Source organism: Massilia frigida, from assembly GCF_011682175.1.
Classification (GTDB): Bacteria; Pseudomonadota; Gammaproteobacteria; order Burkholderiales; family Burkholderiaceae_D; genus Telluria_A; species Telluria_A frigida.
The window spans coordinates 1-43,583 of sequence record NZ_WHJG01000053.1 but is presented as its reverse complement, the minus strand read 5'-3'; the positions used below and the strand labels follow the sequence as shown (position 1 = coordinate 43,583).

Genomic DNA, 43,583 nt, shown 5'->3' with positions numbered 1-43,583 from the left:
TGCCCGCAAAAGCGATGGCGAGCCCGGCGTCAAGACCATCTGGCGAGGATTGGACCAAGTAATGACCGCAGCTCAAACATTGCAGGCACTACGGGAGGAAGGCGCCTGAGTTGTGTATAACGAGATGGGCTCAGGTGGCTTGGCCGTTGGTGTACTTGGATCCAGTACCAGCGTTTGATTCAACAAGCTTCCCGTTATTCGTGCGAATACTTTTCCACCGACATAATCAGTATAATAAGTATAATCCCAGTTAGTGCCTTTCGCAACGCCGCTAAGTAAGTCCTTAGGGTTGTTTCCGGACAAATCAGTCTGATACGAGGCTGCAGAGGTTCCAAGCCCCCAATAAATCTTTTCACCAATTTTATCAACAGCAAGCGAACGCACATTCTTCGCGGTGCTTACCGGACCCGGGATCGGATACATTTTAGAATCGCTTGGCGTGAAATGGAACGCAGCAGCATCCTTCGATCCACCGCCATACATGCTCCCATTGGAACCTGGCTTGAGTGTCCAAATTGCCTCGGAAATTGATGTTCCCACGAGCTTGACAGTCGTCGATCCATAACCATGTTGGTAAAGCCGGCCGGAGGCGGTTCCGATATAAACGGTCCGGTCGGTCGCAACAGCGACGCTCAGTATTTCTTCGGTCTTTGGCAATTCGACTTCAAAACGTCGCTCACCATTACTAACGTTGTACGCGGCGAATTTCGCTGGAAAGCCAGTGGCGCCAACATACAGGACATCACCGTCGAATGCCGCAGCAGAGACGAGGGAGCGTGTTATCTGGTCGCCTTTATCTTGAATGTCGGGGGTAGTGAAGGTGATGTTATCGAAATAGGCGGTTGCAGGCGCCGCATTTGCGGTAAATAGCACCACCGAGGCTTTTGTTGCGCCTGCCGGCGCAATAACGGAAAGCTTGGTCAGCAACCATTGATCGTTATTGCCGACAGCACCCATCGACGTTGTAATGGGTAAAGCCGTAGTGCCAGCATAGAACTTAATTGCCAGCATCACGGTTGCCGGGTCGGTATTGTTCTGCAACTTTACCTGGGCGGAAACATCGATTTGCGCGCCGGCCTTCACCGCCACTTGCTCGCTTTCGGCCACCGCCGACACATTCGGACCCGGGTCGGAGAGTTTGATGGCACCCGAATTGTCATATCCCCCGGTGGTGGACCATGTAACCAAGGCAGGATTGGAAAACGTCCAGCCTGGCGGGGTCGTGGCGATTTTCGGGTCGGTTGTAAACTTCGGATTTCTCAGAACGAGATTTGTCGCGGCTTGCGTGGTCGACATTGTTGTTATCGACCCCATATAAAGCAGTAAGAGCGCCATGCATTTGCTTGTCTGCTTGGATGAGCGAATAAATATCTTCATACGTAGTCTCAGGTTCCCGATTTATAAATATCTGTTGAAAAAATTAGCGGGTAACTAGTGGCGCTAGCAACTGTTACCAGCCATGGCCATGATATATCATATGTGATAACATTGTCATACATTTCATTCTTAATCTGCTATTTACAATGAGAAAGTATGGTGAATAAAAGACAAGTAGTCGGGCCATGAACTATATACGAATCTATCCAGATTATGATTTTTACTTTAACAGTTACGTTTAAATACATTAAAAAACTTGACATTAACTCCGTGGACTGAATTATCGGTAATATTTTATATTCCGCTGCTTACCATGCTGCGATTTGCGATTGGCTAGCCGCACGCCCCGGCAGTACCCTGATTCGATGCACAAGCCTTAAGCCGCAATATCGTCGGACCCGCTATCGCGCGCTGCAACGCCTAGCGCGCCATTGCGACTCGCTATGGCAAGCGCGCGCATAAACTTTCCAGTTGCCGTCATCCCGCTGCCATCATTTTCTGACTCGTCCAGCTTCGGCCTGCTTCATGGACGCTTATGACCAAGGTCAGCGTGCAGGCCCGACACCCGGCCTGTCTCCGTCGTGTCCCGGCGGTGGCCCTCTTAGTTCACCGCCACCTGCTCCGGCATCGCCGACGAATGGTGCTTCAGGATCAGCCATTCCTTCCCCAGCTTCTTGTACACGAAGGTGTAGCGCGCCTGCACCTTGGCCGGCTTGCCATCCTTGACGATGTCAAAGGTGTACACGCCACTGTCGACCGCGCTATCCTTGCTCAGCATCTGGATATGACGCGAATTGATCACGCCGTGCGGCTTCAGTTCCAGGAAGTGCACGAAATAATCCTCGATTTCCGCCGGCGTGGTCCTCACCTGGTTCGACACGGTCGGCTGCAATACCGCCTTCGGGTGATACAGCTTGACCACTTCCGCCGGCTTCCCCGTGCCCAGCGCGGCGTTCCAGCGGTCGAACAGGCCGGCAATCTCGCGGTCCTGCTTGGTGACGGGCGCGACGGCTTCGTTGCCGTATACCCGTGGCGGTTCCTTGGCATAAGCAAGGCTGCAAGCGAAGAGGGAAGCGGCAAGGATCAGTTTTTTCATGAAGTTCTCCTGTTAAATCAAAGTGGATGGCGCATTGTTTGCTGCGACAGGCACACTATCGCCCGCCGCCAGCGCCTTGCCGTCCGCCGCCAGGCCTAGCTGGAACTCTGCCGTTCGGCATATACTGCGCATATGCCCCGTACCACTTCTCCCTCCGCCCACACCCTGCGCGAGCACTATCGCGAGCAGCAAGCCAATACCGCCCGCCTGCGTCTGCTGCACGAGGCCGGCCAGGCGCTCGCCGCGCGCGAGGCCGCCACCGCGCTGGACGCGATGCTCGGCTTTGCCCTGGCCTTTTCCGCCTTCGACTGCGGCAGCGTGCTGGCCGACGACAACGGCGCGCTGCGCGTACAGGCCGCGCGCGGCGAGGTCCTGCCGGCCGGCATGCGGTTTCCCGCGCAAGGCGCCCTCGCCGCCAGCCTGAAGGACGAGGCCGGCGTGCTGGTCCGGCGCAACAGCATCAGCCGCATGCTGCTGCCGGCCGGGGCGATGGCCGGCGTCGAACTGCTGTTTCCCCTGCGTTCGGCCGGGCGTGCGCTCGGCGTGCTGCAACTGGCCAGCCGCCGCCCGCTGCCGGTTCCCGGCGAGGCCGACCTGGCCGCCTTGTTCACCCTGGCCAGCATGCTGGCCTCGGCCTTGCCGCAGGGCGCCGCGCGGGCGACGGTCCCGCCCGCGCAATCGGCCAAGCTGCTCACCCCGCTCACGCCGCGCGAGCGCGAGGTGCTGGGCTTGCTGCCGCACGGACTGACCAATGCCGACATCGCCCTGCGCCTGGGTATCGCACCCGGCACGGTGAAGGTGCATGTGGAACGCATCATCCACAAGTTCGGCCTGGCCGACCGCACCCAGGTCGCCGCCCGCGCGGTCGAACTGGGCTTCGGCCATTCCGGCGCGACGAACCCATGAGCGCGCTGTCGAGCTGGTCCCAGTGGTGGTCGAACCGCTCCTTGCGCGTCAAGGGCCTGGTGCTGATCGCGGTGCCACTGGTGATCCTGCTGGGCGCGCTCGCCTCAAGCTACCTGATGGGGGCCGAAAGCCGCCGCGCCCAGCAGGGCGTGCAGCGCACCTTGCAGATCCAGCACGACATCCAGGAAGTGCATACTTTGCTGGCCGAGGCCGCCACCGGCGTGCGCGGCTACCTGTTGACGGGGCGGGCGAATTTCCTGGAGCGCTACCGGATTGCAGAAACCGAGCTGCCACGCACCTTGCGCCGGCTGCGCGGGCAGATCCGCGATCCGCAGCAGCGCGCCTTGCTCGACCAGGTGGCCGCCCTGGCCGCCAGGAAAAGCGAGGGCTTGAGCGAACTGGTCGCCCTCGGCAACACCACGCCGGCGGCAACGCTGGTGCCGATCCTGGTCTCGAACAAAGTGGTGCTGGACGAGCTGCGCGGCCACATCGACGCCATGCTGGCGCGGGAAGACGTGCTGCGGCGCGAAAGCGAGCGTTTTGCCGACCAGGTCTACACGCGCACCATGGTCGCCACCGGCGTGGCCAGCGCGGCCGGGGTGCTGGGCGCGCTCGTCGTGGTGCTGCTGTTTTCAACCGGCATCGGGCGCCGCGTGCGCGACCTGGCCGATAACGCGCAGCGGCTGGCGCGCGGCGCGCCGCTGGCGCCAATCTCGCCCGCCACCGATGAACTGGGCCAGCTGGCGGCGCGCATGGAGCATGCCAGCATGCTCTTGGCGGCCCGCAGCGCCGACGCCGAGCAAGCCTATCGCGAAGCCGAACGCGCCAGCCAGGCCAAGACCGAATTTCTGTCGCGCACCAGCCATGAACTGCGTACGCCGCTCAACGCGATCCTGGGCTTTGCCCAACTGCTCGAACGTGATCTCACCACGCCGGCCGAGCGCGAGCATGTCGGCCATATCCTGAAAGGCGGCCGTCACCTGCTGGCGCTGATCAATGAAGTGCTCGATATCGCCCGCATCGAAACCGGCCATCTGGACCTCGATCCGGAGCCGGTCGAGGTGGACAGCCTGCTGCGCGAAGCGCTGGCCCTGATCGCCCCGATGGCCGGCGAGCGCGGCGTGACCCTGGCTGCCCCGGCACCGTCGTCCGTCGTGCACGTGCTGGCCGACCGCAAGCGCTTGCTGCAGGTGATGCTCAATCTGCTGTCGAACGCGGTCAAGTATAACCATCCGAACGGGACTGTATCGTTGCGCGTCGAGGCCGACGCCGAGCGTGCGCGCATCGGCGTGATCGACAACGGCCCGGGCATCGATCCCTCCTTGCAGGCGCGCCTGTTCACGCCGTTCGACCGGCTGGGCGCCGAGCACCGTCCCGGCGAGGGTACCGGCCTGGGGCTGGCGGTGTCGCTGCAGATGGTACGCGCCATGGGCGGCGATATCGGAATGGAAAGCACGGTGGGGCAGGGCAGCACGTTCCGGGTCGAGCTGCCGCTGAGTGCCGCGGCGGGCCATGCGCTTGCAGCACGGCCTGCGGACATGGCGGCGCCGCCATCGCAGCGGGCCTGTACCGTGCTCTATATAGAGGATCAGTCCTCCAACCTGGCGCTGGTCGAGATCCTGCTGGCGCGGCGCCCCAGCATCACCTTGCTCAGCGCATCCACCGGCAGCGCGGGCCTGGCGCTGGCGCAACGCCACGCGCCCGATCTGGTGCTGCTCGACCTGCACCTGCCCGACGTATCCGGACTCGACTTGCTCGCCCAGCTGCGCGCCACGGCCGGGTTGAGCCAGACGCCGGTGGTGATGGTCAGCGCCGACGCCCTACCTGCGACCATTGCAGGCGCGCTGGCCGCCGGCGCCGCCGGCTACCTGACCAAGCCGCTCGACGTGCCCCTGTTTTTTGCTACCTTGGACCGATTGCTGCCATGAATATTTCCGAACTGCTTGCCATGCGGCTGCTGATCGTCGACGACAAGATCGAGAACGTCAAGATTCTCGAAGACATGCTGGCGGGAGAAGGGTTTCGCAATGTCGTCAGCACCACCGATCCGCGCCGCACGCTCGATCTGGTGTCGGCGTTCGATCCCGACCTGGTGCTGCTCGACCTGATGATGCCGGACCTGGACGGTTACGCGGTCCTGGAGCAACTGGCGCGCCGCACGCCGCCCAATGAGTTTCGTCCGGTCATGGTCATCAGCGCCGACGTCACTCAGGAAGCCAGGCGGCGCGCGCTGTCGCTGGGGGCCAAGGATTTCCTGGCCAAGCCGTTCGATCTGATCGAGACGATGCTGCGCATTTGCAATCTGCTCGAAACCAGCCTGCTGTACAAGCGCCTGCAAGCGCTCACGTCGCCGGAGCCGCCGCTGCAGCGCTGGCACCCGAAGGCGGACGACTGAGCCGATGCGGCCTGGCGCTTAATCGGTGTGGAACTCGCTGGCCGAGGCAAACAGGTCCCACGCCGCGATGAACAGCGCCGCCACCACCGGGCCGATCACAAAGCCGTTCAGGCCGAACAGCGCCATGCCGCCCACGGTGGAAAGCAGCACCACGTAGTCTGGCATCTTGGTGTCCTTGCCCACCAGGATAGGGCGCAGGATATTGTCGACCAGTCCGATCACGACCACGCCAAAGGCGCTCAGTACGACGCCTTCCCAGATCGATCCGGTGGCCAGGAAATAGATGGCGACCGGCGCCCACACCAGCGCCGCCCCGACCGCCGGCAGCAGCGACAGGAATGCCATCACCACGGCCCACAGCACCGGCGCCTGCACGTCCAGGAACCAGAAGATCAGTCCACCGAGCGCACCTTGCGCAATCGCGACCAGGATATTGCCCTTGACGGTAGCGCGGGTCACGGCGGTGAAATTGTTGAACAGGCGCTGTTTGTATTTGCGGCTCAGCGGAACTGCGCCCTTGATGCGCGCAGCGAGCGCCTGGCCATCGCGCAGCAGGAAATACAGCAGGTACAGCATGATGCACATGCTGACCATCAGGTCGACGGTGTAGCTGCCCACATGGATGGCCTGGCGCGCGACGGTCTGGCTGACCTGCGATGCGCCTTCGGTCATTTTCTGCTGCAGCTTCGACAGGGTGGACAGGTCGAAACGTTCCAGCAGATTGACAGCCCACTGCGGCAGCGCGGCCATGATTTTCTTGAAGTAGGTGCCCACGCTCAGATCGCCCGAACGGACCATCTCGTAGATGCCGGCGGCCTGGTCGACCAGGGACACCGCGACCAGCGACAGCGGCAAGATCACCATGACCACGATCGACAGCAGCGTCAGGAAGGCTGCCAGGTTGGGTTTGTTATTGGTCTTCTTGAGCAGCCAGCGGTTCAGCGGCGCGAACAGGATCGCCAGCACCACGCCCCAGAACACGGCGCCGGCGTAGGGCGCCAGGATCCAGCCGAAGCCGATGGTGACCAGGGCGAGAAGAAGCAGAAACGATTTTTGCTGGAGGGTGTAGTGGTGCATAGGAGCTTTGCGATATGATTTCGATAATTATTGTGGGCCTATCATAATCTATCCCATGACCAAGGTGCGTGCGTTGGGATACGCAAGCGGACCGGCTGCGGCCGGCGTTCGCATGACTGATAGAATACGGCGTACTTTTTGGCACATACATGACCAATACACACATCAAAACACTGACGGCCGCGATCTTGTTCGTCCCGCTGCTGGCCTTTGCGGCGGCACCCGGCAGCACGGACAGTATCGAGACGCGCCATGGCAGGGTAGACGTGATTGCGGACGCGGATGCCACGCACCTGCTTGTCGCGGGCAAGAAAATCGCGACCCTCGGCGTCGGCAGCGCATCCCTGTTTCGCATTACTTCCGCGGCGGAGCGGGAATACATCATCGTGCAAGGCAGCCGCCCTGGTTTGCATTGCCATTACTCATATCGCTTGCTGGCATTGTCCGATAGTGGGCCGAAGGTGTCGAAGGAATTCGGAGAATGCCTCGACCTTGGCGGCGCCGGCATGTCCGGGGCCGAGCCGGTAGTGCATCTGAACAGTCGGGTGGACCCGGAAGCCGGGGTCGAAACCTATCAGTGGCAGGGCGATGACGTCAATCTGGTGTTTGAATCGCCCACCCTGTGCGGCGCAACCGGGTTCGTGGCCCAGAAAAATGCCGCGCCGGTGCGCGCGCCGCTTGCCAGCCGCGTCAAGGGTTCCGGACGCTTGCAATTCCTGAGCGCTCCCGATGCCGGCTGCGCGATGCCTGGCGTGTTTGTGGTGCCGGGCGATAAGGTGACAGCCACCCTGGCCTCCGCTGCGTTCGTGTATGCGAGCTACACCAATCCCAAAAGCGGACGCAAAGTGCAGGGATGGGTGCCGCGGGAGCGCCTGTCGGACCTGTGACGCCCGCCATGGAACACGACTATTACCTTCATCCCCAACGATTCCCCAAAAACGCGGAAGGTCCCTTCTACACAACAGGAAGTCAACTGCGCAACGGCACATGGTGTAGCGACTGCATGTCCTGCGAGCTGCCTGAAAATGAGGCGCCGTCGCTGCTCGCGCTCTTAACCAACAATAACAGCGATACCTATTTTGTTCGGCAGCCGGCGACCGGCGATGACATCGATCAGGCATGCGCAGCCATCAACGTCTGCTGTACCGGCGCACTTCGCTACGGTGGATGCGATCCCGGAATCCTGGCAAAGCTGGACCCATCGAGTTGTGATTACCCCAAATCAGGGCGCTTGTACAAGCTTTTCCGGTCCCTCTTTTGCAGGAAGAATGACGGATGATCCATGATCAATTCGCAGTATGTCACCTGCTTCACGGCGCAACAGGTAAGGAAGCGTGCCTTTGCTGGCCAGGTAGTCATTGATCTCGTAGAAAATTCGCCGTGTCGGATTGTGCTTCTCCAGCTGGCGCCGGAACATTGGTATGGTCGTCGCATCCGGCGGCGATTCGTGCGCCAGCTCGACCCCGATGGAAGGAGTGGCACGCCTGTTTGGTGGCTGGACGTTTTCAAAGGATCGCCCCGAAGAGTTGCGTTAGCTGCCCGACGCACTGAAAGCGCGCCTGCTATCGCATGCAAGGTAGTGTGCAGCGTCCATTCACGTTATATGAAGGTCGATCCTTGATGAGTCCATTAGCACGTGCACTTGAATCACTTGAGGGCCTGTCGGTTGGGGATGCGTTCGGTCAGTGTTTTTTTCAGCTTGCCGATCCGGACCGCCACGTTGCCGAACGCCAGTCGCCAGCGGCGCCATGGCATTACACCGACGACACGGAGATGTCGCTGTCGGTGGTGTCCATGCTCGCTCAATGCGGCCGCATCGATCAGGACCGGCTGGCCGCCAGCCTGGCCGGGCATTACGATTACGACCGGGCCTACGGTCCGTCGATGCATCGGGTACTGGCCCGCATTCGCGAGGGCGAACATTGGCGCGTGGTGGCCGGCAGTACCTTTGAGGGGCAGGGCTCGTGGGGGAATGGCGCGGCCATGCGCGCGGCCCCGTTGGGTGCTTTCTTCGCGGACGATCTGGAGATGGCGGCCGGGCAGGCGCTGCTGTCCGCGCAAGTCACGCATGCGCATGCCGAAGGGGAAGCTGGCGCCGTCGCCGTGGCCCTTGCAGCCGCGCAGGCGGTCCGTCTGCGCGGCTGCGTTTCCCTGCCAACGCCGCGCGACTTTCTGGAAAGCGTGCTGGCGCTGCTGCCCCCAAGCGAGGTGCGCTCGCGTATCGTGCGGGCGCAGTCGATCGGCAGCGTCACAATCGGTCCAATTCGCGGTATCCATTCTTGGCAACGGCACCGGCATGTCCGCGCAGGATACGGTGCCGTTTGCACTGTGGTGCTGCAGCCACCATCTTGATAGTTACCCGGAGGCGCTGTGGCTCGCCGTCAGCGCAGGCGGGGATCGCGATACCGTTTGCGCTATCGTGGGCGGCATCGTAGCCTCATATACTGGCCTGTCAGGTATTCCGGACGAGTGGAAAGGCAAGCGCGAGCCGTTGCCGGCGTGGCATGTGGCAAATGGGCCGGACGAGCAATGAGTGAATGGGACAAACGCCGGCGCAGTCCATCCCGGGATTGATCGTTACAGATCCTCCGCGTCGACCGGCGGTTCGCCATCAAGTACACGGTTGTAGCTACCGCTATCAGGTGTGTACGCAGTGAACTGGTTTTTGGTGCTCAGTTCGACGAGGACGCGTCCGCATTCCTTGCATTCAAATATATCCCGCGAGAGACTGAGGTATTTCGTGTGAATGTGGTCGTGGATGATACTGCCGTGGCTTAGCTTCAAATCGACATAACCCTGGCCGTAGCCCTTTTGCAGAAGCCATTCGTCAACACTGCCATTGACGGCCGCCGTGACGAAACTCTGCGTCTCGTCGATAACCCAGTCAAAGAAGGGGTTGCAGTTGACATCCGGGAGGAACGATGCCTTGTAGGGCAGCGAATCGCTGACGTCGCTGATAATTTTTCCGCAGGTACAAGCTAATTTACTCATCGCCCCGGCCAGTCAAAAATGGATGAAAAAACGTCGTGCAGGACGCGTGCCGCGTTCATGCCCCCATCGTCCTGCTGAAAAAGACGGTCGGCTGCCCGCTGCGAATGCGGTACAGCTGCGCCGGGCGATTGCTGCCGTGGCGCTGCTTGCCGGTGATCTCTTCCAGAAAATCGCCTTCCTTGACGCGTTTGCGAAAGGCGCTTTTATCGATCGGCCGCCCCAGCACGATTTCATACACGCGCTGCAGATCGGACAAGGTGAATTCCTCCGCCAGCAAATGCGCCGGTAGCGACGTGTATTCGACCTTGTTACGCAGCCGCTGCACCGCCGTGGCCACGATCATGGCGTGGTCGAACGCCAGGTCGATATCCGCGCCATGCTCGCTGATCGAGTGCCAGCAAGCGGCGTCCGCCCCTGCTCCGTGCTGGAGTTCAATCTGATCCGACCCGATCAGCGCGAAATAGGCGAATGTGGCCGACCAGCCGCGCGGGTCGCGCGTGCTGCTGCCGAATCCCTGCAATTGCTCCAGATAAGGGGCCGACACCCCGGTCTTTTCGCGCAGCTTGCGCAAGGCCGTCGCGTCCAGGTCGACGTCGCGCCGGACATCGATAAACCCGCCCGGCAAAGCCCATTGCCCCTTGGCCGGATGTGCGCCGCGCTGCACCAGCAGCACATGCAGCGCCTGCTCCCTGACCGTGAAGATCACCAGGTCGACGCTGGTCAACGGCACATCGAACGCGTGGATGTTGTAACTGGCGAGATATTCCTGTTCAGTGAGATCGGCGGTACTCATTGTTTTCCTCGTTGTGGCGAGCGCGGATTTTACCACTTTCCACCCCTTAGTTGAAAATACAAACTAAGTTAGTTGCGCATTCCAACTAAGTGATTTATGATGCAGAAGCGCGGCCGGTGCAACGCTGCCGCCGTGCGTGTTTTACGTAATGACCATCATAAAAAGAAAAAGGAACACCAATGAATAATCGACATTATCGCGCAGCCGTTGCGCAAGAAACCCTGGCCGTGCTGGAGCGGGGGAACTATGAAAATGCGCACGGCGAAACCGTGTCCATTGCCGAGGCCCTGGCGTTCGCCAAAGCGCAATCCCTTCATTATTCATCCGAGCAGCTGGCGCAACTGAGCGCGGCGCCGGTGTCGGGCGAAGCGGCGCTCACGCGCTTTGAAGTGCGCAATGAATCGACCCTGGCCGCAGCCCGGCGCGGCGTTGCTGAAGGGCGCGAGAATCCGCTGTGTCTCAATTTCGCCTCCGCGAAAAACCCCGGCGGCGGCTTTCTGGGCGGCGCCGAGGCGCAGGAAGAAAACCTGGCCAAATCGTCCGGCCTGTATCCCTGCATCGTGCAGATGAACGCGATGTACGAGGCCAATCGCGCGCTCAAGTCCTGCATCTACAACGACGACATGATCTATTCGCCCAAGGTGCCGGTTTTTCGCGACGATGCGTATGCCTTGCTCGATGCGCCGTATGTCGTCTCCATCGTGACCGCGCCGGCCGTCAACCGGGGTGCGCTTTCCCGCAATGAGCCGGAGCGGATGCAGGATGTGGCGCCGCGCATGCTGCAGCGAATCGACATGCTGCTGGCGCTGGCCCTGCATCACGGTCATCAGGATGTGATTCTCGGGGCCTGGGGCTGCGGCGTGTTCGGCAATCTGCCTGAGGAAATGGCGGGCTGGTTCGCCGCCCAGTTGCTGTATAACCCGCGCTACAAGAATGCATTCCGCCACGTGACGTTCGCGGTGCTCGATCGTAAAGACCGCGGGACGTTCGCCGCATTCGAGCAGGTGTTCGGGCGGCTGTAAATTTTCCGCCGCTGCCACAGCCTGCCGGTTCGATGGCCGCAGGCTGACATGCAAGCTTTGATCAATCGGCCGGTATCTGGTAAAACAGTGGTCCGCGCATCCGGCCGGTTCCCGGTCAGGCCGCATATGTATAAATCAAGGAGCGTCATGCCGAAGCCTCACACCACCATCCGTACTATCCGCGCCGCCGTCGCCCTGGCCATGCTGTCGCTGTGCGCCACTGTTTCTGCGGCCGAACCGGAGTGGGTTACCAAAAGTAATACCAACGCCAAGCTTGTGCTCAACGTGATGGCCAAATATTCACCCGAAGGCGCCAGCGGCCTGGGTGTCGACGGTTACGACGAGGAGATCACCGACCTGTCGCGCGACCGCTTCGAATTGACCAATAAAGATACCCGCGCCGTCATCGCGGAACTGCAAAAGCGCCGCAAAGCCGAAACCGACGTCAAAATCCGCCAGGATATCGATATCCTGATCGGCAGCGCCGAGGACCAGATGCGCGGGACCGCCCTGGACCGCAAGTATTTTGTGCCGTTCGATAATCTGGCCGACCAATTGTTCGGCGTGGTGCGCCAGACGCTCGATCCGCGCATTCCCAAGGAGCGCCAGAAGACGCTGCTGGTCCGGCTGCAGAAATACGCCGGCCTCGCCAAGGGATATCGCCCGGCCACCGAACTGGCGGTCGAACGCTTGCAGGAGCGCCTGAAAGCGAACAAGAACCTGGTCGGCCCTTTCAAGGATGAAGTGGAGCAGGCGATCAACGATAGCCCGACCCTGATCAAGGGCATCAAGGATTTGCTGAGCAAGAGCGAGCTGAAAGGCTGGGAACCGAGTTTCGCCGCGCTGGAAACGCAGCTGACGGCCTACAACGAGCACGTGAAAAAGCAGATCCTGCCGCGCGCGCGCAGCGACCATCGTTTGCCGGCCGAGGTCTATGCGAATAACCTGCGCCAGTTCGGGGTCGATATCAGTCCGCAGGAATTGATCGCCAAGGCGCTGACATCGTTCGCCGAAATCCGCAACCAGATGAATATCACCGCCGGCCTGATCGCGCGCGAGCGCAAGCTGGCCAATCCCGATTACCGCGCCGTGATGGCCGAGCTGAAAAAGCAGCAGGTGGCGCCCGAGCAGGTCATGCCCTTGTACGCCGACCGCCTGAACCAGATCGAAGCGGCCGTGCGCGCGCAGAATATCGTGTCGCTGCCGGAGCGCAAGGCGGTCATCCGCATGGCCAGCACCGCCGAGAGCGCGGCGCAGCCGGCCCCGCACATGAACCCGCCGCGCCTGATCGGCAACACCGGCGAATATGGCGAATTCGTGCTGACCGCCGGCATGCCGCCCGACGCCAAAGGCAAAACGCTGGCCTTCGACGACTTCACCCACGAAGCGGCAACCTGGACGCTGACGGCGCACGAAGCGCGCCCCGGGCACGAGCTGCAATTTGCCAAGATGATCGAAACCGGCGTCTCGACCGCGCGCGCGGTATTTGCATTCAACAGCGTCAACGTCGAAGGATGGGCCTTGTACGCGGAAGCGGAAATGCAGCCCTACGAGCCGCTCGACGGCCAGTTGTTCGCGCTGCAAGCCCGCATGCACCGCGCCGCCCGCGCCTTCCTCGATCCGATGGTCAACCTGGGCGAGATCACGCCGGAAGGCGTCAAGGCCTTCCTGATGGATGAGGTGGGGCTGTCGGAAGGCATGGCGACCCAGGAAGTGCAGCGCTACACCTTCCGCGCGCCGGGCCAGGCAACCTCGTATTTCTACGGTTACCAGCGCTTGATGGAAACGCGCCAGGCAGCCGAGGTCGCCCTGCGCAAGAAGTTCAACCGCCAGGCTTTCAACGACTTCGTGCTGGCGCAGGGGCTGGTGCCGCCGACGCTGCTGCGCCAGGCCGTGCTGCAAGAGTTCGTGCCGGCCCAGCGCTAAACCGGGGCGGCTGTTCCGCTTAACAACACCCTTTGACTGCGTTACATGAAGCAGGCTTACAATGATTCTCATTGCTTAGCCCATGTGAACGCTGTCAAGGGGGATTGTCGTGATGTTTTCTCATCTGAAAATTGGTGCGCGTCTGGCAATTGGGTTTGGCTTGACGATTTGCATCTTGCTGGTGATGTCCCTGTTCGGCATCAGCCGCATCCGCTACACCAGTTCCCTGACCGACCATATCGTCAACGACCGCTACGTCCAGGTCGAACTGACCAATGTCATGCGCAGCTACGCCAACCGCGGCGCCCAGTCGCTGCGCAACGCCATGCTGGCGCCCGATCCGGCCCAGTCCAAGGCTTTGATGAGCGGCATGCTCGATGCCGACCGCACCGGCGCCGAGGCATCCGCCAAGCTGGGCGCGATGATGGGCGCCGACGAAGCGAAACAACTATTCCAGGATCAGGCCAAGGCCTTCGACGCCTATTTCCAGCTGCGCTCGCAAGCGGTCAAGCGCTTCGAAGCGGGCGAGCGCGACGCGGCCATCCAGTTCCTGTTCAAGGAAGTCATTCCGATACAGAACGCGTACTTCGGCCGGCTCGATGCCGTGCTCAAATACCAGACCGGGCTGATGGCGCGCGACGGCAAGGACGCGGCGGACGCGTCCAGCTCGGCGGCGCTGATGATGTTGATGCTGCTGGCGCTGGCCAGCGCGATCTCGGCCGTGGCCGGCTTCCTGATCACCCGTTCCGTGACCGTGCCCATCGGCGAAGCGGTGACCCTGGCCGAAACGGTCGCGCGCGGCGACCTGACCAGCCGCATCGAGGTCACCCGCCAGGATGAAACCGGGCGCCTGCTGACGGCCTTGAAGGACATGGTGGAGGGCCTGACCCGCACCGTCGGCGCCGTGCGCAGCAGCACCGATACGATCACGACCGCCTCGTCCGAAATCGCCGCCGGCAATATGGACTTGGCGTCGCGCACCGAAAACCAGGCCGCCAGCCTGGAAGAAACCGCGTCGTCGATGGAAGAACTGACATCCATCGTCAGCCAGAACGCCGACAATGCGCGCCAGGCCAACACACTCGTGGTTTCCGCCGCCGAGCACGCCAACAAGGGTGGCCGCGTGGTCAGCGAAGTGGTCGAAACGATGGGCGCGATCAAGGAAAGTTCCGGCAAGATCGTCGATATCATCAGCGTGATCGACGCTATCGCTTTCCAGACCAACATCCTGGCGCTCAATGCCGCGGTCGAAGCGGCGCGCGCGGGCGAGCAGGGGCGCGGCTTCGCGGTGGTGGCGTCGGAAGTGCGTAACCTGGCGCAGCGCTCGGCCAGCGCCGCCAAGGAGATCAAGGCGCTGATCGACGATTCGGTAGGCAAGGTCGACAATGGCAGCGCGCTGGTCAACCAGGCCGGCGAAACGATGGCGCAGATCATGGCGTCGGTGCGCCAGGTGGCTGACATCATGGGCGAAATCGCCGCCGCCAGCGCCGAGCAGAGCGCCGGGATCGGGCAGGTGAATGTGGCCATCGTGGCGATGGACAATGCCACCCAACAAAACGCAGCCCTGGTCGAGGAGGCTGCCGCCGCCGCCGCGAGCATGCAGGGGCAGGCAGTGCAACTGGCCGAGGCGGTTAGCGTGTTCAAGCTGCATGGCGACGATGCGCACGGCGCGCCGCCGCGCACGCCGGCGCGCAGTGCCGTTGCCGCGCCAGCGCGTGCCAGGGTGGTCGCCAAGGCGCCAGCCAAGGCCCCGGCCAAAGCCGCGGCCCGGAGCGTCAAGCCGTCGGTCCAGGCCGATGAGTGGGAACAGTTCTAGCCGGCGCCGGCCTTGATCTTGACGTCGAGGCCGGTGAGGATCAGGTCCAACCCGGCCTCGAAGCGGGCCTCGAAATCCATGTCGAACAGATCGTCCATGGCGGCCAGCACGTGCGGATAGCGTTGCGCGGCCAGTTCCTCGAACGGAGCGCGCCGGCTGGCCGCATCGATGGGGGCGGCGGCGGCCGGGTCCAGGCCCTGTTCCTCCATCACAAACCCGAGCACGTAGTACAGGATGGAAAACGCGCCCCAGCCCGCCATGCGGGTGCTGGCGCCAGCCGTACGCAGCGGGCCGATCATCGACTCGGCCACGCGCAGTACGTTGTCGGTGACCACATAGGTGCCGGCGAACACGCGCGCGCCGTCGCGCCGGGCGAGCAGGGCGGCGCGCACCGCCCGCGCCGTGGCGCCGGCCGCGTCGCGCCATGAGGCCGGCGCCACTGCCTGCGCCACCTCCGCCATCAGGGCGTCGGCCATGCCGTCCATCAACACCTGCTTGTTGGCAAAGTGCCAGTAGAGCGATGCGGCCTTGATGTCGAGGGCGTCGGCCAGCCGGCGCATGGTCAATCCTTCCAGGCCGACTTCATCGAGCAAGCCCAATGCCGTGGCGATCACCGCCGCGCGCGAAATTCCCATTGTTTTCCTCTTTTTGTTGACAATCTAACGGCGTTAGGCTTACCTTTGCAGCTCCCTAACAATGTTAGCTTATATGACGATGACAAGCAATGCAGAGGTAATCGTGGTTGGCGCCGGCCCGGTCGGGCTGTTGCTGGCGTGTGAACTGGCGCTGGCCGGCGTGCGGGTGACGGTGCTCGAACGGCGGACGGAGACGGTGCCGCAATCGCGCGCACTGACCATGCACGGACGCACGCTGGAAATGCTGGCGCTGCGCGGCGTGGCCGGGCGCTTCCTGGCGCGCGGCATGCCCATTCCCAGCGGCCATTTTGCCGGACTGCCGACCCGGCTCGATTTCAGCGCCTGCGACAGCACGTATCCCTTCACCCTGTTCATTCCCCAGAGCGTGACGGAGCAGTTGCTCGAAGCCTGGGCCGGCGAACTGGGCGTGGACTTGCGGCGCGGGGCGACGGTCGAGGCAAGCGGGCAGGATGAGGATGGCGTATGGGTCAGCGGCACCCGGGCCGGGGAGCCGTTCAGGCTGGCGGCGCCTTATCTGGCCGGTGCGGATGGCGCGCGCAGCCTGGTGCGGCGGCAGGCCGGCATCGCCTTCGATGGCGTGGCGCCGACCAAAACGGCCATGCTGGGGGATGTCCGTCTGCTCACGCCCCCGCCGGGCCGGGCGATCAGTCTGGGTAACCCGGCGGGCGGCCTGATGGTGGTGCCGCTCGGCGGCGAGCTGTACCGGGTGATCGTGGTCGATGCGCAGGAGATCGAGGTAGCGCTGGAGGTTCCGCTCACCCTGCAGGAACTGTCGGCAGCGACGCGGCGCGTGGCGGGGGAGGATTTCGGCATGCATTCGCCGGCATGGCTGTCACGTTTTTCGAACCAAACCTGCCTGGCGCAGTCTTATCGTAAAGGGCGGATATTTTTGGCGGGCGATGCGGCCCACATCCATTTGCCGGCTGGCGGGCAGGGGATGAATGTGGGCATGCAAGATGCCATGAACCTGGGCTGGAAGCTCGCTGGCGTGCTGCGCGGCAGGGCGGATGCCGTGCTGCTCGATAGTTATGAAGGCGAACGCCATCCGGTGGGAGCGGCGCTGTACCGCAATACGCTGGCCCAGAGTGCGCTGATGATGGATTCTTTCGGCCCGGCAGGGCAAGCCCTGCGCGCCACGCTCAGCGAGCTGATGAAGGGGGCGGAACTCAATGCGACGCTGGCGCACGAGTTGTCGGGTTTCGGCATCCGCTATCCGGCTGCGCTGCTTTCCGGGGCGCCGGGCGGGGACGCGTGCGCGCGCTGGACCGGCCGCAGGTTGCCCGATTGGCCACTGAGGCATGCCGATGGGGCGGCGTCGTCGCTGTACCAGCATCTGGCGGGCGGGCGCTGGCTGGTGTTGCAGCTCGATGGCGGCGTGCAGGGACATTATCAGCCTGCGCTGGACGGCGCCTGGGTGAATTTAGTGACGGCATCGGTGCCGGGGAGGGAGGCGGAACTGGAAGGCGTGGCGGCGCTTGTGGTGCGGCCGGACGGCTATGCGGACCATGCCGTTCCATTGCGTTTGTCCGTCACGGGCGGCGTTCCATGCCGCGCGCAGGTGGTGACGTAGCCTGTCGCCTGGCACCGGCACGCCGCTTGGTTCCCGCGTGGGCTGGGCGCTCCCGTGGAAAGTCACGGTCGGCTTGCAAGGACGGCGAACCACTCAGGCCGTGAGCAAGCGCTTCTGGTGCGTTCCTACCCAGGCAAGCTGTTCAGGGGTATCCGGCACCTGTACGCCCCGCGCCGCCGACACCTGCCTGAACGCGGCCTCGGGCGTCCAGCCGTGCCTTACCAGCACCGCCGCGGCCATCAATCCGGTGCGTCCGATGCCTGCCCGACAATGAATGACGATATGTTCACCATCCTCGATGCGGCGACCGAGCGCTTGCACCAGTGCAAACACGCCCGGCACGCCCGGCAAGCCCCGGTCGGCAATCGGGAAATGCGTGAAGACGATGCCGTTCGACGCGCACAGCGCCGGCGCATTGACCAGGCCGAGTTCGTGTATCTCGTGCCGCTCCAGCAGGGAAACCATGGCGGTAATGCCATACCTGGCGATCCCGGCAAACTCGTCGTCTATCCATTCGCCGGCCACCGGCTTTGCCATCACGGCCAGGTACCCGCGCCCAATGTCGGCCACCTTGTAAATCTCCGGACCCATATCACCCTTGATTGTTCGTCGCGTTGACGTAAGCCGCCGCCAGCGTTGCAGGCGGTCCTCATTCGCCCTCGTGCTCCTCTGCCTCGGCAACTATTTTGCCTTTGGCGGACCCCGGCGAGCGCAGCGGACGGCGCCGGCGCGCCGCGCGGGCCGCCCGTACCCCGTCCAGCCAGTCGCGCCCGGCGCCGGCCAGGGCGGCGTCGATCACCTCTTGCGGCAGGCAATACACCGAGGCCCAGCCAGCCCGGCCATCGGCTGTGTTGGTCGGAAAGTCGCGCCGCTCGATCGGCCAGCCGTACTTTCGGATCAGCGCCCGGATTACCGTGCTCAAGCTTTGCTTTCTTTGGTCGAAAATACTCTCAATACCGGTCATGTCGTCCGATGCCAGCAAGACCGCCAGCACATCGGCGCGCAAGGTGCCTGGCATCTTGGGATAACGGAAGGTTTTGCTGCTGCTGTTACTCACTGTGGTCATCCTGTCAGGCCGGGAATCAATCAAATGCCGACGATGATAGCTTGCTATGTGGGGTAACGGACAGAACAAAAATACCGGTTGGAGGATAACGTAACTAGCGTAGAATTCATTGTACGGAGTTCCATCATGAAACCATCTTCTTTTGCCGTTGTTGCCTTGTGCGCCTGCGCGGCGGGTGCGAATGCCCAAACACATACTTCCGTGTACCGGGCCGCCCTGACACCGTCGGAAGCGAAGCATGGACTGGCGCTGGTCGATGTCAGCGATCTGTTCGACTCGGGCACGCCCGAGACCGCCACCAAGGTGTTCGGCTATCCCGGCAAACGCATGGGCTTGCAGGACGTCACCGAACCACGCCGCTTTGCCCTCAGTAATTTTGAACGCGACCGCCAGAACAGCCGCGCCTGGGGCTTGTCGGTCGGTATCTCAGGCGGCCCGGTCACCCTGCGCCTGGCGCACCAGAACAAGAGCGTCGCCAAGGTGGCACCGGCAACCGCGCTCGGCAACCGCATGGATGCGAAGAATTCCATCGTCGCCGCCAATGTCGACCTGGGCAATATGAAGGCCTATGCCGCCTACAGCGCCAACCGTGGCTGGGGGGCTTCGCCCTTGTGGAATCCGGATAACCCGTACGGCGCCGCCATGGCCAGCACGCCCTCGACCGATAGCCGCGACATCCTGGTGGGCGTTGCCGTGCCGATGCGCGCCATGACCTATCTGGTGTCGTTCGTGCGCAAGAACGACCGCGACCGCGCCAACCGCGATGTGGACATGCTCGCTTTCGGCGCCACCTATAAGGTTTCGCGCAGTACCGATTTCTATACCGCCTTTTCGCTGGTCAAGCACCGTACCGGCCCGGGCTACATGGCCACGACGGCGCCCGACGGCGGCAAAGGCTGGTCGGCCCTCAATATCGGCATGCGCCACTCGTTCTGAGCCACTCCGGTCCGGAGGGCGGCGCCGGGCCACAGCGCCCGCCCGCAAGGCGCTTCAGGCCATCGTGCACGGCGCATGCGCCATCAGGCTGGCAAATTCCAGCGCGCCCACCGGGCGGCTGAAGAAATAGCCTTGCACTTCATCGCAGCCATGCTCGCGCAGGAAAGCGAGCTGTTCGGCGGTCTCCACCCCTTCGGCAATGACTTTCAGGCGCAGGCTGTGCGCCAGCGAAATGATCGACACCACGATCGCGGCCGCGTCGGTTCCCAGCGCGATGTCGCGCACAAAGGACTGGTCGATCTTGAGTACGTCGAGCGGAAAGCGGCTCAGGTACGACAGGCTGGAGTAGCCGGTACCGAAATCGTCGATGGCCAGATGCACGCCCAGTTGCTTGAGCATGCGCAAGATGGTGATGGTGTTCTCGACATCGCTCATGACCATGCTCTCGGTCAGCTCCAGCTCCAGGCAGCCAGGTGACAGGCCGCTTTCCTGCAGGGCGTCCGTTACCGATTGCAGCAAATCCTTGCCGGTGAACTGGCGCGCCGACAAATTGACGGCCATGCGCAGCCGGCCCATCCCGGCCGTTTGCCAGGCCATGTTTTGCAGGCAGGCGGTGCGGATCACCCATGCGCCGATCGGGATGATCAGGCCCATTTCTTCGGCCAGGCCGATGAAGCGCAGCGGCGAAACCACCCCCAGCACCGGATGCTCCCAGCGCAGCAGCGCTTCCATGCCGACGATGGCGCCGCTCTTGACGTCGATCTGCGGCTGGTAGTGCAGCACCAGTTCGTTGCGTTCGAGCGCGTGGCGCAGGTCGGCCTCGATCCGCAGGCGCTCCAGGGTGCTCGCATTCATGTCGGGGCGATAGAACTGGTAGGTGTTGCGTCCCAGTTCCTTGGCCCGGTACATGGCGATGTCGGCATGCTTGGTGAGGGTGTCGGCGTTGCCGCCGTCGGCCGGGTAGACCGCCACGCCCAGGCTGCAGGTAACGAAAAATTCGTGCGCCTGGATCCGCAGCGGCTCGGCCACCGCGTCCATGATGCGCTGGAGCACGCGCAAGCCGTCGCCGTCGCCGGGATGGCCGGGCAAGACCAGCACGAACTCGTCGCCGCCCATGCGCGACACCGTGTCGCCCTCGCCCACGGCGCCCTTGATGCGCTCGCCCAGCACGCGCAGCATGGCGTCGCCGGCTTCATGGCCGAGCGTGTCGTTGACGAACTTGAAGCGGTCGAGGTCGACGAACACGACCCACAGTTCGGTGCCCGCGCGGTGCGCCTGCGCGATGGCGCTGGAGAGCCGCTCGGCCAGCAAGTGGCGGTTGGCCAGCCCGGTCAGGGCGTCATGATTGGCCTGGTATTCCAGCTCGGCCTCGAAGCGCATCACGGCGCTGATATCGTACTGGGCCACCACGAAGTGGCTGATCGCGCCGCCCTCGTCGCGCACCGGCGCGATGAACAGGTCGTTCCAGTAGCCGCTGCCATCCTTGCGGTAATTGCGCAGCACGACGTGGCCTTCGCGCTGCTCGCGCAGGGCGGCGCTGATTTCCTCGGTATTCTGCTGGTCGTGCCCGGCGCCATGCAGGGATTTGAGGCTCTTGCCAATGACCTCGGCAGCGCTGTAGCCGGTGATCGATTCGAACGCCGGATTGACGTATTCGACGGCATAGTCGGGCCCTTGCGCGTTGCAGATGATGACGGCATTGGCCGACACTTCAATGACTTTTTCGCGCAGGCGCAGCGCCTTTTCGGTGCGTTTGCGCAGGGCCAGGTCTTCGGTCAGGCGCAGGTTGGCGAACTGGAGCGCCGCGGTGCGTTCGCCGGCGACGCGTTCGATCGTTGAATGGCGCGTCACCAGGTTGTAGATATACGCGGCCGCCAGCAGGCTCGACAATAAGCCGCCGAGCAGCGCGTACCAGGAGCCGGCGCGGATATCGATGAACGAGCGCGGTTGCTGGGCCACCTCGATGAACCATGGCTCGCCCGCCACCTGGAACACCGCATTCACCGGCGCCGGATAGTTGTACAGCAGCCAGACCGGCAGCGCCCCGGTGGCGCCGGACGGGGGCTCCGCCTTGCCGTTGGAAAACGCGAGCTGGGTCGCTTGCGCCGAGCCCGATGCATAGATATTGATCGACATGCCCGGCTGGTCGAGCAGCCTGGCGTTGCCCAGCAGGGTATGGATCAGGTGGCCGACGCGGAACACGGCGGCGGTCTCGCCGATCACGGCGCGCTGGCGCTGGCGGACGGTGTCTTGCGGGGCCAGACGCTGGTACACCGGGGCGAGCACCAGGAAGCCGGTATGAAAGCCCCGGTACTGCACCAGCGACAGCAGGCCGGTGGCGGCAACCCGGCCGTTGCGGCGCGAACGCGAGCGCGCATCGCCGTAGGTCGTCATGGCGGCGGTATCGAGCCCGAGCGCGATGCCATTGCCGCTGGCCGGTTCGATGTACTCGACCACGTTGTAGAAGGGGCGCCGGGGCGCCGGAACGTGGCGCTCGTTGATGAATTCGGTGATGGTAAAGTCCGGTACGCGGCGGCGTTGCAGCGCCTCGTAAGCCGGACGCTCGGCGTCGCTCACCAGGCGCTGGAAGCTGAGCGCTTGCAGTTCGGGATAACGCGCCAGCAAGGGGGCGGTAAAGCTGCGGAATTGTTCGCGTTCGACCACGCCGAAGGTATTGAACAGCTGGTTGACGACCATGAGCTGCTCGATTGCGTCCGCCAGCCCGCCGGACACCGCATTGATGCGCAGGTTCGCCTCTTGCTTGAACTGCAAGGTGCGCGCATGCGACTCGACCCGCCGCACCGAGGCGAACACCAGTGCCGTCAGTGCCAGGCCGATCAGCAGCGCGAGGAGCGCCGATACCGAGACAGAAATGCGCACCCGGCGCAATAAATTTCTCATCAGACCATCTCCCGCCCGCATGCGCCCGGTCACCGCTCGCCGTAAGAACACGATACCTGAAAACGCGCCCTTTGTATGTACGCTTGCGTACGGACGCGCGCGGCGTTTACGTCCAGCATTGCGTCGTGGAATGACTGCGCGTGATATTCTATCGGATTAACCACCCATCTTTCACTGGAAGAATAGGCTGTCTCCAATGTCCAGTAAGCACGACCCGAACCAGAACCACTTGTTGGCAGCGCTGCTCGACGCCGAATTCGACCGTCTGGCGCCGCACCTCGAACTGATTCCCCTGTTGCTTGGCGACGTGTTGTCCGAATCCGGCGACAAGTTGCACCATTTGTACTTCCCCACCACCGCGATCGTCTCGCTCCATTATCTGCTGGAAAATGGCGGCTCGTCCGAAATTGCCGGGGTCGGCAATGAAGGCGTGCTCGGCGTATCGGTATTCATGGGTGGCGACAGCACGCCCAGCCGCGCCGTGGTGCAGACGCGCGGCCATGCCTACCGCTTGCCGGCGGCGATCCTGATGGAAGAATTCAACCGCGGCGGCCACGTGATGCGCTTGCTGCTGCGCTACACCCAGGCCCTGCTGACGCAAATGTCGCAAACGGCGGTGTGCAACCGGCACCATTCGGTGGAGCAGCAACTGTGCCGCTGGCTGCTGCTGACCCTGGACCGCCTGCCGTCCAACGAATTGACCATGACCCAGGAATTGATCGCCAACATGCTCGGCGTGCGGCGCGAGGGCGTGACCGAGGCGGCCGGGCGCCTGCAAGGCTACGGCTACATCAGTTACCGGCGCGGGCATATCACGGTGCTCGACCGGGCCGGGCTGGAAGACGATGTGTGCGAATGCTACGCCGTCGTCAAGAAGGAATTCACGCGCCTGCTGTCGGATGTGCGTCACCGCCAGGGAAACATCGGATGAGTAACGGTTTCCTGCACAACACCTCGGTCGAACGCCTGATGGTGATCGGCTTCGGCGCCACCCTGACGGTGCTGCTGCTGGTCGGCGGCATCGCCCTGAACTACGCGGTGGACTCGGCAGGGGCGGTCAACCTGATCAAGGCCAGCATCATCCTGCTGCTCATTTTCCTGGCGCTGCTGTTCGTGCGGGTGCAGCGCGCGATCAGCCAGCGTACCGAGGCCGACCGGGCGCTGCACGCGGTACCGCTGCTCAAAGCCGGCGCGCTGCAAGATGCGATTTTCAACAGCGCCAATTTTTCCAGCATCGCCACCGATGCCCAGGGCGTGATCCAGATCTTCAACGTCGGCGCCGAGCGCATGCTGGGCTACACGGCCGCCGAAGTGGTCGACAAGCTGACCCCGGCCGACATTTCCGACCGCCCGGAACTGGAAGCGCGCGCCGTCGAACTGAGCCACGAAATGGGCGAGCCGATCGCCACCGGCTTCGAATCGATGGTGTACAAGGCCCTGCGCGGCATCGAAGACATTTACGAACTGACCTATATCCGCAAGGATGGCACCCGCTTTCCGGCGCTGGTGTCGGTTACGGCGCTGCGCGACGCGCCCGGCCGGGTGATCGGCTACCTGCTGATCGGCAGCGACAATACCGCCCGCAAGCAGGTCGAGGCCGAACAGGCGCTGCTCGACCAGCGCCTGCGCGACCAGCAGTTCTACACGCGCTCGCTGATCGAATCGAATACCGATGCCCTGATCGCCACCGATCCGCGCGGCATCATCAGCGACGTCAACCAGCAGATGGAAGCGCTGACCGGCTGCACCCGCGACGAACTGATCGGCGCGCCCTTCAAAAGCTATTTTTCCGAGCCGGAACGGGCGCAGGAAGCCGTCACGCGGGTGCTGCGCGAAGGCAAGGTGACCAATTACGAGCTGACGGCGATGGCGCGCGATGGTACGCAGACGGTGGTGTCGTATAACGCCAGCACCTTCTACGACCGCGACCGCAAGCTGCAGGGCGTGTTCGCCGCCGCGCGCGACGTGACCGAGCGCAAGCAGTTCGAGTACGCGCTGCAAGAAACCAACGTCGAGCTCGAAAGCGCGCGCGCCACGGCCGACAAGGCCAACCGCGCCAAGTCCGAATTCCTGTCGTCGATGAGCCACGAACTGCGCACCCCGCTCAACGCCGTGCTCGGCTTTGCCCAACTGATGGCCTCCGACGTGCCGCCGCCGGCCCCGCACCAGCAGCGCTCGATCGACCAGATCCTCAAGGGCGGCTGGTATCTGCTGCGCCTGATCAACGAAATCCTCGACCTGGCCATGATCGAATCGGGCAAGGTAACCATGTCGCAGGAATCGATGTCGCTGGGCGAGGTGCTGCTCGACTGCCATGGCATGATCGGCCCGCAGGCCGCCACCCGCAACCTGGGCCTGCATTTTCCGGTCGTCGACAAGCAGCTCTTTATTCACGCCGACCGCACCCGCGTGAAACAGGTGATGATCAACCTGCTGTCGAACGCGATCAAGTACAACCGCGAAGGCGGCTCGGTGAGCGTGACCTGCGACCTGGTGGCCGACGGCCGGGTGCGCGTGAGCGTGGAAGACACCGGCGCCGGCCTGGCGCCCATGCAGCTGGCGCAACTGTTCCAGCCGTTTAACCGCCTGGGCCAGGAAAACAGTACCGAGGAAGGCACCGGCATCGGGCTGGTGGTCACCAAGCGCCTGGTCGAGTTGATGGATGGCCGTATCGGCGTCGACAGCACGGTCGGTTCGGGCACGGTGTTCTGGGTCGAATTCGCCAGCGCCGCCGAACCTGCGCTGGCGCCGGACCACGATGACGAACTGGAGCGCGGCCGGCGCCAGGCTGCCGCGCGCAGGATCGGCCGGCAGCCGAGCCTGCTGTACGTGGAAGACAATCCGGCCAACCTGGCGCTGGTCGAGCAATTGATGGAGCGCCGCGGCGACCTGCAACTGCTGACCGCCGTCGACGGCTACCATGGCGTCGAAATGGCGCGCGCCTGCAAGCCCGACGTGATCCTGATGGATATCAACCTGCCCGGCATGAGCGGCTACGGCGCGCTCAAGATCCTGCGCGAAGACAGCGGTACCGCGCACATTCCGGTGGTGGCGCTGTCCGCCAACGCCATGCCGCGCGACATAGAAAAGGGCTTGGAAGCGGGATTTTTCCGCTACCTCACCAAGCCGATCCGCGTGCGCGAATTCATGGATGCGCTCGATCTCGCCATCCAGCACGCGGCTGAACACGGCCTCGCCGAACCTGTCGACTCCGGCACCAATGCACCATTTTGAAAGAACGACATGCTTGACCCTTCTGAAATCCTGAGCGGCAACATCCTGATCGTCGATGATCAGGAAGCGAACGTGATGCTGCTTGAACAAATGTTGCGTAACGCGGGTTACGTCAACATTTCCACGACTCAGGATCCGCGCACCGTGTGCGCCGCCCACGCCGAACACGCCTACGACCTGATCCTGCTCGACCTGCAGATGCCGGAGATGGACGGGTTCGAAGTGATCGAAGGACTCAAGCTGATCGAGCGCGGCGGCTATCTGCCGGTGCTGGTGATTACCGCCCAGCCAGGGCACAAGCTGCGCGCGCTCAAGGCTGGCGCCAAGGATTTCGTCAGCAAGCCATTCGACCTGATCGAGGTGCAGACGCGCATCCACAACATGCTGGAAGTGCGCCTGCTGTACCGCCGCCTGGCCGATTACAACCGCCAGCTCGAACAGACGGTGCTGGAGCGCACCGCCGAACTGCGCGCCAGCGAAGCGCGCTTCCAGCGGTTCACCGAACTGTCGTCGGACTGGTACTGGGAGCAGGATGCGCAGGGCCAGCTGACCCGGTTTTCCGGTCCCGTCAGCGAGATGCTGGGCATCGGCGCCGACAGCGACGGCGACGGCGGCTGGAACCCGGACGAGCGCGCCCAGCTGAAGGAGAATATCGCCAGCCGCACGCCATTTCTCGATTTCATTTTCACGCGCACGCGCGCCGATGGCACGGTGCAGTACCTGCAAGTGAGCGGCGAGCCGATGTTCGATTCGTCGAGCCGGTTCACGGGGTATCGCGGGATCGGCATGGATATCACCGAGCGCATGAACTGGCGGCCGGCCGCAACCACAACGCCTGCCTGAGCTGCGGGGCCTCTACCTGTTGATCGGTCGGTGCCGCATGGCGGAGCTGTAAGCTGTTCCGCTCGACCACCACCTGTAGAGCCGTCGCCCCCGCGCCAAGGCGGCGCTCGGCGGGGGGGCAAGTTCGCTCCGCAGCCTCGTACGCCATCTATCAACCTTGTCCGTGCGACACCATCCGCCGATTTTGGGTACGCTGTCACCACACAGCACCCACCATTTCCGGAGGCACCATGACAGGCACGAGCACGCTCGACCCCGATAACTTTCCTGAAACACCGGACCGCAAGCTCGGCACCGGCCACGGTACGGGCGCCCTCGGCCCCAGCGATTCCTCCGACAGCGGCAGCGACCTGGTCGGCGCATCGGGCCTGGCGCGCGACGACGTGCTCGACCTCGGCAGCGGCACCACCTCCGACCTTGAAGCGGGCAGTGCCGGTGGCGCCGGTCCCGGCATCGGCGACTCCGACCTCGACAGCGATACCGATGCCAGCGGCACCGGCGAGCGCGCCGCCGCCGGGCGCGACACCACCGTGCGCGACGGCGCCGACATCGACGTCGACCACATTGAATCGATTCCCTCGGTCCCGCTCGACGAGGACGATCTAGCATTCATGGCCAGTGCGCCGCCGGGACAGGCGCCAGGCGGCAAAAAGGGCGCCCACCCCTAACAGCGCGCATAGCAAGGGCCTGGTACGCATCGACAGCGCCGTGTAGGTGCTCGATTCGGCCACCCGCGCCACCATGCCCATGCCCTGGCGTTCGCGCATGGCATTGGCCGGGTCGGGTGCGTGCAGGGCATCGTGGCGGCGCTGCGTGGCGCGCGTCATGGAAGGTTCGCGCATCTGCTTGCGAAACAGCACCCGCCGCAGGTAGCGGTCCATCAGCGACGGCAGGTGAAAGCCGGCGAGCGACATCAGCCTCGACGCCGCGCCCACGACCACGTCGCGGCGCGGATGGCGCGCCGCGTACAGGATGGCTTGCGCCACCAGTTCGGGCGCGTAGATGGGCGGGGGCAGGGCTGGTTCCCTGTCCATATAGTTTTTTGCATGCACGGTGAACAGGGTATCGACCGCCGCCGGCTTGATCAGGGTGACCGATACCGGCACCCCATCGTGCGCCAGCTCGATCCGCAGCGCATCCGTGAAGCCTTTGACCGCGTGCTTCGATGCCGAGTACATCCCCTGCAGCGGCAGCGCCACGTCCGATACTTCGCTGCCCAGGTTGATCAGGGCGCCGCCGCGCGCCTTCATGTGCTTGAGCGCTTCGAGCGAGCCGTGCACCACGCCCCAGAAATTGGTCTGGAACAGGCGCTGCTGGTCTTGCAGCGTGACATCTTCCAGCTTGCCGAAAATCGCCACGCCGGCATTGTTGATCCAGGTATCGACGCGGCCGAAGCGCTCGAGCGCGGCATGGCCGATGCGCGCCACATCGTGCGGCACGCCCACATCGGCGGTGACGGCGACCACCCTGGCGCCGTGCAGGCGCAGCTCGCCGGCCAGCTGCTCGAGGGCATCGCGCCCGCGCGCGGCCAGCACCAGGCTGGCGCCTTCGTCGGCGGCCATGCGCGCCGTGGTCAGGCCGATGCCGCTGGTGGCGCCGGTGATCACGATCACCTGCTCCTTGAGGGGTTTGAGTCGGGGTTTCATCAGGCATCCTTTCGTGGGTAAGCTCACAAAGGACAGACAGCGCGGGACGGTGTTTGGTTCGCCGCTGCCGGCGGATGGCCGGGTGCGGGAGGGCCATCCCCGCCAGGCGCTGGCGGGGATGGCGGGCCGGTCAGCCCAAGTGCTTCTTGAAGAAATCCATGGTGCGCTGCCAGGCCAGCTTGGCGGCCGCTTCATCGTAGCGCGGGGTGGTGTCGTTGTTGAAGCCGTGCTCGACGCCCGGATACACGTAGTGCTGGTACTCGACCTTGTTGGCCTTGAGCGCCGCTTCGTACGCGGGCCAGCCGGCCAGGATGCGTTCATCCTTTTCGGCGTCGTGGATCAGCAGTGGCGTTTTGATCTTGGGCACTTCGGCGGCGGGCGTCTGGGCACCGTAGAACGCTACCGAGGCGGCCAGGTGCTTGACCACGGTCGGCAGGTAGTTGGCGATGCCGCCGCCGTAGCAGAAGCCGACCACGCCGACCTTGCCGGTGCTGTTGGGCAGGGCCTTGAGGATGGCGGCCGCTTCGACGACATCGGCGCGCGTCTTGGCCTGGTCGAGTTTGCCGAACAGTTCGCGCGCCTTGTCTTCGTCGCCGGGATAGCCGCCGAGCGGGAACAGGGCATCGGGAGCGAAGGCGATATAGTTGTCGAGGGCGACGCGGCGGGCGATGTCTTCGATGTGCGGATTGAGGCCGCGGTTTTCGTGCACGACCAGCACGGCCGGCAGCTTGCCTTTGGCATTGGCGGGCTGCACCAGGTAGCCGCGCAGTGTGCCGTAGCCCTGGGGCGAGGGATATTCGACGTAGCTGGCCTTGATGCGCGGGTCGGTGGGCGCCACCACCTGGGCCGCGAAACTGGGGGAGAGCGCCGCCAGCATGCCGGCCGCCGTGGCGCCGCCGACCGCGTAGCGGCCCGCCTGCGAGAGGAAGCCGCGGCGGTCGAGCTGGCCGTGTACGTACTGGTCGAATAACTTCAGCACTTCGGGATCGAAATCTTTAGCGGTCATGCGTGTCATCGTTGACGTCTCCTCGTAGTTGCAGTGTGGCCGGGAAGAGTTCCTTGGCGCTCCGATCATACCCCGGTTAAGGGCTTGATGCCGCCGGGGAGCGGCGTGATGAAACAGACGTGGAGGAGGGGCGCGGAGGCGGCGTGAGGGAGGTGCGACTGTCGAGGGTGCGCGCGCAGATTCATCGCATGCCGATGCCTCGCAGGAGCCGCCGCATCGCATGGTGTCGAGGCCACGTATGGAGCCGCCGCTTCGCAAGAGCCGCCGTCTCGCAGGAGCTGACGCTTCGCAGGAGCCGACGCCTCATGGGGGAGTCGCCGCCTTGCAGGAACTGACGCTTCGCAGGAGCCGACGCCTCACGGGGAGTCGCCGCCTCGCAGGAGCTGACGCTTCGCAGGAGCCCACGCCTCGCGGGGAGCCGAAGTCGCGCATGGAGCGGCCGCATCGCAGGGAGTCGTCGCATCGCTGGGAGCCGGAGCCATCGCCTTCGCGCCAGGATGACACTCGGCGGAGGCGACGGCTCCGCGCTTGAACGGTTGCCCGAACGGGCTACATTATTACTTCTTGCCGGTCAGGTAAACCTGGTCGAACACGCCGCCATCGGCGAAGTGGGCCTTCTGGGCCTTGGTCCAGCCGCCGGCCACTTCATCAATGGTGAACAGCTTGACCTTGGGGAACTGCGCGGCGTATTTGGCGGCAATCTTCGGCACCACCGGACGGTAGTAATTCTTGGCCGCGATTTCCTGGCCTTCATCGGTGTACAGGAATTGCAGATAGGCTTCCGCCACCTTGCGCGTGCCACGCTTGTCGACCACCTTGTCGACCACGGCAACCGGCGGTTCGGCCAGGATGCTGAGCGATGGGGCGACAATGTCGACCTTGTCCGGGCCGAGTTCCTTGATCGCCAGCAGCGCTTCGTTTTCCCAGGCGATCAGCACGTCACCGATGCCGCGTTCCACAAACGTCGTGGTCGCGCCGCGCGCGCCGGAATCGAGCACCGGCACGTTTTTATACAGCTTGCTGATGAATTCCTTGGCCGTCGCTTCGGTGGCGCCCGGCTGGCGCAGGGCGTAGCCCCAGGCAGCAAGGTGGTTCCAGCGCGCCCCGCCCGAGGTCTTGGGGTTCGGCGTGATCACGGCGACACCCGGCCTGACCAGGTCGTTCCAATCCTTGATGCCTTTCGGATTGCCTTTGCGTACCAAAAACACGATCGTGGACGTGTAGGCGGCGCTGTTGTGCTGCAAGCGCTTTTGCCACTGGGGCGACACGCTGCCGCGCTCGGCGATGGCGTCGATGTCGTAGGCCAGCGCGAGCGTGACCACGTCCGCTTCCAGCCCGTCGATCACCGCGCGGGCTTGCTTGCCCGAACCGCCGTGGGATTGCTTGATCGAGACGTTGTCGCCCGTCTTGGCTTTCCATTGCTTGGCAAATGCGGTATTGACGTCCTGGTACAGCTCGCGGGTCGGATCGTACGACACATTGAGCAAGGTAACATCAGCGGCGATGGCAGCTTGTGACAGCAGGGTCAGTGCGATCAGCGACTGGCTTATTTTTTTTAACAGCATGGTGCGCTCTCTCTCGGTGGCAAGTTCGGGGAATAAAAGCATAAATGCCCCCCACCGGAAAGAACACGAATTAAATCAGCTTTGCATATGCGTTTAATGCGCCTTGGAGAGGATCAGCAGCCAGCGGCGCATCAGCAGCACTTCCACATGGCCTGGCTCGACGCCAGTGTCGCATTCGATGATGGGGTTGACCGTGTAGAAGCGCTTGCGGAAATCGCGCGTCACCAGCACTTCGCGGCGGCCGAGGCGCATCAGGAATGGGGTGGGAGCGTATTCGAGGCCGAAGTTACCGTTCAGTGGAGTCATGACGAATTCCTTTGTGGGTGTGCGTTGATCGAGTGATTCAAGAATAGCACAACTACTGTATGAATCCACAGGTACTGTATAAATAAACAGTTGTTTGTCGTTTTGCGGCATCGGCCTCGTTGCCCGTCAGGAATAGGCGATGTGTGGCCGCCGCCGCTCGCCGCCGCCCTGCCCGGACGGGGCCTGGACCAGCGCCATGATCTGGTCCTTGCCGATGGCCATCGGTGCGGCGATGCTGCCGTCGGCGCCAATCAGCAAGGCGCTGGGCGTCGCCATCACCCCGAACAGGGCGTTGATTTCGCGTTCTTCCTGGAGCAGGGCATCGCCGCCGATCAGGCCACCGAGCTTGTCGCGGTTGGCCTGGGCTGTCCCGCTGGTCACGGTCACCAGCCGCTCCTGGGACGGATGCGCGGCGCGCCATGCCAGCAGGCCGGCCAGCAGGTTCTGGCACGGTGCGCAGTCGGCGCTCACGAACAGGAGCAGCGTCGGTGTGCCGTCGCCGAGCAGCGCCGTCGAGGAGACCGGCATCTCCGCCAGCGTGACGGCGCTGAACGCGGGCGCGGGGCTGCCGGGCAGGGGACCTGTCAGTGGCGCGGACTGGCTTGCCGGAATGCCGGCCGCCGCCAGGCGCAGCTCCAGGTTATCGATTTTCAAGAGCAGCCGCCCTTGCTGGCGCACCAGGTTCAGCGACAGCCAGCCCTGCAGCACAACGATGCACGCCACGGCCAGCGACGCCAGCATGGCCGCGCCCAGCTTGCCGGTTTCGGCCAGCAGCCCGTGATCGAGCCGTGCGCGCCCGTCCCACAACAGATAGGCGGCGCACAGGGTCAGCAGCAGGCTGCGCAGGGCAACGCCCCAGCTGACCGGCGCGGCACGCACCTGTCCGAAGCAGTTGCAGCTGGGATGTTTGTCTTGCAGCAGCGCGGCCGTCACCAGCATGGTCACCAGCGCCATGAACAGGGTCGCCGCCAGCGCGCCGGCCCATGCCAGGCCGGGCGTGAGCAGGCAGGCGGCGATCCCGAGCTCCGCCGCAGGCAACGCGGGAGCGGTCCATTGCGCCAGGCGCGCGGGCAAGCCGAACTCGCGCATGGAGCTGGCGGTTTCACCAGCGTGGCCGAACTTGGACACGCCGGCCAGGGTCATGACCAGCACGACCGTAATGCCGCATACGACAAACAGGATACCCATCGATTACCTCCGGTCAGTGGCTGGATTTGAATGGTGCTGCGTGCCTGCCCCGGTCAGTGCCTGCGGGCGGTGCTCGGTCCCGCCGCCGGCGCCTTGGCAAAGGGCGGCACGCGGGGGCCGCCAACGACGAAGCAGGGCTGGATGCAAACCGGATTGCTGCCGCAGCAAGTGACGCTGACGCAAGCCCATCCGGGAGGGCAGCCGGCGCTGGACGTGCAGCTCGACAAGCCCGCGCACACCTGCGGATGATGGCAAAATCCCGTGCCTTCGATGGTCTGGAAGCATACGCAGCCGGGATCCTCGCAGCTAGGCAAGGCCTCGCAGCTGCCGCCGGGGCAGGTCTTGCAGGTTTGCGCGCCGCAGCAGTCGCAGGCCGCCTGCTGCGCCGCGACGTAAGCCGGCGTGCCCCAGGTGGCGCTCTCGACGCCGTCAAAGTAAGCGCGCGCCGTGGCGCGGCACGAGGAACGCCGGATCCGGTTGCTGTCCAGGCCGAGCGCATTGAGGAGCGGCGGATAAGCGGCATCGCAGGCGTCGCGCAGGCAGCCGGCGAAATCGCCGTCGCAGCGTGGCCGGCTGCTGTTGCAGTTGCCCCAACAGCAGTCGTGGCCGTCGCAACAGGCGCCAAAGCGCGCCGCGCCGAACGCGGCGGGGAAGGATTGTCCGCCGGCGGCGCCGCAGCCGTTCGGACGGCAGACGTAGCCGGGGTGAGCGACCCGCTCGGGGCAGGCCGCCAGGTCCGCCAGCGGATGCTTGGGGCGCACCCCGGCCGGCGTGCAGCATTGGGTCGCCACGTCGTACAGCTGGCGGCCGCACAGGCAGTTGGCCGCGGCCCATGCCTGCTTCACGCCGACGCTGCCGAGCAGCGCCGAGACCGTCCCGAACAGCGCCACTTTCATCACGTCACGGCGCCCGACCTGGCTGCCCAGCGATCGCGCAAAATGGTCGAAGCCGGTGTCATCCCCGGCCGGGCTGGCCGGCGTGGCGGCGCGCGTCCAGCGCCGCAGCGCATGCGCCAGTGCCGACATGGCCGAACGAGTGGCATCCATACTTTCTCCCGCGTCATACATGCATTCAATGGGTTCAGGCACGCCGGTACGGCGTCATCACGTAGTCGGTGACGACGGGGCCGGCCTCGTCGCTGGCGTGGTTCCAGGAGGTCAGCGCGGCCGGGCTGGCTTCCGACCGGGTTCGGGTGCTCATCAATTGAAATCCCGGCAAGGAGTGGCCGGGCGCGAGCTGATGCGGGTAGGGCGGCGCATCGTCGGCGGCGTACCACAGCACAAAGGTCTGGCCGTCGGTTTCCACCGCCCAGCCGGCGGGGATGCCGGTGACGGCCACCGGCGCGCCGATCGACAGGGAAAAGGTGGCGAGCGACTTGCGGCTGGCGGCGCTCTCGTCGTTGAAGAGCGTGTAGTTCCAGTAATGGCCCCGGGAGGACGACGCCACCCGCGCCTTCAGGCCCGGCAGCGTGGCGGCCGTGGCGGCAGGCAGGCGGATGAAGCGGTTCAGGCTCAGCCCGTGTGCGACAGCGCCAACCGTGTAGGTCCCGCTGAGCGTGAACAGGTATTTGCCGCCCACGGCCAGCGCTTCGCTGGAAAAACGCGCGCTCACATGGCCGGTGGAACTGGCGCCGATGAGATCGATCACGATGGGAAATCCCGGCGGGCTGCTGCGCTGCGCGCCGCCGAGCGTCATCGCGCCGATGTGCAGATTGCCGAGCGGCGCCTCGCCCACGTTCATGATGTGCAGATTGAGGAACACCTGGCCGTCGACATGTTCAATCCCCGGCTCCCCCAGCACGACCTTGGTTGCGGCTGCAAGCTTGACCATGTCAGCCTCCTGAGCGGCCGGGATGGACAGTGCGCGGCCGCGCCAGGCCGGCGCCGGCCAGCAGTGCGATGAATCCGGCGGCCAGCAGCGGCAGCGTGGACGGCTCCGGCACCGCGACCGCAGGGCCATCGATATAGAAGGAATAGGTGGTGACGTCGCTGAAATTGCCACGCACATCGGCCGCGAATACATCCATGGACCAGGCCAGGCCGCGCGCGGCGTCGGGCGCGATGTCAACGTGGAACAGTTCGGTCAAGCGCGAGATCGTCCGGTCGCCAATGGTAAATTCAACCCCGCCCAGGCGCTGGTACGGCGCCAGCGTGGCATGCGGGTAAGCGCTGAACTCAAGGAATATCTCCGTGCTGAGCAGGTCGAAGCCGCTCAGGTTGGTGATGGTGCCCGTGGCATCCCAGGCCGCTCCGGGTGCCAGGGTGACGCTGCGGACGTCGGGCGTGATTGACAGCAGCGACGCTGGTGCGGGCGCGGACCAGAACACGGTCAGCGCGGCGAGGAGGGTGGCTAATCGGTTCAATCGCACAGGTTTCTCCGGCGGGAAGGGATGGGGGCGCTGCTGTTTTGCCGATTTTGTAAGAAGCTTCCAGCGCCGGGTTTGATTCATCTCCATCCGCCCACCTTGCGCTACCCGCCTCATGCCGGCGTTTGACGCGGCTTGACTGCGGCATCTGCGTTCGCTCAACAAGCCGCTGGTTGGGCTGCGCGAGGTGTAATATTTGGCGCACAGCAACAATTTGATTGACTACTGTGCAAGTCGCGGCGATACTGCGCCCAAGCTGGCTGTTACGCAATATGATCTGACGTATCATGTTGATTGTTACGCCCATGCCCGGTGGACCAGGTAAAACCGGTTTTGTGTGCCGTCAGCAGTGCCCGCGGGAGCCTGTGGCGCTCGTTCATTGATTGGGGTTCTATTCATGCCTGACCCAAAGGCGGTCAATTCCGCGCTGTACAACACGGTGCGGAAAGACGTGGCGCGCTACGTCAGAAACAAGTTGCGGAGCATGGAACTCGATGTCACCGCCCTCGAACTGCATAACTCCAGTTCGACCAAGACCTTGCGCGTGTACGTCACGGTCAGCCGGACCACCAACCTGAAGGCACTGTACCTGGCCGAAACCATCGTCTGCCAGGAGTTGCAGAAAGAATTCGGCCTGCGTCCCGATGCCTTTTACTGGCGCTATTGTCCCGAACGTAAAGTAGCGGAGGAGGTGGCGCCTTCCCCCTCCGCCCATTGAAATCGATTTGTCATGGCTAGTCAAAAAATCCTCGTCGTCGACGATTCGCTGGTGCAGCGCCTGATCGTCTCCGAACTGCTGCTGGCCCACGGGCACCGCGTGATCCTCGCCACCGACGGCGTGGAAGCGGTGGCGATGGCGCGCAGCGAGCTGCCAGACCTGATCATCATGGATGTGGTCATGCCCAACCTGAACGGTTTCCAGGCCACGCGCGCCATCACCAGCGATGAAACCACCTGGCATATCCCGGTCATCCTGCTCACCAGCAAGGATATGGATTCGGACCGCATCTGGGCGCTGCGCCAGGGCGCGACCGCGTTCATGAACAAGCCGCTCGATCACGCCGCGCTGCTGGAGCTGGTCAACACCCTCGAATAGCGCCGGGCGGGGCAGCTTCCTGGCGGTCTGTGCGCTGCAAAGGGTGGCGCCTCGTGTACGATTGCAAACGTTGCCGTGCCGCTGGTGCCGGCCGTTGCCCATCGTCCAACCGTGATCCCTTTCCATCCCCGCGTGCGCAGCTTCGTCGCCGCCCGCCTCAGTCCCGAAGGCGAGCTCGGCCTGCACGTCACCATCGGCGCCGTGCTGATGATGCTGGCCGCCGCACTGTTCGGCAACCTGGCGGCCGATGTCGTCTCGCATGATGACATCACCGTACTTGACGCCTTCCTGGCCAACTGGTTCCACGGACACAAGAACAGCGCCTGGACCGGCCCCATGCTGTTCATCACCAACACCCACGACGTGCTGGGCGTGTCGCTGATGGCGAGCGCGCTGGGCCTCTATTTTTATTTCAACAAAGCGCGCTACTGGCTGATCTGCCTGGTGCTGGCGGTGCCGGGCGGCCAGCTGCTCAACGTCATGCTCAAATATATCTTCCAGCGCGCGCGGCCGAGCTTCGACGAGCCGCTGCTGACCTTGTCCACCTACAGCTTCCCCAGCGGCCATACCCTGGGCGCGACCGTGTTCTACGGCTTGCTGGCGGCTTATCTGGTGTGCGTGCTGCCGCGCTGGCGCGTGCGCCTGCTGGTGGTGCTGGGCGCCTGTGCCATGGTCGCGCTGGTGGCCCTGAGCCGGGTCTATCTCGGCGCCCATTACCTGAGCGACGTGCTGGCGGCCATGGTCGAAGGCTGCGGCTGGCTGGCGGTGTGCATCACCTCGTGCTCGACCCTGCGCCGCCAGCGCGCGGCGCGCATCACCGAATAGCGCATTTCCCCAACCCTGAACCAATCCCGAGGAGCTTCATCCTGACCCCGATCGCAGTCATCATCAACGGCAGTGCCGGCAGCGGCCACGACGACCAGCGCGCCGCCGAGCTGCGCGCCAAGTTCGCCGCCCACGGCCTGGACGCGCACGTGACCCTGGCGCGCGGCGGCAGCGAGTTGATCGAGGCCGCCCGCGCGGCGCGCGCCAGCGGCAAGCAGATCGTGGTGGCCGGCGGCGGCGACGGCACCATCAATGCGGTCGCTTCGCAGCTGGTCGGCAGCGAGGTGGCCTTCGGCGTGCTGCCGATGGGCACCCTGAACCATTTCGCCAAGGACCTCGGCATTCCGCTGGCGCTGGACGAGGCGATCCGCAACGTGGCCCAGGGCCGTCGCACCCAGGTCGATGTGGGCGAGGTGAACGGCACGATTTTCCTCAACAATTCTAGCCTCGGCCTGTATCCGGACATCGTGCGCGACCGCGAAAAGCAGCAGCGCCGGCTCGGGCGCGGCAAGTGGCTGGCGGCCGGCTGGGCCACCTTGACGGCGCTGCGCCGCTATCCCTTTCTCAGCCTGCGCCTGACGGTGGGCGAGCAGGAACATGCGCGGCGCACACCGTTCGTCTTCATCGGCAATAACGAATACACGATGCAGGGCTTGAGCGTGGGCGAGCGCCAGCGCCTCGATGGCGGCAAGCTGAGCCTGTACGTGGCGCAGCGTCCCGGCCGCCTGGGATTGCTGCGGCTGGGCTGGAGCGCCCTGTGGGGCAGCCTGGCGCAGGAACGCGATTTCGACGTGCTTGCCGTGGAAGACATGGAAATCGCCACCCGCCACAAGCGCCTGCGCGTGGCCACGGATGGCGAAGTGAGCGTCATGACGACGCCGCTGCGCTACCGGATCCGCCCGGCCGCGCTGACGGTCGTCGTCCCAACTTGAGGAGTTAGCATGCGTACTTTGGTTCATCTTTCAGACCTGCATTTCGGCCGGGTCGACGAAAAACTGCTGGCGCCGCTGCGCGAACTGGTCGAACGCATCGCGCCGGACGTGGTGGTGGTGTCGGGCGACCTGACCCAGCGCGCCAAGAGCGAGGAATTCGAGGCGGCCAAGGCCTGGCTCGACACCCTGCCGGGTCCGCAGATCATCGTGCCGGGCAATCACGATATTTCGCTGTACAACGTGTTCCGGCGCTTTTTGCAGCCCTTGACGCGCTACAAGCGCTACATCACCGACGACCTCGATCCGATCTACGTGGATGAAGAAATCGCCGTGCTGGGGGTGAACACCGCGCGCTCGCTGACCTTCAAGGATGGCCGGGTCAATGACGAACAGGTGGCCATGATCCGCAAGCAGCTCGACGGGCTGGACCCGGCCATCACGCGCATCATCGTGACCCATCATCCGTTCGACCTGCCCATGAGCGCGGATGACGACGACCTGGTCGACCGCGCGCCGATGGCGATGAAGGCGTTTGCCGATTGCGGGGTGGACTTGCTGTTGTCGGGGCATATGCATACCAGCCATGCCGGCAACACTTCGGAGCGTTACCAGATGAGCGAGTACGCGGCGCTGGTGGTGCAGGCGGGCACCGCGACCTCGACGCGCGGCCGGGGTGAGGTCAATTCCTTCAACGTGGTGCGGGTCGAGCGCGAGCGGGTGGAAGTGGACCGCTACGGCTGGGACGAAGTCGGCTTGCGGTTTTCGCTGATGAAAACCGAGCCCTTCCTGCGCAGCGGGAACATCTGGTCGGGCCATACCGAAGGCTTGATGGCCAGCGGAATCTGAGCCGCTCCGCAGTGCCCGGGTTGACAGTACAATAGCCCGTGCGCCGGTCCCGCGACCGGCGCTGCAAAAGTCCTGTGCCGGCCCGCACGACGTGCCGGCGCAGCGGATGTCCGATGGCCCGACCTTACTGGCGTGATGTGCTCATGGCTGATTTTTCTCCTGGAAGTGCGCGTGACGCGCCGCTGACGATCGTGCGGGTGCAAGTGTGGAAGGTGCGCGTGCCGTATATCGCGCCGATGCAATCGTCGCGCGGCCGCTTGGAGGTGGGCGAGAAGGTGCTGCTGCGCCTGACCGCGCTCGACGGCAGCGTGGGCCTGGGCGAGGCCTCGATCATTTTCCCCGCGCGCGACGGCGAAAGCGCCGACTCCGTGTTCCGCCGCCTCGCCGAGGTCAGCGGCCCGCTGCTGCTGGGCGAGGATGGCGCGCGCATCGTCACCATCTTGCAGACACTGGCGGGCTTGTCGTCGGAACGCCACGCCTTTCCCACTTCCCTGTGCGCCATTGACCTGGCGCTGCACGACCTGAAGGCGCGCCACCTCGGCATGTCCGTGGCCGACCTGCTCGGCGGCGCAACGCGCGAACGCTTTGCCCTCTCGCGCAGCATGGCGATGCCGGACGAAGGCGCGGCGGTGCGGTCGGCCTGCGCGTTGGCCGAGATGGGCTACCGCCTGCTCACCCTGAAGGGCAGCGCCGACTGGCGCCACGATATCCGCATGGCGCGCGCGGTGCAGCGCGCCGTGGGCGCCAGCGCGCGCATCGAGATCGATCCCAACCAGGCCTGGCACTGCAAGGCGACGCTGGCCGTCGATGCCGCCTTGCAGGAGTGCGAACTCGAATGCATCGAGCAGCCGTGCGCCTGGTGGGATATCGAGGGCATGCAGCTGATCACCGAGCGCGCGCATGCGCCCATCGCGGCCGACGAAAGCGTATTGAGCCCGGCCGACGCCATGCGCGTGGTGCGTGCGCGCGCGGCCGACATCATCACGGTCAAGCTGGCGAAGTCCGGCGGCTTGCGCGCTTCCTCGGCCATCGTGGCGATCGCCGACGCTGGTGGCTTGCAGTGCAACCTGGGCTCGAAACATACCCTGGGCGTGGGCACGGCGGCCCTGCTGCACTTTGCCGCCGCCCATCCCGCTGTCGGCGAGTTCGTCGGCTATGGTTCCGCGCTCGAACGCTTCGTCGGCGACATCATCAACGAAACCATCGACATCCGGGATGGCCAGGCCCGCCTGCCGCCCGGCCCCGGCTTCGGCGTCACGCTGGACCAGCAGGCCGTGGCGCGTTACGCGCTCGCGGCGGCCGACCTGTCGGCCGAGCGGGCACGCGCGCGGTGACGGCGCCGCCCTGCGCTGCCTACGGCCATGCGGCGCGGCGCGGCCAACTGCTGCATGCCTTGCCGGCCTTGCTGCCGATGCAATCGGCTTACCATGCCGGCTGGGTGGTGCTGCAATTGTTGGGCATCATCAGTGGCCTGGACAGCGAGCGCGCGCACATCGTGCGCCATGTACGGGCGCTGGCGCGCGCGCGGCCCATCGCTTCGGTGTACGTCGCCGGCAGCGCCGATTGCGGGCTGCTGTCGGTGCTGCACGAAGCCTTCGGCGCGGACATCGCGGGGCTGGACGTGCGCGTCGCCGACCGCTCCCCGGTGCCGCTGGCGCTGTGCCGCCAGTACGCGGCCGCGATGGGCTTTCCGGTGGCGCTGGAAGTGTGCGACCTGGGCGCACCGCCCGGCCCGGCCGAACGCCGCTACGACCTGGTGCTGACCCATTCCCTGCTCAGTTTTATTGCGCCGGACGCGCGCGCCGCGCTGGTCGGCCATCTGGCGGCGCGGCTGGACGTGGCGGGCAGCTTGCTGCTGTACCAGAGCGTGCGCGCGCGGCATGGCTCGCCGCTGCTATCGTACTCTCCGGAGCAGGTTGACAGCATGGTCGGCGCCAGCCTGGCCGCCCAGCGCAGCGCGGCGCGCTGCCTGCCCATGCTGACGGAGCATGAACTCGAAGGGATCGTGCGCGCATTCTGCGCGGCCAAAATTACCCATGCGGTCGCCTCGGAGGATGAGCTGATCCACAGTGCCCGCGCCGCCGGCCTGGCCGGCGTGCGCTGCGAGCCGCTGTCGGAGCGGGAATTGGCCGGGCACCGGCCCGCCACCCCGGAAAGCCGCTACGTCAAATGGATGTTGCAGGGACAGCGGGCCGCCTGAACGCCGTCACGGCGCGTCCGGCGGCGCCGTCATGGCCGACACAAACTCCTCGAATTTGCCGTTCGCGCTGCGCGCAATCGCGTCCACCCGCTGCGCGCTCACGCTCACGCCCGGCGGCAAACGCTGCGCCACCTGCGCCGCCAGCCGGCCTTCTTCCTCCGGCGCGAGCGCGCTGGCGCTGACATAGCGGATTTGCACATGGTCGAGCGCGGTCTGGACCACCTGGCGCTGGATGATGCGCGGACCGCCGCTGCCAACGCCTGCGGCACTGTCGCGAAAGCCGAAGGTGGGCCAGTAGCGTTTGGCGTCGGCCGTCACCAGCATGTTGCGGGTGCGTCCAAGGATGCGCGTCAGCACGGGCAGGCCGCGTCCGCAGGGGCAGGGCGGGCCGGCTTCGGCCATGTCGCCCAGCTCGTAACGGATCAGGGGCATCGCGAAATTCAGCAAGCCGGTGACCACCACCCGTCCGCACACGCCCGGCGCGCAGGCTTGGTCATCGTCGTCCAGCACTTCGAGCAGGACGTTTTCGGATTGAACATGATAGTGGCCGCTGTGCGGGCAGCGGATGGCGAGGTAGCCGAATTCCTCGGAAGAATAGGTATCGTTGACCGGCACGCCCCACGCCTCGTGGCATGCCTGGCGCACCTGCGCATCGAGCGGTTCGCCGAAGGTGCGCACTTCGCGCAGGCCCGGCAAGCGCACGCCTTGCGCGAGCGCCAGGCTGGCCAGTTGCAGGGCGAGCGAGGGATAGGTCAGCAGATAGCCGGGCGCGCGCTCGACCAGCCACGCCAGCTGGGCCTGGACATCCACGCTGACCGGACACAGATAGGCCGGGCCGGTGTGGAACATGCGGGTGGGTAAGCCCCAGTTGTCGGCCTGGTCCGCCTCGCCGCGCCGGATGATGCATAGCGTTTGCTGCAAGTCGCGCCGGTGCCATGCGTGGTCGCGCAAGGTCAGCGCTTCCCATATCAGCTGGTTCAGGTAGGTTTTGCGCAAGCGTACCGGAGTGCCGGTGGAGCCCGAACTGCTGCTGTCGGTGAGCGGGCCGTGTTCGGCCGGCAGCGCGCCGCTTTGCAGCTGCACAAACTGCGCCTGCAGATCGCGCCTGCGCAAGCACGGCAGGCTTGCGAAGGCCTCGGCGGACAGCGCCTCACCATCGCTTAGCCGCGCGAGCAGGCCGGGCGGCCAGTGCTCGCGGTACCAGGGGACGTTCAGCGCGGCATGCCGCACGATCTGCCCCAGCTGCACCGACTGGCGCGCCGCGATCTCCTGCGGGGCCAGCCATTGCTCGCTTTCCATCTGGCGGAACAGGGAGTAGACCAGGCTGCCCCGCACATCCGGGACAGCCGGCCACTCGATGCCGCTCAAACTGCTCTTCAAACGCCATGCGGGTACGTCGTTCGACATCGGCCTCCTTCAGTCATGGTCGCGGCGCCGCTCAGAACTGCTTGCGCAGTTTGAGCGACATGCTTTGGGCCCGGAAACCGCGATGCGCTTCCGCGTCGTAGCGCGCCGTCAGTTCGGTGCTGCCGGTCCGTAGCAGCGTCACACCGGCGCCGGCGCGCGCAAACAGCGGCTTGGGATCGATGCCGCTGGTGGTGAACGCCGGTCCGCCACCGGCAAAGGTGGCCACCACCGCAGTCTGCTCGGCCAGGAAATCGTAGCCGAACCCAAAGTTGCCCGAGAACGTCAATTGCGTCGACGGCGAATGATTGAACTTGACGTCGCCGTACAGGATGAACTGCTTGGCGCGCTGGCTATTGACCAGCAAGCTCAGGGCGCCGGCGCCGGTTTCAGCGTAGGCCTTGTTCTTGACGGTGGTGTAGTCCAGGCGCATCGATGGCGTCATGTTGGTTTGCTCGCTGAGCCGCAGCACGCGGGCGAGGCCGCCGGCGACATGCAGGCTGGTGCCGCGATAATCGCTGTTGGCCGTGCGCGTCAGGCCGCCGAAGCTGATGAGCCGCCGGCCCTCGGTCTTGTTGGTGCCCATGTCGAGCTGCCAGCTGATGTCGGTGTCGGCGTCCAGGTTGTGGCTGCCGTAGGTCATCAGTTGCAGCAGGTCGATATCGGCCGACTGCGGGCTCGCGCCGTTGCCGTCCAGCTTGGTCTTGGCATAGGTCACGGCGAAGCCGACCCGGTCGGCGCTGCTGACAACGCCGTCCGCCCCGACGATCAGGCCGCCGCTATTGGCCTGGTAGCCGGCCGTGCCGTCGCGGTCGCTCTGGCGCGCCCAGGCGCCGAACGGCTTGGCCCACAGCGCGCGCTCGTTGCCGTAGCTGTCGCCGGCCGAGAGGCCGCGATTGGCTTCGATGCGCGCTTGCACCACGCGGTCGGTCAGGTTCATGGTACTGGCGATGGCGGCGGCAGTGCCACCGGCCGCCAGCGGGATGGTCTGGCCGACGGCATCGGACACTTCTTTCGCGGTCGACAGCTTGCCCAGAGCGGTGATGACCTGGCCCATGTCGCCGCCGGAGCTGTTGGCGATCAGGGTGTCGAATACGCGCGCTGCGCCGCCCCCGGACGAATTCCCGGTGGCCACGATGGCCGAGATGGCGGTGTTGGCCGGTGGCTGCACGATTGGCGGCAGCGGTGGCGTCGGGACGGGCGTTGGAACCGGTGTCGGCACGGGGACGGGAGTGGGCACTGGGACCGGTGTTGGCACCGGCACCGGTGTTGGCACCGGCGTCGGGACGGGGGTCGGCACAGGGACGGGTGTCGGCACCGGCGTAGGAACAGGCGTTGGTACCGGTGTCGGTACCGGAGTCGGTACAGGTGTCGGCACGGGTGTTGGAACCGGCGTTGGTACAGGTGTCGGCACCGGGGTTGGGGTCGGCACTGGCGTCGGCGTTGGGACAGGCGTCGGCGTTGGGACAGGTGTCGGTGTCGGCGTCGGTGTTGGCGTCGGCGTTGGTGTTGGCGTCGGCGTTGGCGGGGGCGCGTGGGGGGGTGGGGGTGGGGGGGACGGGGGTGTGGGGTGGGGGGGGGTGGTGGTGGGGGTGAGGG

General features: G+C 64.7%; 42 protein-coding genes. 23 read left to right on the top strand and 19 right to left on the bottom strand.

Annotated elements, in window-relative coordinates; genetic code table 11:
- Window positions 1-72: 72 nt before the first annotated feature.
- Window positions 73-1,377, bottom strand: a complete 1,305-nt coding sequence (locus tag F2P44_RS30670) for a hypothetical protein (RefSeq protein ID WP_167093233.1) — start codon at window positions 1,375-1,377, stop codon at window positions 73-75.
- A gap of 601 nt (window positions 1,378-1,978) precedes the next feature.
- Window positions 1,979-2,473 carry an SgcJ/EcaC family oxidoreductase gene (locus F2P44_RS30665; RefSeq protein ID WP_167093231.1) on the bottom strand — a complete coding sequence of 165 codons (495 nt, stop codon included), beginning with the start codon at window positions 2,471-2,473 and terminating at the stop codon, window positions 1,979-1,981.
- Window positions 2,474-2,605: 132 nt separating this feature from the next.
- On the opposite strand from F2P44_RS30665, the gene F2P44_RS30660 reads away from it, so the two are divergent.
- The 3 genes from F2P44_RS30660 to F2P44_RS30650 are packed head-to-tail and all read left to right on the top strand — an operon-like array spanning window position 2,606 to window position 5,774.
- Entirely contained in the window at window positions 2,606-3,379 is a 774-nt protein-coding gene (locus F2P44_RS30660) for a helix-turn-helix transcriptional regulator (protein WP_167093229.1), read from the top strand.
- Window positions 3,376-5,307, top strand: coding sequence for an ATP-binding protein (locus F2P44_RS30655; RefSeq protein WP_167093227.1), 1,932 nt, complete (start codon window positions 3,376-3,378; stop codon window positions 5,305-5,307). The genes F2P44_RS30660 and F2P44_RS30655 overlap by 4 nt, the downstream gene beginning before the upstream one ends.
- Window positions 5,304-5,774 carry a response regulator gene (locus F2P44_RS30650; RefSeq protein ID WP_167093225.1) on the top strand — a complete coding sequence of 157 codons (471 nt, stop codon included), beginning with the start codon at window positions 5,304-5,306 and terminating at the stop codon, window positions 5,772-5,774. The genes F2P44_RS30655 and F2P44_RS30650 overlap by 4 nt, the downstream gene beginning before the upstream one ends.
- 18 nt (window positions 5,775-5,792) lie before the next feature.
- Here the strand turns inward: F2P44_RS30650 and F2P44_RS30645 are convergent, their stop codons facing one another.
- Window positions 5,793-6,851 (bottom strand): AI-2E family transporter, encoded by a 1,059-nt coding sequence (locus F2P44_RS30645; protein ID WP_167093223.1) that lies wholly within the window; start codon window positions 6,849-6,851, stop codon window positions 5,793-5,795.
- A gap of 149 nt (window positions 6,852-7,000) precedes the next feature.
- On the opposite strand from F2P44_RS30645, the gene F2P44_RS30640 reads away from it, so the two are divergent.
- The 4 genes from F2P44_RS30640 to F2P44_RS36700 all read left to right on the top strand — a co-directional run bounded on the left by F2P44_RS30640 (window position 7,001) and on the right by F2P44_RS36700 (window position 9,384).
- Window positions 7,001-7,738: a hypothetical protein gene (locus F2P44_RS30640; protein WP_167093221.1), complete on the top strand. Its 738-nt coding sequence runs from the start codon at window positions 7,001-7,003 to the stop codon at window positions 7,736-7,738.
- An 8-nt stretch (window positions 7,739-7,746) separates the two neighbouring features.
- Window positions 7,747-8,130: a hypothetical protein gene (locus F2P44_RS30635; RefSeq protein WP_167093219.1), complete on the top strand. Its 384-nt coding sequence runs from the start codon at window positions 7,747-7,749 to the stop codon at window positions 8,128-8,130.
- A 341-nt stretch (window positions 8,131-8,471) separates the two neighbouring features.
- Window positions 8,472-9,203 carry an ADP-ribosylglycohydrolase family protein gene (locus tag F2P44_RS30630; RefSeq protein ID WP_223165131.1) on the top strand — a complete coding sequence of 244 codons (732 nt, stop codon included), beginning with the start codon at window positions 8,472-8,474 and terminating at the stop codon, window positions 9,201-9,203.
- Window positions 9,148-9,384 carry an ADP-ribosylglycohydrolase family protein gene (locus tag F2P44_RS36700; RefSeq protein ID WP_223165130.1) on the top strand — a complete coding sequence of 79 codons (237 nt, stop codon included), beginning with the start codon at window positions 9,148-9,150 and terminating at the stop codon, window positions 9,382-9,384. The genes F2P44_RS30630 and F2P44_RS36700 overlap by 56 nt, the downstream gene beginning before the upstream one ends.
- Window positions 9,385-9,428: 44 nt before the next feature.
- On the opposite strand, the gene F2P44_RS30625 is transcribed toward F2P44_RS36700, so the two are convergent.
- Window positions 9,429-9,842, bottom strand: a complete 414-nt coding sequence (locus F2P44_RS30625) for a DUF8617 domain-containing protein (RefSeq protein WP_167093218.1) — start codon at window positions 9,840-9,842, stop codon at window positions 9,429-9,431.
- A 55-nt stretch (window positions 9,843-9,897) separates the two neighbouring features.
- Window positions 9,898-10,635, bottom strand: coding sequence for an NUDIX hydrolase (locus tag F2P44_RS30620; RefSeq protein WP_167093216.1), 738 nt, complete (start codon window positions 10,633-10,635; stop codon window positions 9,898-9,900).
- A gap of 179 nt (window positions 10,636-10,814) precedes the next feature.
- On the opposite strand from F2P44_RS30620, the gene F2P44_RS30615 reads away from it, so the two are divergent.
- The 3 genes from F2P44_RS30615 to F2P44_RS36245 all read left to right on the top strand — a co-directional run bounded on the left by F2P44_RS30615 (window position 10,815) and on the right by F2P44_RS36245 (window position 15,399).
- On the top strand, window positions 10,815-11,657 hold the full coding sequence (locus F2P44_RS30615) for a TIGR02452 family protein (protein ID WP_167093214.1): 843 nt from the start codon (window positions 10,815-10,817) through the stop codon (window positions 11,655-11,657).
- Between the two features lie 147 nt (window positions 11,658-11,804).
- A complete protein-coding gene (locus F2P44_RS30610; RefSeq protein ID WP_167093212.1) occupies window positions 11,805-13,583 on the top strand; it encodes a DUF885 domain-containing protein in 1,779 nt (592 codons plus the stop codon).
- A gap of 112 nt (window positions 13,584-13,695) precedes the next feature.
- Entirely contained in the window at window positions 13,696-15,399 is a 1,704-nt protein-coding gene (locus F2P44_RS36245) for a methyl-accepting chemotaxis protein (RefSeq protein WP_167093246.1), read from the top strand.
- Here the strand turns inward: F2P44_RS36245 and F2P44_RS30600 are convergent.
- Window positions 15,396-16,034 carry a TetR/AcrR family transcriptional regulator C-terminal domain-containing protein gene (locus F2P44_RS30600; RefSeq protein WP_167093210.1) on the bottom strand — a complete coding sequence of 213 codons (639 nt, stop codon included), beginning with the start codon at window positions 16,032-16,034 and terminating at the stop codon, window positions 15,396-15,398. The two genes, F2P44_RS36245 and F2P44_RS30600, sit on opposite strands and share 4 nt — an antisense overlap.
- Before the next feature lie 73 nt (window positions 16,035-16,107).
- Between F2P44_RS30600 and F2P44_RS30595 the strand changes: the two genes are divergently transcribed.
- A complete protein-coding gene (locus F2P44_RS30595) occupies window positions 16,108-17,625 on the top strand; it encodes an FAD-dependent monooxygenase (RefSeq protein WP_223165129.1) in 1,518 nt (505 codons plus the stop codon).
- Between the two features lie 93 nt (window positions 17,626-17,718).
- Here the strand turns inward: F2P44_RS30595 and F2P44_RS30590 are convergent, their stop codons facing one another.
- Both F2P44_RS30590 and F2P44_RS30585 read right to left on the bottom strand, forming a co-directional pair.
- Entirely contained in the window at window positions 17,719-18,216 is a 498-nt protein-coding gene (locus F2P44_RS30590) for a protein-tyrosine phosphatase family protein (RefSeq protein ID WP_167093208.1), read from the bottom strand.
- A 58-nt stretch (window positions 18,217-18,274) separates the two neighbouring features.
- On the bottom strand, window positions 18,275-18,682 hold the full coding sequence (locus tag F2P44_RS30585) for a hypothetical protein (protein WP_370662767.1): 408 nt from the start codon (window positions 18,680-18,682) through the stop codon (window positions 18,275-18,277).
- Between the two features lie 135 nt (window positions 18,683-18,817).
- Here F2P44_RS30585 and F2P44_RS30580 point away from each other — a divergent pair, with 135 nt between their 5' ends.
- Window positions 18,818-19,627: a porin gene (locus F2P44_RS30580; RefSeq protein ID WP_167093206.1), complete on the top strand. Its 810-nt coding sequence runs from the start codon at window positions 18,818-18,820 to the stop codon at window positions 19,625-19,627.
- A gap of 54 nt (window positions 19,628-19,681) precedes the next feature.
- Here the strand turns inward: F2P44_RS30580 and F2P44_RS30575 are convergent, their stop codons facing one another.
- The gene (locus F2P44_RS30575; RefSeq protein WP_187363483.1) at window positions 19,682-22,528 is read right to left on the bottom strand and encodes a bifunctional diguanylate cyclase/phosphodiesterase; all 2,847 of its coding nucleotides are present in this window, start codon (window positions 22,526-22,528) and stop codon (window positions 19,682-19,684) included.
- 196 nt (window positions 22,529-22,724) lie between these two features.
- On the opposite strand from F2P44_RS30575, the gene F2P44_RS30570 reads away from it, so the two are divergent.
- From F2P44_RS30570 to F2P44_RS30555, 4 genes are all read left to right on the top strand, one after another.
- Window positions 22,725-23,459: a Crp/Fnr family transcriptional regulator gene (locus F2P44_RS30570; protein ID WP_167093204.1), complete on the top strand. Its 735-nt coding sequence runs from the start codon at window positions 22,725-22,727 to the stop codon at window positions 23,457-23,459.
- A complete protein-coding gene (locus F2P44_RS30565; protein WP_187363482.1) occupies window positions 23,456-25,762 on the top strand; it encodes a PAS domain-containing hybrid sensor histidine kinase/response regulator in 2,307 nt (768 codons plus the stop codon). The genes F2P44_RS30570 and F2P44_RS30565 overlap by 4 nt, the downstream gene beginning before the upstream one ends.
- Window positions 25,763-25,771: 9 nt before the next feature.
- Window positions 25,772-26,605 carry a response regulator gene (locus F2P44_RS30560; RefSeq protein ID WP_167093202.1) on the top strand — a complete coding sequence of 278 codons (834 nt, stop codon included), beginning with the start codon at window positions 25,772-25,774 and terminating at the stop codon, window positions 26,603-26,605.
- A gap of 230 nt (window positions 26,606-26,835) precedes the next feature.
- Window positions 26,836-27,273, top strand: coding sequence for a hypothetical protein (locus F2P44_RS30555; protein ID WP_167093200.1), 438 nt, complete (start codon window positions 26,836-26,838; stop codon window positions 27,271-27,273).
- Here the strand turns inward: F2P44_RS30555 and F2P44_RS30550 are convergent.
- The 8 genes from F2P44_RS30550 to F2P44_RS30515 form a co-directional block, all read right to left on the bottom strand.
- Window positions 27,208-28,251 (bottom strand): SDR family oxidoreductase, encoded by a 1,044-nt coding sequence (locus tag F2P44_RS30550; RefSeq protein ID WP_167093198.1) that lies wholly within the window; start codon window positions 28,249-28,251, stop codon window positions 27,208-27,210. The two genes, F2P44_RS30555 and F2P44_RS30550, sit on opposite strands and share 66 nt — an antisense overlap.
- Before the next feature lie 130 nt (window positions 28,252-28,381).
- Window positions 28,382-29,266, bottom strand: a complete 885-nt coding sequence (locus tag F2P44_RS30545) for a dienelactone hydrolase family protein (protein WP_167093196.1) — start codon at window positions 29,264-29,266, stop codon at window positions 28,382-28,384.
- Window positions 29,267-29,814: 548 nt separating this feature from the next.
- Window positions 29,815-30,822, bottom strand: a complete 1,008-nt coding sequence (locus F2P44_RS30540; protein WP_167093194.1) for a sulfate ABC transporter substrate-binding protein — start codon at window positions 30,820-30,822, stop codon at window positions 29,815-29,817.
- Between the two features lie 93 nt (window positions 30,823-30,915).
- Window positions 30,916-31,128: a hypothetical protein gene (locus F2P44_RS30535; protein ID WP_167093192.1), complete on the bottom strand. Its 213-nt coding sequence runs from the start codon at window positions 31,126-31,128 to the stop codon at window positions 30,916-30,918.
- Between the two features lie 126 nt (window positions 31,129-31,254).
- Window positions 31,255-32,316 carry a MauE/DoxX family redox-associated membrane protein gene (locus F2P44_RS30530; RefSeq protein WP_167093190.1) on the bottom strand — a complete coding sequence of 354 codons (1,062 nt, stop codon included), beginning with the start codon at window positions 32,314-32,316 and terminating at the stop codon, window positions 31,255-31,257.
- 53 nt (window positions 32,317-32,369) lie between these two features.
- A complete protein-coding gene (locus tag F2P44_RS30525; protein WP_167093188.1) occupies window positions 32,370-33,362 on the bottom strand; it encodes a phospholipase A2 family protein in 993 nt (330 codons plus the stop codon).
- A 34-nt stretch (window positions 33,363-33,396) separates the two neighbouring features.
- Complete coding sequence (locus tag F2P44_RS30520) at window positions 33,397-34,146, bottom strand: hypothetical protein (RefSeq protein ID WP_167093186.1); 750 nt, start codon at window positions 34,144-34,146, stop codon at window positions 33,397-33,399.
- Between the two features lies 1 nt (window position 34,147).
- Window positions 34,148-34,678 (bottom strand): PEP-CTERM sorting domain-containing protein, encoded by a 531-nt coding sequence (locus tag F2P44_RS30515; RefSeq protein ID WP_167093184.1) that lies wholly within the window; start codon window positions 34,676-34,678, stop codon window positions 34,148-34,150.
- A gap of 400 nt (window positions 34,679-35,078) precedes the next feature.
- On the opposite strand from F2P44_RS30515, the gene F2P44_RS30510 reads away from it, so the two are divergent.
- The 7 genes from F2P44_RS30510 to F2P44_RS30480 all read left to right on the top strand — a co-directional run bounded on the left by F2P44_RS30510 (window position 35,079) and on the right by F2P44_RS30480 (window position 40,580).
- Complete coding sequence (locus F2P44_RS30510; protein WP_167093174.1) at window positions 35,079-35,399, top strand: hypothetical protein; 321 nt, start codon at window positions 35,079-35,081, stop codon at window positions 35,397-35,399.
- A 12-nt stretch (window positions 35,400-35,411) separates the two neighbouring features.
- The gene (locus tag F2P44_RS30505) at window positions 35,412-35,777 is read left to right on the top strand and encodes a response regulator (RefSeq protein WP_054263451.1); all 366 of its coding nucleotides are present in this window, start codon (window positions 35,412-35,414) and stop codon (window positions 35,775-35,777) included.
- 75 nt (window positions 35,778-35,852) lie between these two features.
- On the top strand, window positions 35,853-36,602 hold the full coding sequence (locus tag F2P44_RS30500) for a phosphatase PAP2 family protein (RefSeq protein ID WP_370662766.1): 750 nt from the start codon (window positions 35,853-35,855) through the stop codon (window positions 36,600-36,602).
- 41 nt (window positions 36,603-36,643) lie between these two features.
- Window positions 36,644-37,534: a diacylglycerol/lipid kinase family protein gene (locus F2P44_RS30495; RefSeq protein WP_229423844.1), complete on the top strand. Its 891-nt coding sequence runs from the start codon at window positions 36,644-36,646 to the stop codon at window positions 37,532-37,534.
- A 9-nt stretch (window positions 37,535-37,543) separates the two neighbouring features.
- Window positions 37,544-38,380 carry a metallophosphoesterase family protein gene (locus F2P44_RS30490; RefSeq protein WP_167093172.1) on the top strand — a complete coding sequence of 279 codons (837 nt, stop codon included), beginning with the start codon at window positions 37,544-37,546 and terminating at the stop codon, window positions 38,378-38,380.
- 113 nt (window positions 38,381-38,493) lie between these two features.
- On the top strand, window positions 38,494-39,714 hold the full coding sequence (locus F2P44_RS30485; protein WP_167093170.1) for a mandelate racemase/muconate lactonizing enzyme family protein: 1,221 nt from the start codon (window positions 38,494-38,496) through the stop codon (window positions 39,712-39,714).
- On the top strand, window positions 39,711-40,580 hold the full coding sequence (locus F2P44_RS30480) for a class I SAM-dependent methyltransferase (protein WP_167093168.1): 870 nt from the start codon (window positions 39,711-39,713) through the stop codon (window positions 40,578-40,580). Before F2P44_RS30485 ends, F2P44_RS30480 begins: the two co-directional genes overlap by 4 nt.
- Before the next feature lie 6 nt (window positions 40,581-40,586).
- Here F2P44_RS30480 and F2P44_RS30475 read toward each other — a convergent pair whose 3' ends face one another.
- A complete protein-coding gene (locus F2P44_RS30475; RefSeq protein WP_167093166.1) occupies window positions 40,587-41,987 on the bottom strand; it encodes a phenylacetate--CoA ligase family protein in 1,401 nt (466 codons plus the stop codon).
- A 31-nt stretch (window positions 41,988-42,018) separates the two neighbouring features.
- Window positions 42,019-43,155, bottom strand: a complete 1,137-nt coding sequence (locus F2P44_RS30470) for an autotransporter outer membrane beta-barrel domain-containing protein (protein WP_167093164.1) — start codon at window positions 43,153-43,155, stop codon at window positions 42,019-42,021.
- Window positions 43,156-43,583: the final 428 nt, after the last annotated feature.

Excerpts from the sequence above, each read along its gene's own strand:
- F2P44_RS30565 (WP_187363482.1), top strand. The coding sequence starts at position 23,456 with ATGAGTAACGGTTTCCTGCACAACACCTCGGTCGAACGCCTGATGGTG.
- F2P44_RS30475 (WP_167093166.1), bottom strand. The coding sequence starts at position 41,987 with ATGTCGAACGACGTACCCGCATGGCGTTTGAAGAGCAGTTTGAGCGGC.
- F2P44_RS30485 (WP_167093170.1), top strand. The coding sequence starts at position 38,494 with ATGGCCCGACCTTACTGGCGTGATGTGCTCATGGCTGATTTTTCTCCT.
- F2P44_RS30650 (WP_167093225.1), top strand. The coding sequence starts at position 5,304 with ATGAATATTTCCGAACTGCTTGCCATGCGGCTGCTGATCGTCGACGAC.
- F2P44_RS30655 (WP_167093227.1), top strand. The coding sequence starts at position 3,376 with ATGAGCGCGCTGTCGAGCTGGTCCCAGTGGTGGTCGAACCGCTCCTTG.
- F2P44_RS30590 (WP_167093208.1), bottom strand. The coding sequence starts at position 18,216 with ATGGGTCCGGAGATTTACAAGGTGGCCGACATTGGGCGCGGGTACCTG.
- F2P44_RS30575 (WP_187363483.1), bottom strand. The coding sequence starts at position 22,528 with ATGAGAAATTTATTGCGCCGGGTGCGCATTTCTGTCTCGGTATCGGCG.
- F2P44_RS36245 (WP_167093246.1), top strand. The coding sequence starts at position 13,696 with ATGTTTTCTCATCTGAAAATTGGTGCGCGTCTGGCAATTGGGTTTGGC.
- F2P44_RS30555 (WP_167093200.1), top strand. The coding sequence starts at position 26,836 with ATGACAGGCACGAGCACGCTCGACCCCGATAACTTTCCTGAAACACCG.
- F2P44_RS30525 (WP_167093188.1), bottom strand. The coding sequence starts at position 33,362 with ATGGATGCCACTCGTTCGGCCATGTCGGCACTGGCGCATGCGCTGCGG.
- F2P44_RS30550 (WP_167093198.1), bottom strand. The coding sequence starts at position 28,251 with ATGAAACCCCGACTCAAACCCCTCAAGGAGCAGGTGATCGTGATCACC.
- F2P44_RS30545 (WP_167093196.1), bottom strand. The coding sequence starts at position 29,266 with ATGACACGCATGACCGCTAAAGATTTCGATCCCGAAGTGCTGAAGTTA.
- F2P44_RS30540 (WP_167093194.1), bottom strand. The coding sequence starts at position 30,822 with ATGCTGTTAAAAAAAATAAGCCAGTCGCTGATCGCACTGACCCTGCTG.
- F2P44_RS30490 (WP_167093172.1), top strand. The coding sequence starts at position 37,544 with ATGCGTACTTTGGTTCATCTTTCAGACCTGCATTTCGGCCGGGTCGAC.
- F2P44_RS30530 (WP_167093190.1), bottom strand. The coding sequence starts at position 32,316 with ATGGGTATCCTGTTTGTCGTATGCGGCATTACGGTCGTGCTGGTCATG.
- F2P44_RS30635 (WP_167093219.1), top strand. The coding sequence starts at position 7,747 with ATGGAACACGACTATTACCTTCATCCCCAACGATTCCCCAAAAACGCG.
- F2P44_RS30610 (WP_167093212.1), top strand. The coding sequence starts at position 11,805 with ATGCCGAAGCCTCACACCACCATCCGTACTATCCGCGCCGCCGTCGCC.
- F2P44_RS30510 (WP_167093174.1), top strand. The coding sequence starts at position 35,079 with ATGCCTGACCCAAAGGCGGTCAATTCCGCGCTGTACAACACGGTGCGG.
- F2P44_RS30505 (WP_054263451.1), top strand. The coding sequence starts at position 35,412 with ATGGCTAGTCAAAAAATCCTCGTCGTCGACGATTCGCTGGTGCAGCGC.
- F2P44_RS30600 (WP_167093210.1), bottom strand. The coding sequence starts at position 16,034 with ATGGGAATTTCGCGCGCGGCGGTGATCGCCACGGCATTGGGCTTGCTC.
- F2P44_RS30630 (WP_223165131.1), top strand. The coding sequence starts at position 8,472 with ATGAGTCCATTAGCACGTGCACTTGAATCACTTGAGGGCCTGTCGGTT.
- F2P44_RS30625 (WP_167093218.1), bottom strand. The coding sequence starts at position 9,842 with ATGAGTAAATTAGCTTGTACCTGCGGAAAAATTATCAGCGACGTCAGC.
- F2P44_RS30560 (WP_167093202.1), top strand. The coding sequence starts at position 25,772 with ATGCTTGACCCTTCTGAAATCCTGAGCGGCAACATCCTGATCGTCGAT.
- F2P44_RS30640 (WP_167093221.1), top strand. The coding sequence starts at position 7,001 with ATGACCAATACACACATCAAAACACTGACGGCCGCGATCTTGTTCGTC.
- F2P44_RS30645 (WP_167093223.1), bottom strand. The coding sequence starts at position 6,851 with ATGCACCACTACACCCTCCAGCAAAAATCGTTTCTGCTTCTTCTCGCC.
- F2P44_RS30595 (WP_223165129.1), top strand. The coding sequence starts at position 16,108 with ATGACGATGACAAGCAATGCAGAGGTAATCGTGGTTGGCGCCGGCCCG.
- F2P44_RS30670 (WP_167093233.1), bottom strand. The coding sequence starts at position 1,377 with ATGAAGATATTTATTCGCTCATCCAAGCAGACAAGCAAATGCATGGCG.
- F2P44_RS30580 (WP_167093206.1), top strand. The coding sequence starts at position 18,818 with ATGAAACCATCTTCTTTTGCCGTTGTTGCCTTGTGCGCCTGCGCGGCG.
- F2P44_RS30620 (WP_167093216.1), bottom strand. The coding sequence starts at position 10,635 with ATGAGTACCGCCGATCTCACTGAACAGGAATATCTCGCCAGTTACAAC.
- F2P44_RS30535 (WP_167093192.1), bottom strand. The coding sequence starts at position 31,128 with ATGACTCCACTGAACGGTAACTTCGGCCTCGAATACGCTCCCACCCCA.
- F2P44_RS30615 (WP_167093214.1), top strand. The coding sequence starts at position 10,815 with ATGAATAATCGACATTATCGCGCAGCCGTTGCGCAAGAAACCCTGGCC.
- F2P44_RS36700 (WP_223165130.1), top strand. The coding sequence starts at position 9,148 with ATGTCCGCGCAGGATACGGTGCCGTTTGCACTGTGGTGCTGCAGCCAC.
- F2P44_RS30570 (WP_167093204.1), top strand. The coding sequence starts at position 22,725 with ATGTCCAGTAAGCACGACCCGAACCAGAACCACTTGTTGGCAGCGCTG.
- F2P44_RS30665 (WP_167093231.1), bottom strand. The coding sequence starts at position 2,473 with ATGAAAAAACTGATCCTTGCCGCTTCCCTCTTCGCTTGCAGCCTTGCT.
- F2P44_RS30520 (WP_167093186.1), bottom strand. The coding sequence starts at position 34,146 with ATGGTCAAGCTTGCAGCCGCAACCAAGGTCGTGCTGGGGGAGCCGGGG.
- F2P44_RS30660 (WP_167093229.1), top strand. The coding sequence starts at position 2,606 with ATGCCCCGTACCACTTCTCCCTCCGCCCACACCCTGCGCGAGCACTAT.